50 protein-coding genes (2 of these 50 only partly in view) are annotated in these 57,671 nt (G+C 65.9%); 13 read left to right on the forward strand and 37 right to left on the reverse strand.

Features of this window, described 5'->3' with window-relative positions; all coding sequences use genetic code 11:
- From MYCSP_RS20155 to MYCSP_RS20185, 7 genes are all read right to left on the reverse strand, one after another.
- Positions 1-2,114: the 5' portion of an MMPL/RND family transporter gene (locus tag MYCSP_RS20155; RefSeq protein WP_162266274.1), read on the reverse strand. 880 nt of this gene lie to the left of the window's left edge; the window shows 2,114 of its 2,994 coding nt (coding positions 1-2,114); it begins with the start codon at positions 2,112-2,114; its stop codon lies off the left edge, out of view.
- A 10-nt stretch (positions 2,115-2,124) separates the two neighbouring features.
- Entirely contained in the window at positions 2,125-2,598 is a 474-nt protein-coding gene (locus tag MYCSP_RS20160) for a hypothetical protein (protein ID WP_070909032.1), read from the reverse strand.
- A 63-nt stretch (positions 2,599-2,661) separates the two neighbouring features.
- Complete coding sequence (locus tag MYCSP_RS20165) at positions 2,662-3,927, reverse strand: O-succinylhomoserine sulfhydrylase (protein WP_083018159.1); 1,266 nt, start codon at positions 3,925-3,927, stop codon at positions 2,662-2,664.
- Positions 3,924-4,337 (reverse strand): rhodanese-like domain-containing protein, encoded by a 414-nt coding sequence (locus tag MYCSP_RS20170; protein WP_083018157.1) that lies wholly within the window; start codon positions 4,335-4,337, stop codon positions 3,924-3,926. The genes MYCSP_RS20165 and MYCSP_RS20170 overlap by 4 nt, the downstream gene beginning before the upstream one ends.
- An 11-nt stretch (positions 4,338-4,348) precedes the next feature.
- Positions 4,349-4,798 (reverse strand): Rv0361 family membrane protein, encoded by a 450-nt coding sequence (locus MYCSP_RS20175; RefSeq protein ID WP_083018155.1) that lies wholly within the window; start codon positions 4,796-4,798, stop codon positions 4,349-4,351.
- Positions 4,795-6,234, reverse strand: coding sequence for a formate-dependent phosphoribosylglycinamide formyltransferase (purT, locus tag MYCSP_RS20180; protein ID WP_088414903.1), 1,440 nt, complete (start codon positions 6,232-6,234; stop codon positions 4,795-4,797). The genes MYCSP_RS20175 and purT overlap by 4 nt, the downstream gene beginning before the upstream one ends.
- Positions 6,235-6,296: 62 nt before the next feature.
- A complete protein-coding gene (locus MYCSP_RS20185) occupies positions 6,297-6,614 on the reverse strand; it encodes a UBP-type zinc finger domain-containing protein (protein WP_083018153.1) in 318 nt (105 codons plus the stop codon).
- 60 nt (positions 6,615-6,674) lie between these two features.
- On the opposite strand from MYCSP_RS20185, the gene MYCSP_RS20190 reads away from it, so the two are divergent.
- On the forward strand, positions 6,675-8,255 hold the full coding sequence (locus MYCSP_RS20190; RefSeq protein WP_070909026.1) for a Na+/H+ antiporter: 1,581 nt from the start codon (positions 6,675-6,677) through the stop codon (positions 8,253-8,255).
- Between the two features lie 4 nt (positions 8,256-8,259).
- On the opposite strand, the gene MYCSP_RS20195 is transcribed toward MYCSP_RS20190, so the two are convergent.
- Positions 8,260-8,931 (reverse strand): PaaI family thioesterase, encoded by a 672-nt coding sequence (locus MYCSP_RS20195; protein WP_162266275.1) that lies wholly within the window; start codon positions 8,929-8,931, stop codon positions 8,260-8,262.
- On the reverse strand, positions 8,928-10,223 hold the full coding sequence (locus tag MYCSP_RS20200; RefSeq protein WP_070909024.1) for an adenylosuccinate synthase: 1,296 nt from the start codon (positions 10,221-10,223) through the stop codon (positions 8,928-8,930). The genes MYCSP_RS20195 and MYCSP_RS20200 overlap by 4 nt, the downstream gene beginning before the upstream one ends.
- A 148-nt stretch (positions 10,224-10,371) precedes the next feature.
- Between MYCSP_RS20200 and MYCSP_RS20205 the strand changes: the two genes are divergently transcribed.
- Positions 10,372-11,043, forward strand: a complete 672-nt coding sequence (locus MYCSP_RS20205) for a peptidase M50 (RefSeq protein ID WP_070909023.1) — start codon at positions 10,372-10,374, stop codon at positions 11,041-11,043.
- A gap of 9 nt (positions 11,044-11,052) precedes the next feature.
- The gene (locus MYCSP_RS20210; protein ID WP_070909022.1) at positions 11,053-11,817 is read left to right on the forward strand and encodes a site-2 protease family protein; all 765 of its coding nucleotides are present in this window, start codon (positions 11,053-11,055) and stop codon (positions 11,815-11,817) included.
- 6 nt (positions 11,818-11,823) lie between these two features.
- Here the strand turns inward: MYCSP_RS20210 and MYCSP_RS20215 are convergent, their stop codons facing one another.
- Both MYCSP_RS20215 and MYCSP_RS20220 read right to left on the reverse strand, forming a co-directional pair.
- Positions 11,824-12,744, reverse strand: a complete 921-nt coding sequence (locus MYCSP_RS20215; protein ID WP_407661563.1) for a cation diffusion facilitator family transporter — start codon at positions 12,742-12,744, stop codon at positions 11,824-11,826.
- A 149-nt stretch (positions 12,745-12,893) separates the two neighbouring features.
- A complete protein-coding gene (locus MYCSP_RS20220; protein ID WP_083018148.1) occupies positions 12,894-13,328 on the reverse strand; it encodes a DUF3151 domain-containing protein in 435 nt (144 codons plus the stop codon).
- 104 nt (positions 13,329-13,432) lie between these two features.
- Here MYCSP_RS20220 and MYCSP_RS20225 point away from each other — a divergent pair, with 104 nt between their 5' ends.
- Entirely contained in the window at positions 13,433-14,221 is a 789-nt protein-coding gene (locus MYCSP_RS20225; RefSeq protein ID WP_088414911.1) for an Rv0361 family membrane protein, read from the forward strand.
- Here the strand turns inward: MYCSP_RS20225 and MYCSP_RS20230 are convergent.
- The 3 genes from MYCSP_RS20230 to fbaA form a co-directional block, all read right to left on the reverse strand.
- A complete protein-coding gene (locus tag MYCSP_RS20230) occupies positions 14,218-24,330 on the reverse strand; it encodes a hypothetical protein (RefSeq protein WP_088414913.1) in 10,113 nt (3,370 codons plus the stop codon). The two genes, MYCSP_RS20225 and MYCSP_RS20230, sit on opposite strands and share 4 nt — an antisense overlap.
- A gap of 354 nt (positions 24,331-24,684) precedes the next feature.
- On the reverse strand, positions 24,685-25,227 hold the full coding sequence (locus MYCSP_RS20235; RefSeq protein ID WP_235629500.1) for a hypothetical protein: 543 nt from the start codon (positions 25,225-25,227) through the stop codon (positions 24,685-24,687).
- Between the two features lie 34 nt (positions 25,228-25,261).
- A complete protein-coding gene (gene fbaA, locus MYCSP_RS20240; protein WP_070911981.1) occupies positions 25,262-26,305 on the reverse strand; it encodes a class II fructose-bisphosphate aldolase in 1,044 nt (347 codons plus the stop codon).
- Between the two features lie 143 nt (positions 26,306-26,448).
- On the opposite strand from fbaA, the gene MYCSP_RS20245 reads away from it, so the two are divergent.
- Entirely contained in the window at positions 26,449-27,108 is a 660-nt protein-coding gene (locus tag MYCSP_RS20245) for a DedA family protein (protein WP_088415690.1), read from the forward strand.
- A gap of 101 nt (positions 27,109-27,209) precedes the next feature.
- The gene (locus MYCSP_RS20250; protein ID WP_131822134.1) at positions 27,210-27,674 is read left to right on the forward strand and encodes a hypothetical protein; all 465 of its coding nucleotides are present in this window, start codon (positions 27,210-27,212) and stop codon (positions 27,672-27,674) included.
- 24 nt (positions 27,675-27,698) lie between these two features.
- Here the strand turns inward: MYCSP_RS20250 and MYCSP_RS20255 are convergent, their stop codons facing one another.
- The 6 genes from MYCSP_RS20255 to MYCSP_RS20280 all read right to left on the reverse strand — a co-directional run bounded on the left by MYCSP_RS20255 (position 27,699) and on the right by MYCSP_RS20280 (position 32,255).
- Positions 27,699-28,130: an acyl-CoA thioesterase gene (locus tag MYCSP_RS20255; RefSeq protein ID WP_088414915.1), complete on the reverse strand. Its 432-nt coding sequence runs from the start codon at positions 28,128-28,130 to the stop codon at positions 27,699-27,701.
- 1 nt (position 28,131) lies between these two features.
- Positions 28,132-29,229 carry a glycoside hydrolase family 76 protein gene (locus MYCSP_RS20260; protein ID WP_070911978.1) on the reverse strand — a complete coding sequence of 366 codons (1,098 nt, stop codon included), beginning with the start codon at positions 29,227-29,229 and terminating at the stop codon, positions 28,132-28,134.
- A gap of 100 nt (positions 29,230-29,329) precedes the next feature.
- Positions 29,330-30,013, reverse strand: a complete 684-nt coding sequence (locus tag MYCSP_RS20265; RefSeq protein WP_083019697.1) for a TrmH family RNA methyltransferase — start codon at positions 30,011-30,013, stop codon at positions 29,330-29,332.
- Positions 30,006-30,908, reverse strand: coding sequence for a hypothetical protein (locus MYCSP_RS20270; protein ID WP_083019695.1), 903 nt, complete (start codon positions 30,906-30,908; stop codon positions 30,006-30,008). Before MYCSP_RS20270 ends, MYCSP_RS20265 begins: the two co-directional genes overlap by 8 nt.
- Positions 30,905-31,477, reverse strand: a complete 573-nt coding sequence (gene pyrE, locus MYCSP_RS20275; RefSeq protein WP_070911975.1) for an orotate phosphoribosyltransferase — start codon at positions 31,475-31,477, stop codon at positions 30,905-30,907. The genes MYCSP_RS20270 and pyrE overlap by 4 nt, the downstream gene beginning before the upstream one ends.
- Complete coding sequence (locus tag MYCSP_RS20280; protein ID WP_083019693.1) at positions 31,464-32,255, reverse strand: SDR family NAD(P)-dependent oxidoreductase; 792 nt, start codon at positions 32,253-32,255, stop codon at positions 31,464-31,466. The genes pyrE and MYCSP_RS20280 overlap by 14 nt, the downstream gene beginning before the upstream one ends.
- Positions 32,256-32,377: 122 nt before the next feature.
- Here MYCSP_RS20280 and MYCSP_RS20285 point away from each other — a divergent pair, with 122 nt between their 5' ends.
- Both MYCSP_RS20285 and MYCSP_RS20290 read left to right on the forward strand, forming a co-directional pair.
- Positions 32,378-32,845 carry an MmpS family transport accessory protein gene (locus tag MYCSP_RS20285; protein WP_070911973.1) on the forward strand — a complete coding sequence of 156 codons (468 nt, stop codon included), beginning with the start codon at positions 32,378-32,380 and terminating at the stop codon, positions 32,843-32,845.
- Positions 32,845-35,643 (forward strand): MMPL/RND family transporter, encoded by a 2,799-nt coding sequence (locus tag MYCSP_RS20290; RefSeq protein WP_083019691.1) that lies wholly within the window; start codon positions 32,845-32,847, stop codon positions 35,641-35,643. The genes MYCSP_RS20285 and MYCSP_RS20290 overlap by 1 nt, the downstream gene beginning before the upstream one ends.
- Here MYCSP_RS20290 and ttfA read toward each other — a convergent pair.
- From ttfA to MYCSP_RS23560, 5 genes are all read right to left on the reverse strand, one after another.
- Entirely contained in the window at positions 35,640-36,371 is a 732-nt protein-coding gene (ttfA, locus tag MYCSP_RS20295; RefSeq protein ID WP_070911971.1) for a trehalose monomycolate transport factor TtfA, read from the reverse strand. The genes MYCSP_RS20290 and ttfA overlap by 4 nt on opposite strands.
- A gap of 159 nt (positions 36,372-36,530) precedes the next feature.
- Positions 36,531-39,077 (reverse strand): ATP-dependent chaperone ClpB, encoded by a 2,547-nt coding sequence (gene clpB, locus MYCSP_RS20300; RefSeq protein ID WP_088414918.1) that lies wholly within the window; start codon positions 39,075-39,077, stop codon positions 36,531-36,533.
- 141 nt (positions 39,078-39,218) lie between these two features.
- Positions 39,219-40,136 carry an SRPBCC family protein gene (locus tag MYCSP_RS20305; RefSeq protein ID WP_083019687.1) on the reverse strand — a complete coding sequence of 306 codons (918 nt, stop codon included), beginning with the start codon at positions 40,134-40,136 and terminating at the stop codon, positions 39,219-39,221.
- A gap of 39 nt (positions 40,137-40,175) precedes the next feature.
- Positions 40,176-40,712, reverse strand: a complete 537-nt coding sequence (locus MYCSP_RS20310; protein ID WP_088414921.1) for an SRPBCC family protein — start codon at positions 40,710-40,712, stop codon at positions 40,176-40,178.
- Between the two features lie 51 nt (positions 40,713-40,763).
- Positions 40,764-41,258 carry an SRPBCC family protein gene (locus MYCSP_RS23560; protein WP_234809255.1) on the reverse strand — a complete coding sequence of 165 codons (495 nt, stop codon included), beginning with the start codon at positions 41,256-41,258 and terminating at the stop codon, positions 40,764-40,766.
- Positions 41,259-41,655: 397 nt separating this feature from the next.
- On the opposite strand from MYCSP_RS23560, the gene MYCSP_RS20320 reads away from it, so the two are divergent.
- The gene (locus MYCSP_RS20320; RefSeq protein WP_070911967.1) at positions 41,656-42,810 is read left to right on the forward strand and encodes an FAD-binding oxidoreductase; all 1,155 of its coding nucleotides are present in this window, start codon (positions 41,656-41,658) and stop codon (positions 42,808-42,810) included.
- Here the strand turns inward: MYCSP_RS20320 and MYCSP_RS20325 are convergent.
- From MYCSP_RS20325 to dnaK, 4 genes are read right to left on the reverse strand one after another with little or no spacing between them, the layout of a single operon-like run.
- Positions 42,807-43,199 (reverse strand): heat shock protein transcriptional repressor HspR, encoded by a 393-nt coding sequence (locus MYCSP_RS20325; RefSeq protein ID WP_070911966.1) that lies wholly within the window; start codon positions 43,197-43,199, stop codon positions 42,807-42,809. The genes MYCSP_RS20320 and MYCSP_RS20325 overlap by 4 nt on opposite strands.
- Positions 43,196-44,380, reverse strand: coding sequence for a molecular chaperone DnaJ (gene dnaJ, locus MYCSP_RS20330; protein WP_070911965.1), 1,185 nt, complete (start codon positions 44,378-44,380; stop codon positions 43,196-43,198). The genes MYCSP_RS20325 and dnaJ overlap by 4 nt, the downstream gene beginning before the upstream one ends.
- A 45-nt stretch (positions 44,381-44,425) precedes the next feature.
- Positions 44,426-45,148 (reverse strand): nucleotide exchange factor GrpE, encoded by a 723-nt coding sequence (gene grpE / locus MYCSP_RS20335; RefSeq protein ID WP_088414925.1) that lies wholly within the window; start codon positions 45,146-45,148, stop codon positions 44,426-44,428.
- Positions 45,145-47,013 (reverse strand): molecular chaperone DnaK, encoded by a 1,869-nt coding sequence (gene dnaK / locus MYCSP_RS20340; protein WP_070911963.1) that lies wholly within the window; start codon positions 47,011-47,013, stop codon positions 45,145-45,147. Before dnaK ends, grpE begins: the two co-directional genes overlap by 4 nt.
- Positions 47,014-47,393: 380 nt before the next feature.
- Here dnaK and MYCSP_RS20345 point away from each other — a divergent pair, with 380 nt between their 5' ends.
- The gene (locus MYCSP_RS20345) at positions 47,394-47,813 is read left to right on the forward strand and encodes a hypothetical protein (RefSeq protein WP_133054163.1); all 420 of its coding nucleotides are present in this window, start codon (positions 47,394-47,396) and stop codon (positions 47,811-47,813) included.
- 1 nt (position 47,814) lies between these two features.
- Here MYCSP_RS20345 and MYCSP_RS20350 read toward each other — a convergent pair whose 3' ends face one another.
- On the reverse strand, positions 47,815-48,666 hold the full coding sequence (locus MYCSP_RS20350) for a cytochrome c biogenesis CcdA family protein (protein WP_083019675.1): 852 nt from the start codon (positions 48,664-48,666) through the stop codon (positions 47,815-47,817).
- A gap of 1 nt (position 48,667) precedes the next feature.
- Positions 48,668-49,147 carry a TlpA family protein disulfide reductase gene (locus MYCSP_RS20355; protein ID WP_088415691.1) on the reverse strand — a complete coding sequence of 160 codons (480 nt, stop codon included), beginning with the start codon at positions 49,145-49,147 and terminating at the stop codon, positions 48,668-48,670.
- Positions 49,148-49,287: 140 nt separating this feature from the next.
- Here MYCSP_RS20355 and MYCSP_RS20360 point away from each other — a divergent pair, with 140 nt between their 5' ends.
- The 3 genes from MYCSP_RS20360 to MYCSP_RS20370 are packed head-to-tail and all read left to right on the forward strand — an operon-like array spanning position 49,288 to position 51,251.
- Positions 49,288-50,223, forward strand: a complete 936-nt coding sequence (locus MYCSP_RS20360) for an LLM class F420-dependent oxidoreductase (RefSeq protein WP_083019671.1) — start codon at positions 49,288-49,290, stop codon at positions 50,221-50,223.
- 26 nt (positions 50,224-50,249) lie between these two features.
- Positions 50,250-50,714 (forward strand): hypothetical protein, encoded by a 465-nt coding sequence (locus tag MYCSP_RS20365; protein WP_083019669.1) that lies wholly within the window; start codon positions 50,250-50,252, stop codon positions 50,712-50,714.
- A gap of 57 nt (positions 50,715-50,771) precedes the next feature.
- Positions 50,772-51,251: a hypothetical protein gene (locus MYCSP_RS20370; protein WP_083019667.1), complete on the forward strand. Its 480-nt coding sequence runs from the start codon at positions 50,772-50,774 to the stop codon at positions 51,249-51,251.
- On the opposite strand, the gene MYCSP_RS20375 is transcribed toward MYCSP_RS20370, so the two are convergent.
- The 6 genes from MYCSP_RS20375 to MYCSP_RS20400 form a co-directional block, all read right to left on the reverse strand.
- A complete protein-coding gene (locus MYCSP_RS20375) occupies positions 51,245-51,649 on the reverse strand; it encodes a hypothetical protein (RefSeq protein ID WP_083019665.1) in 405 nt (134 codons plus the stop codon). The genes MYCSP_RS20370 and MYCSP_RS20375 overlap by 7 nt on opposite strands.
- A gap of 78 nt (positions 51,650-51,727) precedes the next feature.
- Positions 51,728-52,381 (reverse strand): hypothetical protein, encoded by a 654-nt coding sequence (locus MYCSP_RS20380; RefSeq protein ID WP_083019701.1) that lies wholly within the window; start codon positions 52,379-52,381, stop codon positions 51,728-51,730.
- A gap of 19 nt (positions 52,382-52,400) precedes the next feature.
- Positions 52,401-53,057, reverse strand: a complete 657-nt coding sequence (locus tag MYCSP_RS20385) for a hypothetical protein (protein WP_083019663.1) — start codon at positions 53,055-53,057, stop codon at positions 52,401-52,403.
- Positions 53,058-53,061: 4 nt separating this feature from the next.
- Positions 53,062-54,555 (reverse strand): dynamin family protein, encoded by a 1,494-nt coding sequence (locus MYCSP_RS20390; protein ID WP_083019661.1) that lies wholly within the window; start codon positions 54,553-54,555, stop codon positions 53,062-53,064.
- Positions 54,552-56,402, reverse strand: a complete 1,851-nt coding sequence (locus MYCSP_RS20395; RefSeq protein ID WP_088414929.1) for a dynamin-like GTPase family protein — start codon at positions 56,400-56,402, stop codon at positions 54,552-54,554. The genes MYCSP_RS20390 and MYCSP_RS20395 overlap by 4 nt, the downstream gene beginning before the upstream one ends.
- A 124-nt stretch (positions 56,403-56,526) precedes the next feature.
- On the reverse strand, positions 56,527-57,671 hold the 3' portion of the coding sequence (locus tag MYCSP_RS20400; RefSeq protein WP_088414931.1) for an IniB N-terminal domain-containing protein. It continues 841 nt past the right edge of the window; 1,145 of the gene's 1,986 nt are visible here — the last part of the coding sequence; its start codon lies beyond the right edge, outside the window — the gene reads right to left on this strand; its stop codon occupies positions 56,527-56,529.

Genomic DNA, 57,671 nt, shown 5'->3' on the forward strand with positions numbered 1-57,671 from the left:
ACGCCCATCGTCTTGACGGAGTTCATGTCCATGCCCAGACCCTGCAGCTGCTGGAAGTATCCGGATATGCGCTCGAACTTGCGTTCCATCTCGGGCAACTTCGCCAATAGTCCGCGAATCTGCTTGAACTGACTGTTCATATCGCCGAGCAGCTGGGTGATCGTCTTGCCCCCGGTGACCGCACGGACCGATTCACGCAGACTTTCCACCGAGGAAAGCGGCCCGGTGTCGCGCAGCGTGACCAGCTGATCGCGTAGCTTCACACAATCAGGTTGTACCGGGCAGAAGGGGGATTCGGCCAGCGTCTGGGTCAGCGATGCCCCGGCGTCGAGCGCGGTGAAGGTGGCCTCCACCGAGGGACCCATCTTGGCCAACTGATCCACCATGCCTGCCACCGTGCCCATCTGCGATATCAGCGACTGATACCGATCAAGCTGTCCTTCAAGCTCTTTGGCCATCGACAACATCTGCGGCATCATCTGCTGCATCCGGACCAGGTCTCCGTCGCCCAGTTCGTTGGTCATGGCCGACATGACGTCGGCGAGCTTGGACATCCGCTCCAACTGCGGCCGCAGGTCCGCATTGACCTGACCGCTCGTCTTGTCGATCTGGGTTCCCATATACCCGATCTGCCACGCCAAGGTGGCCTGGGTGAGCTTGTTCCCGTCGGGTCGGGTGATGCCCACGACCTTCCCGACTCCCTTGAGCTGGGAGATACGTTCGGCCATCTGGTCCAGATCGGCCAGCGCACGCGGATTGCGCAGATCGGAAGAGGCCTGGACCAAAAGATATTGGGGCATTATCGAATTGGCGGGGAAATGCGCGTTGAGCGTGCGCATGCCCTGATTCGACTGGGCCGATTCCGGTAGCACCTTCGACATGTCGAAACTCGGTCTCATGAACGGCACGAAGGACGCGGCCGCCAACAGGATGACGGTCGCCACCCCGAAAAAGGGCCAGGGGTGCCGCACGATGTTCACACCCATGCGGTGCCAGTACACGTCGGCCCGATCAGATCCGGGCAGTCCCAATCCCCGCTTGGCGGCCAGACTCAGGGTCGCCGGCAGCATCGTGGTGACCACGAAGAACGCGACGATGACACCCATGGACACCGCAGGACCTGCCGCCGCGAGAAACGCTAGCTTGGCGGTCAACTGCGCGATGTTCGCGATCGCCACTGTGGCTGCCGTCGCCAGGATGACGCGGGTCATCGAGCCGCAGGCATGCGCCAGGGCATCAGACGGCGCCTCCCCCGCGCGTACCCGTTCGTGGTACCGGCTGACCAGGAAAACCGTGTAGTTGACGCTGGCCCCCATCAGCACGGCCATCATCAGTCCGGCGGATACCGAGGACACCGGAACCAGCCCGCGCTCGGCGAGCCCGGCGATGACCCCGCGGGCGATGAGCAGACTCACTCCCATCACCAGCAGGGGCAGCATCGCGGTGAACCACGACCGGAACACCAACAACAGAATCAGGCCGATGACCACCACGGTCACCGCACCGATCTTGGGAAGGTCGCCCAGGGCGGCGTTGCCCATATCGGTCACGGTCCCGGCCGCACCGGTGATGTTCGCCGTGGTGGCCGAGCCGGCGAAGGTCTGTTTCACCAAATCGTCGACCGAGCGATATGCCCGCTGCGCCAACGGGGTACCGAGATCTCCGGCCAGCCCCGCCATCGCGTACCAGGTGGTGCCGTCCTCGCTGAGGACCTGTTTGCGCGCCACCGGATTGTTGCGCATCCTCGGATCGCCCAGCTGGTCCTGGACGAAGGTGACGTACTCCTTGTTCGCCCCCAGCCGTTGGATCAGCGCGGAATACCGGGCCTGTGCATCGGCGTCAAACCCCTTGTCACTGTGCATCACGATGATGACGGCATTGTCGATTCCGGGACGGCCGAAGGCCTTTCCCATCTCCTTCATCGACGCGAGCGCCGGACTCACCTCGCCCGTCGGCAGCGGACTGACCGAGTGCTCGTTGGCCACCCTCTCCAACTGGGGCCAGGCCGTGTTGACCAGAACCCCGACCGCCAGCCAGGCCAATATCACCAGCTTCGCGTGCTTGGCCACAAACCGCCCCGCCCGTTCGAAGGCCGGACTGTATTGGTGCGACATCGTCAGCTCCTTAGATCAACGGCGGGAAAGTGACACTCGGCATGGACGGCATGCCGGCCATCGACATGACCGTGTACCGCAGCGTGAACGTGCCGCCCAGGTCGTCGCCGACCACCAGCACGGTGTACTTGCTGTTGAGGTACGCGTCCTGCCCCATCACGGTTTGATGCTCGAATCCGGCGTCGGTGAGCAGCTTGCCCGCGGCGGCTACCGCCGAAGCGTCGACGCCGCCAACGGCCAAGATCCGGGAATCGCCTTCGGCGTCTTGGCGATATGTGCCCTTGACGACGGGAATGTCGCGGGGAAAGTCCGTGGGCAGCGTGCTGGCGCCGGGCGGTGGGGGCGGTAGCGGGGTGATGGGCGGATATGTGGTGCGCTCCACCGCGCCACCTACGAAATCCGACATCGAGCACGCCGCCAGGGCCTGCGACATCACCACGGCGGCAAACACCAGTACCGCGAAATGAACGCTTCGTTGCGTCATGACGGGATACTACAAAGGAAGTTAACGCAGTGCTAGCCCCTGCTAACTAAAGCTAGCCCCGAATTAGCTCAGCGCCCGCTCCAGGTCCGCGATGAGGTCGTCGGTGGACTCCAGTCCGACCGACAAACGCACCACGCCGTCCGACAGCCCGATCGCGGCCCGGCCCTCAGGCCCCATGGCACGGTGGGTCGTTGTGGCGGGATGGGTGATGAGCGACTTGGAATCGCCCAGGTTGTTCGAGATGTCGATGAGCGAGGTCCCGTCGAGCACCTCGAAGGCGCGCTGCTTGCCCGCATCGCCGTCGGCGTCGAGCTCGAAGGTCACCACGGTGCCACCGCCGCGCATCTGCCGCTTGGCCAATTCGTACTGCGGATGCGTCTGCAGGAACGGATAGCGCACCCAGCGCACCGCGGGATGCTGTTCCAGGAACTGCGCAATCTTGAAGGCCGATTCATTGGCATGCCGAACCCGGAGATCCAGGGTCTCAAGGCCTTTCACCAATGTCCAGGCGTTGAACGGGCTCAGCGCGGGTCCGGTGTGCCGCATCAGCGTCTTGACGGGGCCCTCGATGTATTCGGCCTCGCCCAGAATCGCGCCGCCGAGCACCCGCCCTTGGCCGTCGATGTGCTTGGTGCCGGAGTAGACCACCACGTCGGCACCTAGCGGGATGCCTTGCTGTAGCAGTGGCGTGGCAAAGACGTTGTCCAGCACCACCTTTGCACCCGCGGCATGCGCCAGCTTGCACACAGCCTCGATGTCGACAAGCGATTGCATTGGGTTGGAAGGAGTTTCGAAGAATACCGCCTGCGTGGGAACCGAAAGCGCCTCCTCCCACTGGGAGAGGTCCTCGCCGTCCACGAACACGGTCTCGACGCCCCAACGGGGCAGGATCTCGTTACACACCACGAAACAGGAACCGAAAAGACTGCGTGCGGCCACGAGCCGGTTGCCGGCGCCCAAGAGCGCACCCAACGCGGTGAAGACGGCCGACATGCCCGTTGCCGTCGCAAACGCGGCCTCGGCCCCCTCGATCAGTCGCAACCGTTCCTCGAACATGGAAATCGTCGGGTTGCCGTAGCGCGAGTACACATACCGGTCGACCTCTCCGGTGAAGGCCCGCTCGGCAGCCGCCGCGCTTTCGTACACATACCCCGAGGTCAGGTACATCGCCTCGGCGGTTTCCTCGAACTCGGAGCGCAGCAGCCCGCCGCGCACGCCGATGGTCGCCTGGCTCACGCCGTCGGGCAGTGCCTTGGCTATCCGCACCGATGAGCCGCCTGGGCGAAGAGAATCTGACACAGCGGGAATGTCCTTCTGGTCTTTCGTCATGACTGCCGCCAGGGCAGGCCGATGGCGCGCCAGCCGACGCCGCCGCGGTGCCCGTTCTCGTCGAGATTGCCCTCGAACCCGTCAAGCACGTTGTAGGACGGGGCGATTCCTGCCTCGGTGGCCAGCTCCGCCGAGCCGATCGACCGGTTTCCGGACCGGCACAGGAACACCACCGGCCGATCACCGGGGGTCACGCCCGCGGCCTCGAGCTCGGCGAGAAACTCGCTATTGCGTTCGCCGTTGGACCGCACCCACTCGACGTACACGACGTCGCGACCGAGCTCGGTGAGATCGGGAACACCGACCCACTTCCACTCCGCCGACGTGCGCACATCGACCAGCACGGCGTCCGGGTTGTCCTTCAGCAGCGCCCACGCCGCCTCGGGGGTGATATCTCCTGCGTAGCCCACGAAGAGCCAGTCTATTGGTACTGCGAGCAGACCCTCCACGAGCCGTCTTCCTTGACGAAGGAGACGTTCGCGGTGAGCTTGTTGTCCTCTGATTTCATGTAGTGATAGGTCACCGCAGCGGTCGCGGTGTCGCCACTGATCTTGACGTCCTTGACGTCGTCGACGTAGCGATTCCCGTGCGATGTCTCGGATTTGTCCTGAGCGGCAATCACATTGCGCTCCGGTGCGACGATGGCGCGGCAACTGTAGGCCACGTAGTCGGCATACGCGCGTCGCTGCAGCGCGTCGTTCTGCGCGACGACGGCCTTGCCGACTCGTCCCTCTTCGGTGAGGCCGTCACCCGACCGGAAGATCGCCGACACCGCGATACCGATCACCACGATTCCAAAGATCACCGCTCCGGCGATGAACGGGCCGATGCTCCCGCGATCTTCGGAATCTGCCTGGTCCTCGGGCGTCACCGCAGGTGCCTGGCGACCTGCTGTGCCCGACTCAACGCCAGTGCGGTGTTGGGGGCCGTCGCCAGTGCCACCGCGACGCGGCGACGGCGATGGGATTCCGCGTTCCCGAACACCCGCAGATCACTCTCCGGTATCTGCAACGCCTCATCGAGTTGGCGGGGCGACGGACCGGGCCCGTCGCCGTAGACCACCTCGGCGGCGGCCGGCGACACCAAAATGGTGTCGATCGGCGCTCCCAGCACCGCGCGCGCGTGCATGTCGTACTCCGACAGTCGCTGCGAGCGCACGGTCACCAGCCCCGAGTCGTACGGCCGCGCGCTCACATCGCAGAAGTACACCTCGTCGCCGCGGACAAATAGCTCGACACCGTAAACACCGTGCCCGCCAAGGGCATTGACCGCACGAGCGGCGATCGAGCGGGCCAGCTCCAGAGCCGCCTGGCTCAGCGGCTGCGGCTGCCACATCTGCATCGCGTCGGTGCCGCTCTGCCGATGTGCGATGGGCTCGCAGAAGTACAGCCGGGTGGCGCCGCCCACACCGGCCGTGCGCACCGTGAGCAGCGTGATCTCGTAGTCGATCTCCACCACGGTCTCCACCAGCACCCGCTGGTTGCCGCCGATGTTCGCGGCGATGGCCTGCTCCCATGCCGGTTCGGCATCGCCGTCACGCAACACCACCGACTGCCCTTGGCCGTATGCCGCCGACACCGGGCGCACCACCGCCGGGAAGCCCGACGTTTCGAGCACCTTGTGCAGCTCGTCGACCGAGTCGGCGAACCAGTACGCGGGCGTGGGCAGGCCAAGCTCCTCGGCGGCCATCCGCCGCATCCCCTCGCGATCACCGGCCAGCCGGACAGCCTTGGCGGTCGGGATCACCTGGGCGATCTTGCCGTCGGCCAGCTTGTCCAGCGCCTCCCCCGACGCCGTCTCCACCAGCGGCACCACGAATCGGGGCCGTTCCTTCTCGACGAGCTCGAACAGATGCTCCGACTCACCGATCGGCGCCAGCACGGAACGGTCCGCCACGCCGTGGGCGGGCCCGCTGCTTGCGCTGTCCACCACGAGGACCTCGGCGCCCAGACGTTGGAAGGAGATGGCCAGTTCCTTGGCCAGCTCGCCCGAACCGAGCAGCATCACGGTGGTGCGGTTGGCGGCGGACTCCGGCTGATCGACGGGTGCCGCCACGGAAGTGGCCGCCGGGGCGTCCGCTGCCGTGTCCTCGGTGCCGTCCCGGGTCGGAGCCTCGTCTGCGGGTGCCTTCGCCTCGGGTTTCACGGTCTTGACGGCCTTGCCGACCTTCGCGCCGTTGGTGGCGCGCACGGCGTCTTCGGTCACCGGTGCCGCCGCTGCGGGCGCGGGCCTCACGGTGTCGGTTGACCCCGTCATCCCTTGCTCGCTGGGGGGCGAACCCTCCTGCGTCACCACGATGCCCCTCACGCCTTCCGGTCGATCTGTCGCCCTATTGGACCGTGCCTAGCGTGCCAGATTGCCACACATCCTCAACCGAGAGTGCTGTGGACGTAGCACCAGCGCCAGCTCTCGCCCGGCTCGTGAGAACGCATCACCGGGTGTCCGGTGGCGTGGAAATGCGCGGTGGCGTGCTGGTGGGGGCTGGAATCGCAACAGCTGACCCGGCCGCATTCCAGGCACATCCGCAGATGTGCCCACACCTGCTCGCCCAGCGCCGCGCAGTCCTCGCACTGACCGGGGGTGCGGGGTTGTGGGTCGTGCCCGGTGGCGGCCGCCAGCTCCGGACAGGGATCCGGTCCCGGTGTCGACGCGGGCGCGGGCGATCCACGCCGAAACAGCCGCTTCATCTCTGCCCTCTCAACGTGCCCACTTAGGCGCCGGAACCGCTCTCCGCACAGAATACGAAGGTGAACGTTTCCCTGCTGGCGGTACTCACGGTTGCCCTGGTTCTGGCCGCGATTTCTCGGCGATTCGGGCTTCCCACGCCGTTGGTGCTGGTCGTGGCCGGTCTGGCGGCCACCGCCATCCCTGGCTTGCCGTCCATCGAAATGGATCCGGACCTCGTGTTGTTCGTGATCCTGCCGCCGCTGCTCTACACGACGGCGCTGGAGAGCTCGTACGTCAATCTGCGCAAGAACATCAGGGCAGTCGGCAGCCTGGCCGTGCTGCTTCCCCTGGTCACCACCGTCGCGGTGGGCTTCGTGGCGTTCTACGCCGTCCCCGAACTGCCGTTGGCCGGCGCGATGGTGCTCGGTGCCATCGTGGCCCCGCCCGACGCGGTATCGGCCACCGCCATCGGCCGTCGCCTGGGTCTGCCGCGCAACATCATGACGCTGCTGGGCGGTGAGAGTCTGCTCAACGACGCCACCGCGCTCACCGCCTATCGGGTCGCGATCGCCGCGGCGATCGGGCTCGGTGCCACCGTGGCCGACGGGTTCAAGATCTTCGCGCTCGCGGCCATCGGCGGGGTATTCGTCGGATTCGTCATCGGCAAATTGGTCAACGTCATCCGGTGCAAGCTGGACGATCCGCTCTCCGAGAGTGCGATCGGCCTGGTGGTGCCCTTCTTCGCCTACCTGCTCGCCGAGGAGGTGCACGGCTCCGGTGTGATCGCCGTGGTGGTCGCGGGGCTCATGCTCGGTCACCGCTCGGTGCGGGCCGGATACGCCACCCGACTGCAGGACGACGCGGTGTGGAAGGCCGTGCAACTGCTGCTGGAATCCTTTGCGTTCCTGCTCATCGGATTGCAGCTGCCCAAGGTCATCGAGGGGCTGCGAGGCCTGTCCTTCAACACCATCCTGCTCTCCTCGATTGCGGTGCTGACCACGGTGATAGCGGTGCGCATCGTGTTCGTATTCGCGTTCGCCTACATGCGCCCACCCGGCCAACGACCTTCGGCCCGAGGGGTTTTCGTGGTGGCATGGGCCGGGATGCGTGGCGTGGTGTCACTGGCGATGGCCTTCGCGGTGCCGCTGACCACCATTACCGGCGAGCCACTGCCCGGGCATCCGCACATCGTGTTCCTCACCTTTGTGGTCGTGGTGGGAACCCTTCTCCTGCATGGACTTACGCTGCCGTGGGTAATCAGGGTGCTCGGCGTGCAGAGCGACGACGAGCGCAAGGACGCACTCGCCGAGGCCGCCGCTCAGGACAAGGCCGCCCGCGCGGCCGCCGACCGTCTCGAGGAACTGCTCGACGACAACGACGGCATCGAGGACACCAACGTACGCAGCCGGGCCGCAGAGATATTGCGGCACTGGAACACCCGGCGTCGCAACGCGGCATGGGAGCGTCTCGGGCGCAGCGACGAGGACGCCGGCGAGAGTCCGATGGCCGCCTTCCGGAACCTGCGTCTGGAGATGCTCGAGACGGAGCGGGAGGTGTTCATCGCCGAACGCGATGCGGGCAATATCGACGACGAGGTGCTGCGCACCGTCTTACGCGGCCTCGACCTCGAAGAGGCCACCATGAACCAGGCCGACCGCTAGCGGGCTAGGGCTGACCGGGCAGCAGCTGCACCATCAGCCCGTTGGCATCGGCCAGCACGGTGCCGTGCGCGTCGTACAGTTCGGCCGAGACGAAGGCCTTGCGGCGGTCCACCTCGTCGATGCGGCTGCTGGCCGTCAAGGGCACCCCCACCGGCACCACCTCGCGGTAGTTGACGTGCAGGAAGGCGGTGCGGCTGATCGTGCGACCCGCCATGATCACCGTCATCCCGAAGAGATGGTCGAACAACAGCGGCAGAATGCCGCCGTGCACGGCACCGTTGCCCCCCAGGTAGAACCGTGGGAAGTCGCCGTGCGCCTCGATACCGTCCGGGCCGGCCTTGTCGATGAACCACGGCGGCAGCAGCAGATGCCCGTTGGCGGGCTCGTCGGCCACCCGGTTGGCGGGACCGACCCCCTCGGGTGACTCGTACGGGTCCATCAGCTCGACGAGCTTCTCGGTGAGGTCGGCCGCCTCATCCCAGCGCGGGTCCTCCATATCGGCCGACACCGCGAGGTCCTGCAACCGCCGCATGGCGGTCAGGAAGCGCCCGAACCCCGGGCCTACCGAGGACGGCGAGTACTGCGGGAACCCGCCACTGTGCTCGCCTTCGATCTCACGGATCGCCCGATTCATCTCTTCGTGGAGCGCGGCGAGCCTGTCCCCGTCAGCAGTCATGACCCCGAGAGTATGTCCCGCCGCACAATCGTCTGATCGCGGCCCGGCCCGACACCGATGCACGACATCGGTGCACCCGCCAGCTCCTCCAGCCTCAGCACGTAATCCTGCGCCTTGGCGGGTAGTTCGGCGAATTCCCGGGCACCCGAGATGTCCTCCCACCAGCCCGGAAGCTCCTCGTAAACCGGTGTGGCGCGGTAGATCTCGCTTTGGGTCATCGGCATCTCGTTGGTGCGCTTGCCGTCCACCTCGTAGCCGACGCAGATCGGTACCGTCTGCAGGCTGGACAGCACGTCCAGTTTTGTCAGGAAGTAGTCGGTGATGCCGTTGACCCGCGTGGCGTACCGGGCGATGACGGCGTCGAACCAGCCGCAACGCCGGGCGCGGCCGGTGGTCACGCCCACCTCGCCGCCCGTCTTGGCCAGGTAGGCGCCGTGCTCGTCGAACAGCTCGGTGGGGAACGGACCCGAGCCCACGCGGGTGGTGTACGCCTTGAGGATCCCGAGCACGGTGGTGATCCGGGTGGGCCCGATACCGGATCCCACCGACGCACCGCCCGCAGTCGGGTTCGAGGACGTCACAAAGGGATACGTACCGTGATCGACGTCGAGCAGCGTGCCCTGCGATCCCTCCAGCAGCACCGTCTCACCGCGCTCCAGCGCCTGGTTGAGCTGCAGACGGGCATCGGCGATGCGGTGCTTGAATCCTTCAGCCTGCTCCAGCACCCCGTCGACCACCTGATCCGGGTCCAGGGCCTTGCGGTTGTAGATCTTGACCAGTACCTGGTTCTTGAATTCCAGTGCGGCATGGACCTTCTGGCGCAGAGACTCCTCGTCGAGGACATCGGCGACCCGGATTCCGATACGCGCCACCTTGTCCTGGTAGCAGGGACCGATACCGCGGCCGGTGGTGCCAATCTTCTTGGACCCCAGGTACCTTTCGGTCACCTTGTCGATCGCGACGTGGTACGGCATCAACAGATGCGCATCCGCGGACAGGATGAGACCCGAGGTGTCGATCCCCCGCTCCTCCAGGCCCGCGAGCTCGGTCAGCAGCACGCCGGGGTCGACCACGACACCGTTGCCGATGACGTTCGTCACCCCCGGGGTGAGGATGCCCGACGGGATGAGATGCAGGGCGAAATTCTCCCCGTTGGGCAACACGACTGTGTGTCCGGCGTTGTTACCGCCTTGGTAGCGGACTACCCATTGAACCGAGCCACCGAGCAGGTCGGTCGCCTTGCCTTTCCCCTCGTCGCCCCATTGAGCGCCGATCAGGACTATTGCCGGCATGTGCGTTCTCTGCGCTTCCCTGTTGGCAGCCCCCACCGCGGGCCATCGCGGCGCAGCGCTGCGCGTGCAAAATGTTGTTCAGCCGGTGAGCCACTGTATCGCAGGCCACACGCTTTGTGCGCATTCAGACAGCTGAAGGAGGTCCTTGGTGAGTACCCCGGGTGTCGCCGAGAAGGCATCGGCACGGGTTTTGCTGTTCGGTGCGCGCCGGCTGCCCCGCGTTTTGCGGGATCTCCCGGTGGAACGGGTGGAGGAATCCGATGCGGTGCGCGCGCTTGTCGGCGCGCTCCCGGACGGTGCCACCCGGCTGGTCGTGGTCGGCTCCGATGCAGACCTGGCACAGGTGCTCACCTACCTGATGCGTGCCGAAAGGCTGGACGTGGAGCTGGGTTTCGTGCCGGATCGGCGTTCGCATGTGCGGCGGATCTATCGGATCGGCTTCGGCGCGGCACGCCGGGCACGCGAGGGACACGCGGACCGGGTGCCGCTCATCCGCGACGACACCGGGACGGCCCTGGCCGGCCGCGCCTCGTGGCAGAGCGGCGACGGCAACGGGGTGACCGGCGAGGCGACCGTGGATGACACCCTGCTTTTCGACGGTGCCGCACTGGTCGACGTCGAGCCCACCGAGTCCGTGCCGGGCCTGCGCGCGTCCGTACGAAGCCGCATCCGTCTCCTTCCCCGCCGCTGGGCGACCGGGCGGGCCGCACAGTTGGGCACCGAGGGTGCCGTCGTCGTCCGTGACGGCGTCGCGGGCCCTCGCCCGGTCACCCGCTCCACGTTCTATCGGCACCAACAGGGCTGGTTGCTTGTCCGGTAGCTTTTGGCCGTGAACGTCAAGCAGTCGGTACGCCCCAGCCCCGTCTTTCTGGCGCTGGTCGCGCTCACCATCGCCGGGGCGGTGCTGGCATGGCTGGGCGGCAACTCCACCGAGCCGTTGGCACGCGGCGGGGTGTTCGTCTTCGTGTTCACCGGGTGGGTGGTCTCGCTGTGCCTGCACGAGTTCGGGCATGCCTACACCGCGTGGCGTTTCGGTGACACCCGGGCGCGGGGGTATCTGACGTTGAACCCGCTGCAGTACACCGATCCGGTGCTGTCCATCGTGCTGCCGCTGGTGTTCATCGCGCTCGGCGGCATCGGACTCCCGGGCGGGGCCGTGTACGTCCACACCGCCGGCATGAGCAACCGGCAGCGGACCATGGTGAGTCTGGCCGGACCGAGCGCGAATGCAGCGCTGGCCGTGTTAATTCTCGGGACGACAGCACTTTTCGCCGATCGCGACCACATCGTCTTCTGGGCGGCCATGGCCTACCTCGGATTTCTCCAGGTGACGGCGGTGGTGCTCAACCTGCTACCGGTGCCGGGCCTGGACGGCTACGGCGCGCTCGAACCGCACCTGAGCCCCAACACGCAGCGCACACTCGGCAACGCCAAGACGTTCGGGTTCCTCATCTTGTTCCTGCTGCTGATGTCGCCGCCGATCAACAGGGCGTTCTTCGGCGCCGTGTACTGGGTCGTCGCGTCGTTCGGCGTCGACCCCGGGCTCGCCCAGATCGGTGGCTGGCTGTTCCGCTTCTGGAGCAAGCTGCTCTAGCCGGGGCTACCAGTTGGCGTGTTCTTCGCAGTGCTCTTGCGCCTCAGGCGGTTCCACCTGAATGGTGGCGTGCGACAGGCCACGGTCAGCGAGCACGGAGCGTGCCGCCGCCAGCACCAGCGCGGCGTCGGCGGTGCTGGTCAGGTGTGCGGTGGCCATGTCCTTGCCCGGCACCAGGGTCCACACGTGCAGATCGTGCACGCTGCTCACACCGTCCACCGCCAGCAGTGCGGAACGCAGCTCCTCGACGTCGATGTGCTTGGGCGAGGTCTCGGTCAGGATGCGCAGCGCGGCCCGCGCCAGCGAGAACGCCCGCGGCAATATCCACAGCGAAATAAGAACGCCGACAACGATATCGGCGTACTTCCAGCCGGTGGTGAGAGTGATGATCGCCGCCACCAGCACGCCGACGCTACCGACCGCGTCGGCCAGCACCTCCATGTATGCGCCGCGGACCGCGAGACTGCCCTCGGCATGCGAACGCAGCAACCAGATCACCACCACGTTGGCGGCCAGCCCGGCCAACGCGACGATCATCATCGGCATCCCCGGAACCTCCGGGGGTGCGCCACCGGTCAGGCGTTCCACCGCCTCGTACATCACGAAGGCGGAGATGCCGGTGAGTAGCGCCGCGTTGACGATCGCGGTGAGCACCTCGGCACGGTGCCAGCCGTAGGTCCTTGCCGCCGAGGTACTTCCGCGACGAGCCAGCAGGATGGCGCTGAGCCCCATGATGAGTCCGACGAGATCGGTGAGCATGTGACCGGCGTCGGCCAACAGGGCCAGCGAATTGATCAGCAGCGCGACGACGAGTTCGAGGACGAAGAACGAGCCGACGATGCCCAGGGAGACGCACATGCGTCCCACCCGCACGTCGGCCGGATTGGCCGCGGCGGCCCCATGCCCGTGATCGTGTCCGACTCCCACTGCGACTCCTCTCGACCCCTCGAACTTATATGCAAAAGTTCGCATAGGGCAATGAGTCCTCCCTGCGCCCTCACCGCGCCGACACGCCGTGCCGCGGCGGGTTCGTGTCGCTTATCCCCGCCACGAGACGGCGTGTCGACGGGAGTGGGTTACAGACCCAACGCGGGACGGGCGGCCGGATCGCAGTCGTCGAGCAGATCGCAGCACCGCGCGAATTCGTGATCCTCACCGATCAGCTTGGCGGCACGGGCCAGGGCGGCCACCGCACGCAGGAAGCCGCGATTGGGCTCGTGCGAGTACGGCACCGGACCAAAGCCCTTCCACCCGTTTCGTCGCAACTGGTCCAGGCCACGGTGATACCCCGTGCGCGCGAAGGCGTACGCGGTGACGATGCTGGCCGTGCGGTTGTCGGACCCGTCGTCATCCAGCGCATTCTCGGCGAGTTCGGCCCAGGCGATCGACGCGGCGGGATACGCCGCCGCCACCGCGGCCGGATCCTGACCGTTGAGCAGGGCCGATTCGGCGTCGTCATCTCCGGGCAGCAGCACCGGCTCGGGACCCAGCAGATCATGCGTTGGACTCATAGCAGCCATTCTGACGCCAACCGTCCCCGGTGATCGCGATAGGGTGGGCGCGGTCGATCGCGCCTGCGCGAAAGAGCGCTAAGCACGGATAAGGAACGAAACGCATGGCGAACCCCACCGGTGGAAATTCCGAGGCCAAGCCCGACCCACAGGGCGAAGAGCCCGTGGACTCCGCCGAGCAGCCGGAAGGCGCCGCGAACACCCCGGAGATCTCCGACGCCGAGGACAACACAGACACCGGTCCGGTTCCGCCGCTCGACGACGCTCAGACCGTCGTGATGGCGCCGGCCAAGCCCGACGTTCCGCGCTACACGGCTCCCGGATTCGACGCCAACAAGACCGAGATGATCGTGCCCGTCGGCGACGATCCGAAAACCGAGTTCATCCAGCCGCTGGCGACCAAGGCGCGCCCCAAGGCGGCAACCCCCGAGACCATCGCTCCGCGCAAGGAAGAGAAGCGGAGCTGGGGCTGGGTAATCGCACTGGCCCTCGTCGTCGCCGCGCTGGCTGCGGTCATCGTCCTGGCCGCAGTCATCATCTCTCGCACCAGCGCACCGAAGGCATCCCAAGAAGAGTTGGTGCGCACCAGCATTCAGAACTACGACAACGCCATCCAGACCGGCAACCTGGCCGCCCTACGCACGATCACCTGCGGCGAGACCCGCGACGGCTACGTGCGCTACCCCGACGCCGAATGGTCCCAGACGTATCAGAAGGTGGCCGCCGCCAAGCAGTACCCGGTGGTCGCCAGCATCGACGAGGTCGTCGTCAACGGCGAGCATGCCGAGGCCAACGTCACCTCCTTCATGGCGTTCGCGCCGCAGACCCGGTCATCGCGAAGCTTCGATCTGCAGCTGCGCGACAACCAGTGGAAGATCTGCCAGTCCGACTAGCTGCCGGAGCTCGACGAGGAACCGCCGCCCGACGACGAGCTGGAACCACCGGACGACGAACCACCGGACGAGGTGCCCGACGACTTCGAGCTCTGCGAGCTGCTGGACGAGCCGCCACCGGTCTGACCTGCGCTGCCGGGCGTGCCCTGCGTTCCACCGCGCCCACCGGGGCCCCCTGCACCCGCACCGCGTGAACCCTTGACCGACGACGAGTTGCCACCATTGCCGCCATTGCCGCCCCGATGGATCGGGCCGCCAGTGCCACCGGCGCCACCGGCTCCGCCCTTGCTGTCGCCGTCGGTGGCCTGGGAGTGACCACCACGGCCGCCAGCGCCGCCATTGCCGAGGCCCTTGGAGTCTCCGCCGGTACCGCCCTTGCCGCCGGTGTTGGTCTTGCCGGTGTCCCCGTTTCCGCTGGCGTCACCGCCCGCACCACCGCCGCCGCCGTTCCCGACCGTGCCCGACGTGCCGCCCTTGCCGCCGTTTCCACCCGTGGCGGGTCCCGTCTTCACGAGTCCGTTTGTGGTCTCGGCCTTGCCTCCGGCGCCGCCGCTGCCACCATTGCCGACGACGGCATGCGAATCGGCGCCGTTACCACCGGTGCCTCCGGTCGCGGTGCCTCCCAAGCTGGACGAGGCGCCGCCCGCGCCACCAGAACCGCCGTCACCGGCCAAGCCGCCCGAGGCACCGCCGGTGCCTCCGGTGCCACCCTTGGTTTCTCCGTAGGTCGTCTTGGCCTCGCCACCGGCGCCGCCCGCACCACCGGTTCCGGCCACCAGACCACCGCTACCACCGGTTCCGCCGTTGCCACCGGTGCCCGGTTCGGCCGTCCGGGTGTCGAACGAGTTGGAGGTGCCTCCCTGGCCACCGGCACCGCCGTTGCCGAGCATGCCGGCACTGCCGCCGTCACCACCGGCTCCACCAGTCGAGGTACCGGTGAAGAAATTGCTGCCCTCTCCGCCCTTACCGCCGGCACCACCGTCTCCAGCCAGCGCGCCACCCTTGCCACCATTACCGCCCGCACCACCGACGCCGGTCTTGCCGTCCGCGGTCGCCGAGGCGTCGCCGCCCTTACCGCCGGCACCGCCGTTGCCGAACAATCCGGCGTTACCGCCGTCTCCACCCTTCTGACCGGGCAGACCGTCACCACCGGCACCGCCGTTGCCGAACAGCAGGCCGGCATTGCCGCCCTTCTGACCGGGTAACCCCTTGCCGCCGTTACCGATCAGGAAGCCGCCGTCCTGGCCGAGACCGCCATCGCCGATGATCAGTCCGCCAGGACCGAACAACGGCCGCTGGGTGTAGACACCGGCGGCGTTGGGTGAGCCGTCGCCGATGATCAACCCGCCCGGACCGAACAGCGGGCGTCCACCGAAGAGGTTCCAGGCCGATCCGCCGTTTCCGACGTTGGTGGATCCGCACTTGCCCGCCATCCCTGAAACGCACTCGGCATAGGCGCGTTCGGCGATCGCCTTCTCCTCGGCCGACTTCGCCGATGCCAACCGGTCGCGCGCGGCGGCAGCCGCATAGTCCGCGGCGGCCTTGTCGGCTGCGGCCTTGGCCGCTGCGTAACCGTCCGCCTTCTGTTGAGCCGCCGCCAGCTCGTCGGCTGCCTTCTGCGCATCTGTCCGGGCGGCGGCCGCTTGATCGGCGGCGGCCTTGGCTGCGGCTTCCGCTGCTATCCGGTCACTGGCGGCCGTCTGTGCGGCGGCCGTGGCCTGGGCGGCCAACGCCTCGGCGGCCTGGGCCGCCCGCTCAGCCTCATCGGCCTGCTCGGCGGCGATCCGGGCGGCGTTCTGCGCCTCGGTCACCTCGGGCGCCGGAGCCCCCGCACTGATCGCGGTATCCAGCGCTGTCTGCGCTACGGCGGCCTGGCTCGCGGTTTGAACGGCCTTCGCACGGGCGGCAGACGCATCGGAGACCGCTGCGCTCGCTGTGGTACCCGCGCTCTCGGCGACACCTGTCTTGTCCGCGACCGCACGTTCGGCGGATGACTGCTGGGTATCCCGGACCTGCGCCAGCTGGGCGGCTGCACCAACTCGAATCTCATTGGATTGGACGCTCTGATCCGCCTGCGCCTTTGGATCGGTCTGAGCCGCCGCGGCGGCGTCGGCGAAGATCGGAAGGCAGTCGGCGGCAATGACATTGAGACGTTGCTTGGCTTCCTCGGCGGACTTGTCCATGGCGGCGCGGTCGGCTGCCGCCTTCTCGGCCGCCAGCTTCTGGAACGCCGCCTGCCCCTCGGCGGCTTGGACGGCCGCCGCGCTGGAGGCGCTTGCCGCCTCGATTTGTGCGGCGGCGGCACGATCCTCGGCGGCCTTCGCGGAGTCGGCAGCGGCCGCCTGAGTCGCGGCGTCCTTGTCCTTCAGCGCCTGCTCAGCGGCCGCTCGGTCACGGTCGGCGGCGGCCTGAGCCTCGGCGAACACCTTGGCAGCGTTGGCAGCACGTTCGGCAGACGCGGCAGCGGCCGCGGCGGATCGGAGTGCGTCTGCCGCGGCCGCGTCGACGGCGGCCTTGTCGACTCCTGCCTGAGCTGCCGCGTCGATGACGGCCTGCTGATCGCCGAGCGCCTGCTCTGCCGCCGCCTGCGCAGCGGCCGCGGCATCGGTCGCCGTCTTCACGGCGTCCGCGGTTTGAGCGGCCGTGGCCGTCGCCGCGTCCTTGGCGGCCTGAGCATCCTGGGCCGCCTTCGCCGCATCGGCCAGCGCCTTGTCGGCCGCGGCCTTGGCCGCCTGCGCGTCGGCGGCAGCCTTGGCATCTTGAGCCGCCTTGTCGCCGGCGGCAGTAGCCGTATCCACAGCGGTCTTCGCCGCCGCAGCGGCATCGGCCAAAGCCTTGTCGGCCGCGGCCTTCGCAGCCGCCGCGGCGTCTGCCGAGGTGGCTGCGTCGGAAAGCCTTTGGTCCGCAGTATCTTTGGCCGCGGCAGCATCCTTGGCCGCCTTGTCGGCATCCGCCAGCGCACCGTCGGTGACTGCCTTGGCCGCTGCGGCCGCATCTGCTGCGGCCTTGGCATCGGCAACGGCCTGGTCGGCGGCGTCCTTGATACCGGCAGCGTCCGTCGCGGCCTTGGCTGCGTCAGCCGCCTTTTGATCCGCGGCGGTCTTGGCCGCAGCGGCATCCGAGGCCGCCTGATTCGCATTCGCGGACGCCTGATTGGCCGCATCAGCGATGGCGAGGGCATCCTTGGCCGCTTGATCGGCTTCGGCCAGCGCTTGGTCCGCGGCTGTCTTCGCGGCCTGAGCGTCGGAAGCAGCCTTCGCGGCCGCAGCCGCCTGCGCGGCCGCGGCGTCTGAGGCCGAAACCGCCCCGGCAACGGCACTATCCGCGGCAGCCAATGACTGGTCCGCCGTGACCTTCGTCGCAGCAGCGGCGTCGGAAGCAGCCTTGGCCTCGGCGGCCTTCTGGTCCGCAGCAGCCTTGGCCGCCAACGCATCCGAGGCGTTCTTTGCCGCATCGGCGGCCAACTGATCGGCCGTCTCCTTGGCAGATGTCGCATCAACAGCGGCCTGGATGGCCAGTGCTGCCTTATCGGCGGCGTCCTTGGCCGCGGTGTCGGCGTCGGTCGCGCCCTTGTTCGCCTCCGTCAGTGCCTGATCCGCACTGGCCTTCACCGCCGCGGCGGCATCCACCGCGGTCTGCGCAGCAGTCGCATTCTGATCCGCGACGGCCTTGGCCGCCACCGCATCCGACGCAGCTTTGCCCGCATCCACCAGCGTCTTGTCGGCGGCAGCCTTGGCCACCCCTGCCGCGTCATCGGCAGCCTGTGCGGCTGCGGACTTATCGGCGGCATCGGTTGCCGCAGCGGCGGCGTCCGATGCGGCCTTCGACGTATCGGCGAATACCTTGTCGGCAGCCACCTTGGCCGCAGCGGCGGCGTCGGCGGCGCTACCCGCCTCGGCGGCCTTCTGATCCGCGACGTTCTTGGCGTCACCGGCAGCTGCGGCGGCCCTATCCGCATCCGTCAACGCCGCGTCGGCAGCGGACTTCACCGCGGCAGCGGCGTCGGCGGCCGTCTTGGCGGCGGTCGCCTTGTCCGCGGCGTCGTTGGCGCTCGTCGTCGCGTCCGCGGCCGTCTTACCCGCGTCCGAGAATGCCTGGTCCGCAGCGGACTTGACCGCAGCCGCCGCGTCATCGGCAGCCTGTGCCGCCGCGGACTTGTCGGCGGCCTCCCTCGCGGCGTTGACGGCATCCACCGCAGCCTTGTCGGCATCCGTCAACGCCGTATCCGCGGCGGCCTTTGCCGCTGCTGCCGCATCAGAGGCCGTCTTGGCGTCGGCCGCCTTCTGATCGGCAATCGCCTTGGCCGCAGCAGCATCCGACGCAGCCCTATCCGCATCCGCCAGCACCTGATCGGCAGCAGCCTTGTCGGTAATGGCCGCATCGGCAGCAGCCCTGGCGTCGGCCGCCTTCTGATCGGCAATCGCCTTGGCCGCAGCAGCATCGGCCGCAGCCCTATCCGCGTCTGCCAACGCAAGGTCCGCGCTGGCCTTGACCGCAGCCGCCGCGTCGGCGGCCACCTTCGCCGCAGCAGCACTATCGGCCGTGCCCGCGGCAACAGCAGCCGCGTCGCCGGCTGCCTTGTTCGCATCCGTCAACGCCTTGTCCGCAGCCAGCTTGGCCGCCGCCGCATCAGCGGCGGCACTGCCCGCAGCGGTAGCCGCCTGGTCCGCGGCAGTCCTCACATCTGCAGCGTCCGCGGCCGCCTTGTTGGCATCCGTGAGCGCCTTGTCCGCGCTGGCCTTCACCGCCGCAGCGGCATCCACCGCCGTCGCCGCAGCAGTCGCATTCTGGTCCGCGACCGTCTTGGCCGCAGCCGCATCACCAGCCGCCTTGTTCGCATCAGCCAACGCGGCATCCGTGCTCGCCTTCACCGCCGCAGCGGCATCCACCGCCGTCGCCGCAGCAGTCGCATTCTGATCCGCGACCGTCTTGGCCGCAGCCGCATCACCAGCCGCCTTGTTCGCATCAGCCAACGCGGCATCCGAAGCAGCCTTGGCAGCGTCTTTGGCCGTCTTGTCCGCGTCGGCCGCCGTCTTGGCAGCGGTGGCGTCGGTCAGCGCGGAAGCCGCGGCGGCCGCCTTGGTCTGGGCGTCTCCCAGAGCCGCATCCGCCGCCGATTTAGCGGTGGCAGCGGCTTCCGCGACAGCCTTCGCGTCGGCAGCGTTCTGAGCGGCGGTTGTGGCAGCGCCCGCCGCCGCCGTCGCCGCAGCCGCCGCATTGGCCGACGCCTGGTCGGCAGCGGCCTTGGCTGCGTCCGCGTTGGTGACGGCAGTTGCCGCGTCCGCGGCGGCCTGATCCGCGACCGTCTTGGCCGCAGCCGCATCGCTGGCCGCCTTGTTCGCGTCGGCCAATGCCTTATCGGTATTGACCTTCACCGCCGCGGCCGCATCAGCAGCCGTCCGCGCCGCCGCCGCATTCTGATCCGCAGCCGTCTTCGCCACCGCCGCATCCGAAGCAGCCTGCGTCGCGGTTGCCAATGCGCTGTCCGCGTTGACCTTCACCGCCGCGGCCGCATCAGCAGTCGTCCGCGCCGCCGCCGCATTCTGATCGGCAGCCGTCTTCGCTACCGCCGCATCCGTAGCGGCCTGCGTCGCGGCCGCCAGGGCCTGATCCGTCACCGTCTTGGCTGCCGTAGCGTCCGTGACGGCCTGCTGCGCATCGACAACCCGCTGATCGGCGAGGGCCTTGGCCGCGGCAGCATCGCTGGCGGCCTTGTTCGCATCGGCCAACGCCTTGTCGGCATTGACCTTCACCGCCGCCGCCGCATCAGCAGCGGTCTGCGCCGCCGCCGCATTCTGATCCGCCAAGGTCTTGGCCGCTGCCGCAGCCGCAGCGGCGTTCGTGGCGTCGGTCAATGCCTGATCCGCCACCGCCTTGGCCGCGGTGGTGGTGGCCACGGCCTGCTGCGCGTTGCTGACCTGCTGCGCGGCGGCCGTGACGTTGTTGTTCGCGGTAGTCGCATTGGTCTGTGCCGCATCACGTGCCGCGATAGCCGCCGGTTCCTGGCTGATGGCCGTCGCAGCGGTCGCATCGGCGGCCGTCTTGGCGGCGGCGGCGTTGTCGGCGGCCGTCTTCGCGACAGCCTCGTCTGCCTGCGCCTGAGTAAGGGTGGCATTGGCTTGAGTCAGTCGCTGCTGGGCACTAGCAAGAAGAGTGCCCAGCGAGGCCAGGTTCGCGGCAATGCCGATCAGGTTGGTCGTGTAGTACGTGACGTCTGCCTGCGCCTGGTCGCGCTGCTGCTGCGCCGTGACCGTGGCGGCGTGCGCCTGCTGGTAAGCGGTTTGTGTGCGCTGGGCTTCGGCGGCCGCGGCGGCCGCGTCATCTTTGGCCTTCTGAATGGCATCGACGACCTTCTGTGCATCGCTCAGTGTCTTGTCTGCAGTGACCTTCGCGGCATCCGCGTTCTGCTTGGCGGTGTTGGCGGCGGTGAGCGCGGCCTGTGCATTCGCCAATGCCTGATTGCTCGCCGCAGCATTGGACTGCGCACCGGCAAGCGCGGTATCGGCAGCGGTCTTGGCCGCCGCCGCATTCGCCGCAGCCTGATCAGCAGCCGTCTTGGCCGCATCCTTAGCAGCCTTATCCGCATTGGCCGCATCCGAAGCCGACTTCGCTTGTGCTGCTGCTTGATCGGCTGCGGTCTTGGCAGCGTCTTTGGCCGTCTTGTCGGCATCGGCGGCTGTCTTGGCGGCCTGCGCATCGGCCAGCGCTTGATTGCTCGCCGCAGCATTGGACTGCGCACCGGCAAGCGCGGTATCGGCAGCGGTCTTGGCCGCCGCCGCATTCGCCGCAGCCTGATCAGCGGCCGCCTTGGCCGCATCCTTAGCAGCCTTATCCGCATTCGCCGCATCCGAAACCGACTTCGCCTGCGCAGCAGCCTGATCAGCAGCAGCCTTCACCGCCAACGCATCCGCAGCAGCCGCATCAGCAGCCACCTTCGCCGCATCCTTAGCAGCCTTATCCGCATTCGCCGCATCCGAAACCGACTTCGCCTGCGCAGCAGCCTGATCAGCAGCAGCCTTCACCGCCAACGCATCCGCAGCAGCCGCATCAGCAGCCACCTTCGCCGCATCCTTAGCAGCCTTATCCGCATTCGCCGCATCCGAAACCGACTTCGCCTGCGCAGCAGCCTGATCAGCAGCAGCCTTCACCGCCAACGCATCCGCAGCAGCCTGGGCTGCCTCGGCGCCCTTCTGGTCCGCGATGGTCTTGGCCGCGGCCGCATCTGAAGCCGCGGTGCCGGCATTGGCGAGCACACCGTCGGCGGCCGACTTGGCGGCGGCGGCCTCACTGGCGGCCGTGCCCGCATCTACGGCCCGTTGGCCCGCCAGGGTCGCGGCATCCGCAGCCGCTCTTGCTGCCGTGTCCGCTTGTGCTGCTGCTTGATCGGCTGCGGTCTTGGCAGCGTCTTTGGCCGTCTTGTCGGCATCGGCGGCTGTCTTGGCGGCCTGCGCATCGGCCAGCGCTTGATTGCTCGCCGCAGCATTGGACTGCGCACCGGCAAGCGCGGTATCGGCAGCGGTCTTGGCCGCCGCCGCATTCGCCGCAGCCTGATCAGCGGCCGCCTTGGCCGCATCCTTAGCAGCCTTATCCGCATTCGCCGCATCCGAAACCGACTTCGCCTGCGCAGCAGCCTGATCAGCAGCAGCCTTCACCGCCAACGCATCCGCAGCAGCCGCATCAGCAGCCACCTTCGCCGCATCCTTAGCAGCCTTATCCGCATTCGCCGCATCCGAAACCGACTTCGCCTGCGCAGCAGCCTGATCAGCAGCAGCCTTCACCGCCAACGCATCCGCAGCAGCCGCATCAGCAGCCACCTTCGCCGCATCCTTAGCAGCCTTATCCGCATTCGCCGCATCCGAAACCGACTTCGCCTGCGCAGCAGCCTGATCAGCAGCAGCCTTCACCGCCAACGCATCCGCAGCAGCCGCATCAGCAGCCACCTTCGCCGCGGTGGCGGCCGACAGCGCGCTACTGCTGGCGGCGGCCTTGGTTTGCGCATCCGTCAAAGCGGCGTCGGCGGTGGCCTTGGCGGCATCCTTGGCCGCCTTATCGGCATTGGCGGCATCCAACGCAGCCTTGGCATCCTGATACGCCTTGTCCCCCACCGCAGCATGACTCTGCGCATCGGCAAAAGCCTGCTCGGCAGCCGTCTTGGCCGCCGCAGCATCGGCGGCAGCCCGGGCCGCATCAGCAGCACGCTGCGCCGCAGCATCCTTAGCCGCAGCAGCATCCTGGGCAGCCCGCGACGCATCCGCCAACGCCGCATCCGCGGCCGTCTTCGCAGCATCCTTGGTCGCCTTATCGGCATCCGCAGCGGCCTGGGCGGCGTCCTTGGCCGCCTTCTCGGCGGCGGCCGCATCCGCGGCCGACTTCGCCTGCGTGGCCACCTGGTCGGCCGTCGTCTTTGCTGCCAACGCATCTGCTGCTGCACTGTCGGCAGCGTCTTTGGACGCCGCCGCGGTTGCCGAAGCTGAGGTAGCGGCCGCCGCCTTGCTCTGGGCGTCCGTCAATGCCGCATCGGCAGCGGTCTTGGCCGCCAACGCATCCGCAGACGCCTTGGTCGCATCAGCAGCACGCTGCGCCGCAGCATCCTTAGCCGCGGCCGCATCCTGGGCAGCCCGCGACGCATCCGCCAACGCCGCATCCGCGGCCGTCTTCGCAGCATCCTTGGCCGCCTTATCCGCATCCGCGGCGCCCTTGGCCGCGGCAGCCTCCGCCAATGCCCTATCGCTTGCGGCAGCCTTGGCTTGTGCGTCTGTCAACGCCGCATCGGCAGCGGTCTTGGCCGCCAACGCATCCGCAGACGCCTTGGTCGCATCAGCAGCACGCTGCGCCGCAGCATCCTTAGCCGCGGCCGCGCCCTGGGCAGCCCGCGACGCATCGGCCAACGCCGCATCGGCGGCGGCTTTTTGTGTCGCGGCATCGGTGGCGGCCTGCTGCGCGGCGGTCGCTTTGGTGGCCGCATCGGTCGCGGCAGCGGCTGCCGCCTGGGCGATCCTGTCGGCCTCGGCACGCGCGGCGTCGGCGGTGGCCTTGGCGGCATCCTTGGCCGCCTTATCGGCATTGGCGGCATCCAACGCAGCCTTGGCATCCTGATACGCCTTGTCCCCCACCGCAGCATGACTCTGCGCATCGGCAAAAGCCTGCTCGGCAGCCGTCTTGGCCGCCGCAGCATCGGCGGCAGCCCGGGCCGCATCAGCAGCACGCTGCGCCGCGGCATCCTTAGCCGCAGCAGCATCCTGGGCGAGCTGGTCCGCATTGGCACGCGCAGTATCGGCAGTGGTCTTGGCCGCCAACGCATCCGCGGCAGTGTTATCGGCCGCGGTCTTGGCGGCGGCCGCGGCCGATAATGCCGAGGCCGCCGCGGTGGCCTTGCTCTGCGCATCGGCCAAGGCAGCATCCGCGGCGGCTCTGGCCGCTTCAGCATTCCGCTGTTGCGCCGTGGCCGCATCGAGAGCTGCCTTGGCGTCCTGATACGCCTTGTCCCCCACCGCAGCATGACTCTGCGCATCGACGAAGGCCTGTTCGGCGGCGGCCTTTGCGGCATCGGCGGCCTGCTGTTGGGCGGCCGCAGCATCGGCGGCGGCCTTGGCGTCCTGGTAGGCCTTTTCATTGGCAGCCGCGGTCGCGGCTGCAACACTCTGATTGGCGGCCGCGGCTTCGAGGGCCGCCTGTGCATCCAATGCCGCCTGTGCCGCACTGTCGGCCTCATGCCGCGCCTGCTCGGCCGCTGCTGCCGCCGCCGCGGCCTCTGCTTGTTTCTCCGCGACTGCCGGATTCGCCGCGGCCTCCGCAGCCGCTTTGTCCGCCTCCGCCTTGCGTAATGCTGCGCGTGCCGCGGCATCGGCGGCGGCCTTGGCCATCAGGTCTGCCACCGCTGCTGCACCGGCGGCGGTGTCCGCATAGCCCTGCGCCTCGGAGGTCGGCGTCGCCACGGGCGTCACAGCGAGCGTCGGCAAGGATCCCGAATACGCCGTCAGGCTGGTGTCACCGCTGTAGAGCAATCGTTGCTTCTCGATGACCGACTTGGAGACCGAACTGCTGCCACCCGCGAGAAGGACTGCCGTCGCAAATACTGCGGTAAGTCTTTGGGATCGCGAAGACCGCATAACTGCCTCACTTGCCTAACCTCCGGTCCACGCCGATGTGGACCGGTAACGGGAGATTAGACGTAGTGACGCAATTATGCGCTGAAAAGCATAAAAGTCGCCTGAGAAAATCTTAAATGCCCATTTGAGAACGTATAAATACTCAATTTAGTGAAAACTAAAGGAGTTTGCTAATTAGTTGACTATCGAGTCAGGTAATGGACAATTGACAACCGTGTCTACTAAGGATGTAGTGCCGTTGCCAGCAAGCATTCACCTGAGATCTGAAGTCCCAGGAATTTCCGGAAAACTGATCGGCACAGCGAAATATGAACGGGGCGAACAACAAGATCGCTGCACACATGTCAGATAGGGCTACTTGCAGAGTTCGACGATGTGCTTGCTCAGCTCATCTGCCCTGCCGAGCCGCTGCGCCTGCCTCGGGTCCGAGTTCGGTGTCTCAGCAATGGCAGCGGCACCGACGTCCATAAGCGCGTTGCCGAACTCCTGAATGCTCTGCGCCAACTCCGGCGGCGTCGCGGGATCAAGCCGGGCCAACAGGTACTGGCCACCGTTGAAAAGAGCGACCCGTGCGTTGGCGGCCGTCGCGAGCGTCCCTACGGTGCCGGCGTTCTCCGGCAGCGCCCGATTGGTGTTCTGCATGACGGCATTGCGAACCATGGTCGCGTTGGCACATGCCTTCGCCTTCGCCTCGGTCCGTTGTGCCGGGGTGTACTCGTGCGCCGGCTCGTGGCCGCGCCACAGGGCGAGCACCAATGCTGCCACCGCGACCGCCAGCGCCAGCAGGGCCAGCACACCGGCCGCCCGCTGACAGGCCGCCACGAGTTTCCGCCAGAGCTCCGCCACGATTCCCTCTTCTCCCGCGAACAAGATCAGCCGCGGCCAGAAGTCTCCCACCAGTGACAGGCCACCGGCGGGAGAACGCGAGTGACTAGGACAATCCGGCGGAGACCGACCGGCCCGCCGACTTGAGGTCGTTGCAGGCCTCGATGACGCGCTCGGTCATGCTGGCCTCGGCCTTCTTCAAGTAACTGCGCGGGTCGTAGGTCTTCTTGTTGCCCACCTCGCCGTCGATCTTGAGCACACCGTCGTAGTTGGCGAACATGTGCCCCGCGACCGGGCGAGTGAATGCGTACTGGGTATCGGTGTCGACGTTCATCTTCACCACGCCGTAGCGCAGCGAGTCCTCGATCTCCGACTTCAATGAACCCGAGCCGCCGTGGAACACGAAGTCGAACGGCTTGGACCCTTCCGCCAGTCCGAGCTTGGCCGCGGCGACGCGCTGGCCCTCGGCCAACACCTCCGGCTTGAGCTTGACGTTGCCGGGCTTGTAGACACCGTGCACGTTCCCGAAGGTGGCGGCCAGCAGGTAGCGGCCGTTCTCGCCGACACCGAGTGCGTCGACCGTCTTCTCGAAGTCCTCGGACGAGGTGTAGAGCTTCTCGTTGATCTCGGCCTCGACACCGTCTTCTTCACCGCCGACGACACCGATCTCCACCTCGAGGATGATGTGCGCCTTGGCCGTCGCGGCCAGCAGTTCCTGGGCGATCTGCAGGTTCTCGTCGATCGGCACCGCGGAGCCGTCCCACATGTGCGACTGGAACAACGGGTTCTGGCCGGCGGCGACTCGCTCCTGGGAGATTGCGATCAGCGGGCGGACGAACCCATCCAGCTTGTCCTTGGGGCAGTGGTCGGTGTGCAGGGCAACCGTGATGCCGTATTTGGCGGCCACCACATGCGCGAACTCGGCGAGTGCGACCGACCCGGTGACCATGTCCTTGACACCCAGACCGGAGCCGAATTCTGCACCACCGGTGGAGAATTGGATGATGCCGTCGCTACCCGCGTCGGCGAAGCCCTTGATCGCGGCGTTGATGGTTTCTGACGAGGTGCAGTTGATGGCCGGGAAGGCGAAGGAATGCTCCTTGGCCCGGTTCAGCATTTCCGCGTAGACCTCGGGTGTCGCGATGGGCACGGGTGACCTCCATGTCAGTGCTTGAGTTCTCGTGAGGAATCGCCCCTCACCATAAGCCAGGCAGGTTGCGGCCAGTTAGCGCCGGTACTGTTGGCCGCGTGAACTTGCTGGCAGCACCCGAATCCGTTACCACCCTGGCACTCATGCCGGATTTCCTGGATCCGGTCAAACTGCTCAGCCACTTCGGAACCTTGGCGCTGCTCGGGTTGCTGGTGGTGATCTTCGTGGAGTCGGGCGTGCTGTTCCCGGTGCTCCCCGGTGACTCCTTGTTGTTCGTGGCCGGCATGCTGGCCGCCGGAACGGCCGCGGCTGCCGCCGACGGTGCGCCCCAGGCCAACTTCCAGCTCTGGCAGCTGCTGGTCTTCATCCCGATCGCGGCCATCTTGGGCGGACAGGTCGGCTACTGGATCGGCCGGGGCATCGGCACCTCGATGTTCAAACCCGACGCGCGCTTCCTCAAGCAGCGCTACCTGGACGAGGCCCATGCCTTCTTCGCGAAGCGCGGTCCGTTCGCCATCGTGATCGCCCGATTCGTGCCCATCGTGCGAACCCTGGCTCCGATCACCGCCGGCGCGGCCAAGATGAGCTACCCCATCTTCGCGCTCTACAACATCCTGGGCGCCGTGGTGTGGGGCGTTGGTCTGACACTGCTCGGCTACTGGCTGGGCCAGTTCGAGATCATCCAGAAGCTGCTGGAGCCGATCTTCATCCTGATCGTGCTGGCCTCGGTGGCCCCGATGTTCTTCGAATGGATACGGCGCCGCAAGGCCGCCAAGCAGCCCGAGGCACCGACCGAGGCTTAACCCTCGGCGAGATCACTCGCCAGCAAGATCCACGGTTATCCACCAGATACCGGGAAATGTGCAAAGCTGCGCGCCATAGCAAACTACGCTAATGTCGCGCTGTGGGGAAGATCAATAGTTGTCTGGCAGCGTTGACGGCAATCACGCTGACGAGTTGGAGCTTTACGACGCCCGCCGGCGCGGAGCCTGCGCCGACAGATATCGCGGGTGCGTCGGAGGCCGTGCAGACGTACATAAACGCAGCGAACAACGTCGACGTGCGCCTGATGCGCGCCACGGTGTGCGGCCGCCTCGCCGCCACCACCTCTGCCGGTACCGACGAACAGGTCCGTCAGGTCATGCAGTCTCAACGCGACCTCATCGGGTTGGCACACATAGAGGTCTTGCATCCGGTGGAGCTGGGATCACCGCCCGGCCAGGTCGATCTGCTGGCTCGGTTGACTTCCGAGCATCACCCGCAGGATCCGGGCGGCAGCGGGATCAACCTCGTCTATCACACCGAGCAGGTCAACGGCTCCTGGAAGGTATGCCATGCCCGTAACGAGGGACGTCTGGACGAGCCCTGACCGGTCCGAGACACCGACCGAGGCTTAGCCCCCGTCGACCGGCGTCTTCTCGAATCCGCTTACCCGGTCCCGGAATACGTCCGGGAACGGGGCCGACTTACCGTCGAGCGCGTGCACGTACACGGTCTCACCGGTGATGACATGTTCACCGCCACGGTGGATTTCGAAGTGGCAGGTCATGCTCGCCGTCCCCATCCGGGAAATGCGCACCCCGACGTCGAGTAGATCGTCGAAGCGGGCCGGCGCGTAATAGTCGATGACCGACTTCACCACATAGATGTGCTCGAAGACTCCGTCACCTCCGGCGTTGCGCGCGCCGGTCAGTGCGGCCCAGTACTCGGTGAGCGCGACGTCGAAGAACGCCAGGTAGTGGGCATTGAAGACCACACCTTGCATGTCGACCTCGGCCCACCGCACCCGCAGTGGATGGAAGAAGCTGAAATCCTCACGCGCCATGTCAGGCGACCACGTGCGCGGCTTCGAGCAGCATCCAGCCGGACAGCTGCACCGACAGATCGCGCTCGGGCACCGTCGACGGATTGACCGCGCCGGCGACGAACTGCGATGCCTGCGATTGCACGGTCGGCAGATCAGCGGTGCGTGTCCAATCCGCGCCGAACAACGGAAGGTCTTCCACCGTCAGCCGATTGGCCCAGGCGGACTCGGCCGAGGACAGCAGAATCTCGCGAGCGGTGGCACGCGCGTCGGTGTCCTGCGGAGAGTTTTGCGGCAGCGTCGTGACCACCAATGCCAGGTAGCGCGCCAGGATGCCGTTGAACAGCCCACCGTCTCCACCACCACTGCCACGAATGACGCCGTCCGAGGTCATGTGATCCTTGACGGCGTGGACCAGCCGATGCACCCGCTCGGCGTGCCGCGATTCCGCGGTCCGCACCGCGAGTTCGGTCTCCAGCCCCAAAACCACGCCCTGACAGTAGGTATAGGTGGCTCGCTCGAGAGTGCCGTCCTCTTGTATGCCGTCGATCACCAGATGCGAGTCAGGGTCGACGAGGGTCCTGTCGATCCAGTCGGACATCACCTCCGCCCGCCACACTCTTCCGGTGCGCGCCAACACGATTGCCGCCGGTCCGTTGGCAGGCGTGTTGAAGAACCTGTCCTGCTTGCGCCACGGGATGCCACCGCCGTACTGCGGCATCCACGCATCGAGGAATTGCTGGCGCAAGCGATTCAGTGCGCGGGGGCGCTCCAGACCCAGGAGTTCGGAGGCTCGCTGCATGGCGAGGGCCAACCACGCCATGTCGTCGTAGTACTGGTTGGTCCACATGAAGACATTGCGAAAGCGATGCGCGCGTTGCATATCCGCGATGTACTTGAGCCGGTCCGGCCGCGGGTCACGCAATTGCGCATCGATCAAGCAATCCTGCAGGTGCGCCTGCCACCAGTAATGCCAGTTCTTGAACCAGGTGGCACCCGGCGCCGGCGGCCATGTGACGATGCCCAAGCGCATCCGTGGTAGATGCCACAGCGGCGAGAAATGTCTGGCAGTGATTGCGGCTTCGGCGCTACTGGCGCGGTTTGCCCACAGCACATCCATATCCCAAGTCTATGTGTGCCGAGATGACATTGACGCGGGTACTCCTCGAATAAACGCCGGCACCAATGTCATCTCGGCGGAAGAAGTGGAAAGAGTCGCGCTACCACGCCTTGGTCAGGTCAGCGTGCTGACGGATCCAGGCATGCATGGCAATACCCGCGGCCACCCCAGCGTTGATGCTGCGCGTCGACCCGAATTGAGCGATCGAAACCGTCATCACGGCACCGCCTTTGGACGCATCGGTGACGCCGGGACCCTCCTGCCCGAAGACCATCAAGCAGTTCTCGGGCAGTTGCGCGGTCTCCAGGGGCACCGATCCGGGCACGTTGTCGACGGCCACCACGGTAAGACCGGTCTGCCCTGCGTACTCCAGCAGTTCTTCGGTGCTGTCGTGGTGCATCAGATGCTGGTAACGGTCGGTGACCATGGCGCCGCGCCGGTTCCACCGGCGCCGCCCGACGATATGCACGGTGTGCACCGCGAACGCGTTGGCGGTGCGCACCACCGTCCCGATGTTGGCATCGTTCTCGAAATTCTCGATCGCGATATGCAGCCGGTGGCGCCGTGCGTCGATATCCGCGACAATCGCGTCGCGTCGCCAATAGCGGTAGACGTCAACGACATTGCGAGCATCCCCGTCGCGCAACAGCTCCGGGTCATAACGTGGGTCCTGCGGCAGTGGCAGACCGCGTTCAAGCTCCCACGGCCCCACCCCATTGCCGGTGGCTCCCCATAGAGATGGCTCCGTGGGCCGGTCGGCGGGATCTTCCGACTCGTCACTCACGGTTGGTCCACACGGCGGCGTGGGTGCCGATCACCGAGAGCGTCCCGGCAAGCACGGCCGCATTGATCTCTCCCTGCAAGCACAGCGACGGCTGCAGCTGCACCGCATCCAGGGCGGCGTCCGGAAGGACCAGTACCGACGCACCGTAGAGCGCACAACTGCGCGGTAGACCTTCGCCGGGCAGTGTCGGCGTCACCGTCACCATCAGCGGCCCCCCGCGCGCGGCCGATTCGTCACGATAACGAGCCGCGACTCCCGAGATGCTCAGGCCCAGCAGCGAAAATCCGTTGCCGGTAAAGGCATTCGGATCGCCCAGATCCACCTGGCTGATCTGCTGCCCGCTCGCCCGCCAGGCCTCCATGCTCTTGGTGACGATGACCAGCCCGGAGTCGTTCTGCGGAGTGGGCAGCAGCCCCAACGGATAGGCCACCGGGTAGGCCACGGTGGTTCCGGCAATGCGATCCTTCGCCGAGTACGCGTAGACGCCGCGCACCGCACTCTGGTTCTGCATGGGCCCCAGGCACACCGTGCCGGCGAGCTGATCGGACGGCGCCGCGGTCAGCGGATGCAGAGAGAGATCGGCCAGGCCCCGGCAGCTGTTCAATGCCGGTACCTCCAGCGGATGCGCCAGCGATCCGTACAACCCAAATCGCAGATCCTGTGCTGCGGCGGGCTTCTCGCCCGGTTTGGCTGCCGCACCGGTGACGTCGACCAGCACGTACCCGTTCTGGAACCGCAGGTTGGCGACGCTGAGATTCCAGCCCAGCAGACTTTGCGTCTCACCGACCTTGGCGGTCTGTGCGCCGTAAACCAGTTGCTTCTCGGAGTCTTTCGAACAGCCCGTCACGATCAGGACCCCGGCGAGCAGAGCGGCCAGAGACCTACGGAACGTCACGATCCGGCCAGGCCGAGATCCGCCAGTCCCAGCACATACCGATAGGGAACACCTTCGGCGCGGATGGCCTCGGCAGCACCGGTGTCACGGTCGACGACGGTGGCCACCCCGATCACCTCGCCACCCGCCTCGCGGACCGCGTGCACGGCCGTGAGCGCGGACCCTCCGGTGGTGCTGGTGTCCTCGACCACCAGCACCTGTTGCCCTGCTACATCGAATCCCTCGATAAGACGTTGCATACCATGGGCTTTGACCGATTTGCGCACAACGAACGCGTCGATCGGCCGTCCGGGGGCGTGCATGACGGCCGTCGCGACCGGATCGGCCCCGAGGGTCAGTCCGCCGACACCGGCGTATTGCCAGTCACCGGTCAGCTCGCGGACCAGCCGTCCGATCAAGGCACCGGCACGGTGATGCAGCGTGGCGCGCCTCAGGTCGACGTAGTAGTCGGCCTCCTTGCCCGAAGACAGTGTCACCTTGCCGTGCACCACGGCGATATCGCGGACCAAGGCCGCCAACTCGTCGCGCTCGGCGGCGTTGAGATCCGGTCCTAAATCAAGTTCTGCCACGACCCCGTCCTACCACGCTGTTGAATTTCCGAACCAAACCTCTTGGTATCACCCGCGTTACCGATGTGATGGCCTTGTACTGGACACCCGGAACGCTGAGCACCTTACCCGCGGCGACATCCTGCAGGCACGTGTTGACCACGTCGTCTACCTGGAGCCACATGAACTCCGGGATGGTTCCCATCTCGATTCCGGCCCGCTGGTGAAACTCGGTGCGGATGAACCCGGGGCACAACACATGCATACCAACACCGGTGCCCAGCAACCCATTTGCCAACCCTTCGGTGAAGGACACCACCCAGGCCTTGGATGCCGAGTATGTCGATCCGCGCCCGGACACCAATCCGGCCACACTCGCCACGTTGATGACGGTGCCGGCGCCGGCCTCGACCATCGACGGCAGGGCCGCGCGGGTCAGTTCCATCACGGCGGTGACATTCACATCGAGCTGCGCATGCAATAACTCGGGAGCCGCCGTCCAGAACTCGCCGGCGGTCGCGAATCCCGCATTGTTGATCAACACCGTCACCCCGGAGGCGAGGCGCTCGGCGACCTTGGCGCGATCGGCGGCATCGGCCAGGTCAGCGGGCAGCACCTCGACACGTATCCCGAACCGGCAGGTGAGCTCGTCGGCCAGCGCTCCCAGCCGCTGCTCGTCACGGGCCACGAGTACGAGGTCATACCCGAGCGATGCGTACTTACGGGCGAAGCCACCACCCAGGCCCGAGGTGGGGCCGGTAACCAGCGCCACGGGGCGCACCGAGTTCGTGGCAGCCATGGTTGGTCAGCGTACCCGGCTGACCGGCCGCCCCATCCGCCGAATAACCGGTACTAAAAGTTACTGATATGAATTGTCCGGAAACTGCCGCTTGCGTGAGCAAGCGTTGCTAGCATCGCGAAATGTTCGACCGGCTGGTGGGGTGGCTCATCGAGCGTCAGCGCTGGATCTACCCGGTGCTCGTCGTCTTGTGGATCGCCGCGGGCACCTACATAACCACTGCACCAAAGGTTGCGCTGCCGACCCCCGAGGTCGTCCCGACCGCGCAACCGGTCAGCGCCATGTCGTTGAGCCAACCGAAGACCGTGACCTACGAGGTGTCCAGCGGGGGCCAACCCGTCACGGTGTCCTACCTCGACGAAAAGGGCCAGTCTCGCCTCTTCAACGGCGCCACACCCTGGCATACCAGCCTGACCACCAGTGACTTCGGGTTCACGGCGGGTGTCACGGCGATATCCGCCGGGACTATCACCTGTCGCATCACCGTCGACGGCAAGGTCGCCGACGAGAAGACCGACACCGGCCGCAGCCCCTCGGTGAGCTGCAACCTCGTCGCATTTCAGAAACTCGACCCGCAAGGTGGCCGCTGATGCACGACAGCCCCATATTCGGACGCTTCGCCGGCATCATCAGCAGGCATGCCTTCGTGGTCATCGGCCTACTGATGATGGTGGCCGGCGGCCTCATGGCCTCGGCACCCAATCTCGAAGAGCTGGCCCTGACCCACGGCAGCCCGATGATGCCGACCAACACGCAATCCGCGGCAGCCCTGAAACACATGGCCAAGGCGTTCGGGGAATCCGAGTCCAACAACACCGCCGCCGTGGTCGTCGTCAAGGACCAGCCGTTCACCGAGCAGGACCGTCAGTTCCGTGCCGAACTGATGAAGAAGCTGCGGGCCGATACCGCACATGTGGAGCCGGGCATGGACATGTGGTCCGACCCGCAGTTCGCGACCGCATCCGAAAGCCCGGACAAGATGGTCGCCCTGGCGCAGGTGCAGCTGTCCGGCGAGATCGGCGGACCCAAGGCCATGGAATCGGCAAAAGCCGTACAGCGCATCATCGATGAGGTCGCCAAGCCCCCGGGCACCACGATCTACGCCACCGGGACGAGCCAGGCGGCCGCCGACCAGATCAACACGATGATGCGGGATGTGGTGATCATCGGTGCGCTGTCGATCGTTCTGGTAGGCGGCCTGCTGCTCCTGGTTTACCGATCACTGGTGGTCGCATTCCTGCCGCTGATCACGGTGGGTGTCGCGGTGGGGATCGCGACACCGATCGCCAGCTTCCTCACCCTGGCAGGGCTGATTCCCACCTCGATGATGACCAACGCCCTGATGGGTGCGCTGGCGTTGGGCGCGGGCACCGACTACTCCATCTTTTTCATCGGCCGCTATCAGGAGGGCCGACGTGCCGGCCTGAGCGTCGACGAGGCCTTCCGCGCCGGTTACCGGGGCGTGGCGCCCGTCGTGATCGCGTCCGGGCTGACGGTCGCAGGAGCGTTGTCCTGCATGACATTCGCACAACTGGACATGATGAAATCGATGGGTATACCGGGCGCCATCACGATGATCTTCACGGTGCTCTCGGCGGTGACGGTGACGCCCGGTGCACTGCTCATCGGCGCACGCAGATTCGGCTGGTTCGAACCCAAATCGACCACCCGGTCGACACGACTGTGGCGCCGCGTCGGCATTCGGGTGGCGCGCTGGCCCAAACCCATCTTCGTGACCACCTTCGCCTCGCTGATCCTGCTCATGATGGTGATCCCCAGCGCCTCGTTCAATTACGACGAACTGCAGTTCATCCCCAAGGACATGCCCAGCGCGGCAGGCATGAACGCGATTCAAGAGCACTTTCCCACAGGGCAGATGAATCCCGACATGATCCTGATCCGAGCCCCGGAAGACCTGCGCACCTCGGCCAACATCGGCCTCCTGGAGAAGGCTGCGCAACAGATCACCAAATTGGACAGCGTCGCATCGGTGCAGTGGATCACCCGGCCGACGGGCATGCCGATGGATCAGACCTCGCTCATGTACAGCGTGGGCATGGCCGGAACCATGGTGTCGCAGAACAAGATCGTCATGGAGCAACGGCAGCAGCGGATGCGCACCATGACCGACAACATGAACTCGATGATGGGTACTCTGCAAGGCCTGCAAGGCACACTGCGTACCGCACAGCAGGGCGCCAAACAATTCAGCGCGGCGGCCGGGCCCATTCAGGCCAGCCTCAATCAGCTCAAATCACAGCTCAATTCGGTGATGGGACCTACTCGCGAGGCAGTGCGTTCGCAACCGAACTGCGCCGCCGACCCGATGTGTGTGGGTGCGCAATCCACCTTGTCGAACTTCGAGAACATGTCGAATGTCACCGACCAAATGCGAAGCCTCGTCAGCACATCGGGGTCCATGACGGGGGGTCTGGCCCAGGCCGCGCGGACCATGCCGCGCATGCTCGAATCCATGTCCTCGATGCAGGATCTGATGTCCGAGACCAACGAGCAGATGAGTCAGATGATGTCGCAAATCGACACCATGACCTCGCTCATGCAGGACCTCGGCCGAAGCAGCGCCGGTACCGGCGACTACTTCTACTTCCCCGCGCAGATGCTCTCGGATCCGCGCTTCAAGCCGTATCTGAAGATGATGTTCTCCGAGGACGGCACCACCACCCGGATGATCGTCATCGGCAGCGGCAGCAGCTACGGGGACGAAGGCATCCAACGTGTGCGGGATCTGACGCGTGAGATGAAGTACGCACTCAAGGGCACTCGTCTGGAGGGCAGCGTGATCGAGATCGCCGGCCCCGCGGCGCTGATCGGCGATATGCGCGTCATGCTCGACCGCGACGAGAAGCTGATCATGATCGGCTGCCTGACCGTGATCTTCACCGTGGTCCTGCTCCTGTTGCGTGGTTTGGTGGCATCGCTGATCGTCATCGGCTCGGTGCTGGTGTCCTTTGCCTCGACCCTCGGACTGGCGCTGGTGATCTGGCAGCACGTGCTCGGTATTCAGCTGCACTGGTCGGTACCGGTGGCGGTGTTCGCGATCCTGATCTCGGTGGGCGCCGACTACAACCTGCTGGTGGCGTCGCGCTTCAAGGAGGAGATGAGCGCAGGCATCCGCACGGGCGTCATCCGGTCCATCGCCGGCACCGGCGGCGTGGTGACCACGGCGGGGCTGGTGTTCGCGATGACGCAGTTCGCGATGATGGGGTCGAGTCTGGTCAACGTCGCGCAGATGGGCTCGACGATCGGGCTGGGCCTGATCATCGACACCTTCGTCGTGCGCACCTTCACGGTGCCCACGCTCGCGGTGATTCTCGACAAGAAGTTCTGGTGGCCGCTATCGATGAGTCAGCTCTGGCGGCGTACCTAGCGGCCTTGCGGCTGGCCCTGGCCCACGGGGGCGGGCTGACGGTCGCCGGCAGGCGCGGCGCTGGTGCCGACGGGCCGGCTGGGGCGCGCGGCTGCCTGGATCGGCGAGGGGGCCGATTCACCGGACGGGGGCAGCACCCGCAGCAGATCGTTGAACTGGCGGACAGCCTTGAGGCCCTCGTCCCACTGCTCACGGTTGCTGTTGATGGGTAGCGCGGCCAGCGTCCAGTGCTGCTCGTTCCAGAGCACCTCCGCCGTCTCCGGCGCGGTGTGGGCGAAGGTGACCATGCGCCGATCGCAGGCGCGGCGGGCGGCGTCCAGGTTGGTGGAGTAGACCATGCGCGGCCCGATGGCGCCCAGCAGCCAGATATCGGACTCGCGGGGCTCCTGCATGACCTTGAGCCGCAGGTCCACCATGACGTTGGTGCCCACCTTGCGGTGCAGCGCGATGATGGTCGCGACGTCCTCCAGGTCGAAGACGTAGACGGCCTCGCCACGGATCTGTCCGAGCACCACGTTGGCAGCCGCGGCCGATCCCGCGCTCGACATCACGCCGCGGTTCCAGCGCTTGACGATCTCTTTGTCCTGCGACATGTAGTCGAAGCCGTGGGATCGGGCCCAGGACTTACGGCGGTGTCCGCGGCTACGTCGGCGGCCGATATCGACATACAGCAGCACGCCCGCACAGACGAAGCAGAGTGCGGACAGCGTGAACCAAAGTAGAGCCATCCGCGACAGCCTAACCGGTGCCGGCCCAACTGCCGCGCGGAGCGCTCGGATCGTGACCGAGAGTTACCGGTCCGTGATGGGTGCGGCAGCGCCGCGAGTGCCGACTTACCGCACGAAAGTCCGCATGGACACCGCGATAAGTCGACACTCGACAGCTACTTATCCCAGAATGAGCGATTCGCCGTCGGCGCTGACGTTCACCGGAATGACGTCACCGTCGTGCACATCACCGGCCAGCAGCTGCTTGGCCAGCTGATCGCCGATCGCCTGTTGCACCAGGCGCCGCAGCGGGCGCGCCCCGTAGATCGGGTCGAAACCGCGCTGTGCCAGCCACTTCTTGGCGGGCACGGACACCTCCAGTGTCAGTCGCCGCTGCGCCAGCCGCTTCTGCAACTGCCCCAGCTGGATGTCGACGATCTGCACCAGCTCCTCGGGGTTGAGCGGCTCGAAGATGAGCACGTCGTCGAGCCGGTTGATGAACTCCGGCTTGAATTTGGCTCGCACCGCGGCCATGACCTGCTCCTCGGTGCCTCCCGACCCCAGGTTCGAGGTCAGGATCAAGATGGTGTTGCGGAAATCCACCGTGCGGCCCTGACCGTCGGTCAGACGTCCCTCGTCGAGCACCTGCAGCAGCACGTCGAACACATCCGGGTGCGCCTTCTCGACCTCGTCGAACAGCACCACCGTGTACGGACGTCGCCGCACCGCCTCGGTCAGCTGACCACCGGCGTCATATCCCACGTACCCGGGTGGAGCACCGACAAGCCTTGCCACAGAGTGCTTTTCGCCGTATTCGGACATGTCGATACGCACCATGGCGTGCTCGTCGTCGAACAGGAAGTCCGCGAGAGCCTTGGCCAGCTCGGTCTTGCCGACGCCGGTGGGTCCGAGGAACAGGAACGATCCGGTGGGCCGATTGGGGTCGGCGACACCGGCCCGGGCACGGCGCACCGCATCGGAAACCGCAGTGACGGCCTTCTTCTGCCCGACGACCCGCGCCTCCAGCACGTCTTCCATGCGCAGCAGCTTGGCGGTCTCGCCTTCCATGAGCCGTCCGGCCGGGATACCGGTCCACGCCGACACCACGTCGGCGACATCGTCGGGCCCGACCTCCTCCTTGAGCATGACACTCTCGCGCGCCTGCACGCCGGGAAGAGCGGCCTCCAGCTCCTTCTCCAGCTCGGGGATGCGCCCGTAGCGCAGCTCGGCGGCCTTACCCAGATCACCGTCACGTTCGGCGCGATCGGATTCACCCTTGAGGGTTTCCAATTGCTCCTTGAGGTCACGCACCACGTCGATGGCGTTCTTCTCGTTCTGCCAGCGCGCGGTCAGCTCGGCGAGCCGCTCCTTCTTGTCGGCCAGTTCCTCGCGCAGCTTGTCCAAACGCTGCTTGGAGGCCTCGTCGTCTTCCTTGGACAACGCCATCTCTTCGATTTCGAGCCGGCGCACGACGCGCTCGACCTCGTCGATTTCCACTGGGCGCGAATCGATTTCCATGCGCAGACGAGACGCCGCCTCGTCCACCAGGTCAATGGCTTTGTCCGGCAGGAAGCGCGAGGTGATGTACCTGTCGGACAGCGTCGCCGCAGCCACCAACGCGGAGTCGGTGATCCGCACGCCGTGATGGATCTCGTACCGCTCCTTGAGGCCACGCAGGATGCCGACGGTGTCTTCCACCGACGGCTCGCCGACCAGCACCTGCTGGAACCGGCGCTCCAGCGCGGCGTCCTTCTCGATGTACTTGCGGTACTCGTCGAGCGTGGTGGCACCGACCAGCCGCAATTCGCCGCGCGCCAGCATGGGCTTGATCATGTTGCCGGCATCCATCGCCGACTCACCGGTGGCGCCGGCACCCACGATGGTATGCAGCTCGTCGATGAACGTAATCAGTTGCCCGGCAGAGTTTTTGATCTCGTCCAGGACGGCCTTGAGCCGCTCTTCGAACTCGCCACGGTACTTCGCGCCGGCGACCATCGATCCCAGGTCCAGCGAGATGACGGTCTTGCCGCGCAGGCTCTCGGGCACGTCGCCGGCGACGATGCGCTGCGCCAGGCCCTCCACGATGGCGGTCTTGCCCACACCTGGCTCCCCGATCAGCACCGGGTTGTTCTTGGTACGGCGGCTCAATACCTGTACGACGCGACGGATCTCGGTATCGCGACCTATCACCGGGTCGAGCTTGCCCTCACGGGCGCGGGCGGTCAGGTCCGTGGAGTACTTCTCCAACGCCTGGAAGGTCGCCTCGGGCTCCGCGCTGGTCACGCGACCGCTGCCGCGCACCTGAACAAAGGCATCGCGCAGCGCTTGCGGGGTGGCCCCGTTGTTGGCCAGCAGCTTGGCGATATCGGAATCGCCCGTGGCCAGGCCGACGAGCAAGTGCTCGGTGGATACGTAGTCGTCGTTGAGCTCGGTGGCGAGCTGCTGCGCCGTGGTGATGGCGGCGATGGAGTCGCGCGAGAGCTGCGGGTTGGCGCTGGCGTTACTGACCTGGGGAAGCCGGTCGGCGATCGCCTGGGCCTCGTTGCGCACGGTCGCGGGGTCGACACCCACCGCTTGCAGCAGCGGCGCGGCAATGCCATCGGTCTGGCTCAGCAGCGCCACCAACAGATGAGCGGGGCGTATTTCGGGGTTGCCTGCTGCTGCCGCCGCCTGGAGGGCAGCGGTCAGTGCGGCCTGGGTTTTCGTGGTCGGATTGAACGAGTCCACAACACCTCCATGGGTTGAGAGAAAAGTTGGCCACTAGTTCTAACGTCAAAAATCTTGAGTCTGTTCCGCTCAACTTTGAAATTTTTCCTGGAGCTCCCTCTAGCTCATCACACCCCGCGGCGCTTGGAACCCAATCGGGGCTCACACACGGTGACCGCGGCCCTCGAGTAGCTCGCCCACTCGCGACAACACCGGAATCGCTCCCCCACGCAAAACCGACCGGACCTGGCGATTCAGCGGGGACTGCGGGTCGAATCCGCTCAATGTGAACCACAGCTGGGTTCCACCGTCCACCGGCCGCAAGCGCCAGGTCAGGGTGAGCGCGGTGATCCCGCCCATGATGGGGATCTCGAATGTGCACACGATGAGCTCGGGCTCGCGGACCTCCAGGAACTGCATCTCCACTCGGCCGCCGAACCCGACAAGCGGGATCGGATAGGTGGTCACGGTCAACCGGCCACCCTCCTGAACCGCTCCCAAGTCGTGTTCGTTCACCACATCGCCCACAAACTCCTTGGACGTGACGACGTTCCAGACCGTGCGCGGCGGGTAGTTGTAGAACTCGCCCAGGCTGAAGGACGTCGCGTCATCGGGCGGCGGTTCGGCGCCCGTCCCCGGCACGGCCAACAGCTCTCCCATGCGCGACATGGCCACGGTCCAGATTTCCCGCACCAGGGCCCGAAGCCGCACGTGGGCAGGATCGGCGACGTCGAATCCGTCGTGTACCACCAACAGACGCGTACCACCCGGCTCGGCATGGAGCGTCCAGGTGACCTGCAGATTCAACGAGTTCTCGGGCGTGGTGAACCGATAGGCCAAACGTTCGCGAGGCACGACATCGGTGAACTCGCAGTCCCCCCGCCCGCCAAAATTCACCTCCGGCATCGGGAAGGTGGTGAATGAGAAGGACTTGCCCGTCGCCACGGAGTTCTGGTCGAGATCGGTCGTCCAGTCCGAGAGCGACGCGGGCGACGTCATCGCGCGCCACACCTGCACGGCGGGATACGGGAAGAACTGCCCAACCGTCACCGATGTCAGGTCATCGCGCGCCGCGGTCATACCCCTGGGATACAGCAGTCACGTGACGCGCGGGGGCGATCAGGCGGATACATCGGTGACCAGACAACGCGGTGGCCAGTCATCGCCGGCCGGCGCGTCATCGATGCATCGACCGAGCCTGCCCAGCGTGCCGGGCCAGCCGCGTTCGGAGATCGTCCGGTAGACGCGTGACGCGGCATCATCGAGATCGAACCCGTCGTGACGCAGGGTGACCATGGTGCCGCCCGGAACCTCCTGCAGTGTCCAGGTCACGGTCCACACCGTCTGCCTCGACGACTTCATGTCCCACCACCGGATCGACAGCACCCTGTTGGGGGTAGCCGCCAACACCTCGCAGGACAGCGCGCCCGAGAAATCCGCCATCGGTATGGGAAAGGCGCTGAAGCGGAAGCGCGTTCCAACCTCCGGCCGGAATCCAATCGGGTCCATCAGCCATTCCTCCATGGCGTCCGGACACACCAGCACCGCCCATACTCGCTCGGGCGGATGTCGATAGAACTGGTCCAGAAGGATGGTGGCGATGTCGTTCGCGTCGTCGGGCACGGCACTCTCCAGATTGATGGGGTTACCTTTCATACCCCATCAATCTGGGTTACCGCCGTGTTCTCATCTGTTAGCCAAGCAAACTCAGCCGCACGAGCGTTCGGTGTCTCCCTCGTCTATCGAGGCAGTCGCTGCGCGCTCGATCAAGCGTCCCAGCTTGGTCATCGCGGTCGGCCAGAATCGGTCTGAGAGCGCGGCCATCCTTCGCACAGCAGGGTCGTCACTGTCGAATGCGGGCCGACTCAAGGTCACCATGGTTCCGCCCGGGACCGCACACAGAATCCATCTGGTTCGCCAGGCGACTGGCGCATCCAGCTTCGTATCCCACCAGGAAATCGCCAGTTCCTTGTTCCGCGTAGCCACCAGAACCTCGCATGCGATGTTCCCCGAATAATTGGCAATCGGCACCGGAAGATCCATGAGGCGATACCGCGTGCCCACCTCGGGGCGAAACCCGATCTGTTCGACGAACCACTCACCCATCACCTCGGGGTCTACCAGCACATTCCATACGCGCCCCGGAGGGTGCGGATAGAAGAAATCGCCGACGACATCCGCCGGATCTTTCGAATCACCCACAGCCCGCACTCTATCGTTGGTGGTGACACCTTTGTACTCTGCGAAACTGGTGAGCGGGGTGACGGGATTCGTTAGCCAGGCAAACCTAGTACCGATCAACGGTCGGGGCCAGGACGGCGACCATCTGCTCTCGAGTGAGGGCGACCAACGGCAGCGCGCGGCGGAGCGGGTGGTGCCGATGCCGCAATAGCAGTTGGCAAATTTTGATGAGCATCCGTCACTGATCTTGTAGTGATGCGACGCGCCTTCGGCGATGCTGCCAGCACACGAAAAGCTCATTGCACAGGCCACCGGTGGCCCATCTGGCCACACACACTCTCAGACGAGTCTTGGACTCGCCTCCTAGACTGGCTTCCCGGTAGCGAAGAACCCTGGAAAGGTTAGGCAGCGGAAGCTCGTGGGGCTTGAGGACGTCGAAGCACTGCACGACTTGGTCGGCGGGGTCGAGCTGTCGGGAGACAAACTTGTCCGAAGCTTCTACAGCCGCTGGTTCGCCATCGACCCCACCGTCGGCGATCTCTTTCCCGCCGACATGTCGACGCAGCGCGAGCACTTCCGGCAGGCACTCCAGTTCGTGCTCTGGGAGATGGCGGCCTATCGCACGGAGGGACTGGTCAACTTCCTGGCGCAACTGGGGCGCGATCATCGGAAATTCGGCGCCACCGACAGCCAGTACGGCACCATGCGTCAGGCCCTCCTAGACACCACACGCGAAGTACTGCAACCGATTTGGGATCAGCGCATGGAGGCCACGGCTACCGAGGTCTACACGGTGATGATCGAGGTGATGCGTAGCGCCGCCGCCTCGGACAGTGGCCAGCCCTGGTGGGACGGCAAGGTCATCGAATACCACCGCACCTCACGGGATCTCGCATTGATCCGGCTGAAGCTCAACGCGCCCATGAACTATCACTGCGGGCAGTACGTTCACGTCCAGGTACCGCAGAGCCCCCGGAACTGGCGCTATCTGAGCCTGGCGATTCCACCGGATCCCGAGGGATACCTCGAATTTCACGTCAAGGCGGTACCCGGCGGACTCGTGAGCGGCGACATGGTCAACAAGACCAAGGTGGGCGACACCTGGCGCATCTCGCCGCCGCTCGGTGCGCTCTCGGTGGACCGCGAGGGCGGAGACGTCCTCATGGTCGCGGGCAGTACGGGCATCGCCCCGCTGCGATGCCTCATCATGGAGCTATCTCAATGGGCCGAAAACCCCAGGGTTCACCTGTTTTACGGGGCGCGCTATCCGCAGGAGCTCTATGACCTGTGGACGCTGTGGCATATCGCTTCGACAAATCCGTGGCTGTCGGTCACACCGGTCACCGAATACCCGCGCAACCCCGATTGGGCCGCCGAATACCACGATCCGACGCCGCCCCGCGGTCTGCATGTACGGCAGACCGGGCTGCTCTCGGAAGTGGTGACCACCTATGGCGGCTGGGGTGATCGCCAGATTCTGCTCGGCGGATCGGCCGCGATGATCAGCGCCACCAAGGAAGCACTGGTGGCCAAGGGGGCCGACGCCTCCAGAATCCAGCACGACCCGCTCTAGCGCTGCTGGCGCGGCTGCCAGACGACGACTGCGGTGCTCTTGGGGATGACCGCGACCTCGCGTCCCGCGGTCGCGGCACGCAGTTGGGTCACCTCGGCCGTCAGCTCGGCGACCTTGGCTTGCAAGGCCTCAACCTGATTGGCCAGCTCGATGACCCGTTTGATGCCCGCGAGATTGACGCCCTCGTCCTGTGAGAGCCGCTGCACCTCGCGCAGCAGATCAACATCACGCTGCGAGTAGCGCCGCCCGCCGCCCGCGGTGCGTTCGGGGCTCACCAGTCCCAGCCGGTCGTACGTGCGCAGGGTCTGCGCGTGCATGCCGGCGAGCTCGGCGGCCACAGAGATCAGGAAAGTGCGGGCTCCGCGCTCGGGCTGACGGCGGGGCGTCATCGTGCACCCGCCCAGCCTGCGCGCGGATCGAATCCGCTGGCCTTCTCGGCCACCTGATAACGCTGCAAGGCCTCCAGCGCACTGTCTTCCAACTTCGACGGCACGGCGACCTTGACGGTGACCAACAGGTCGCCGTTGCCGCCCGCGCGCTTAGGGATGCCCCGTCCGCGCACCCGCAGAATGCGTCCGTCGGAGGTGCCCGCGGGCACCTTCACCCCGACGCGGCCTTCCAGAGTCGGCACGGAAACCGTGGCACCCAAAGCCAATTCGGTGAAGCTCACCGGAACGGTGAGAGTCAGGTCGTCGCCGTCTCGGCTGAACACCTTGTCGGGACGCACGTGAACGGTGACGTACAGGTCGCCCGAAGGAGCGCCGCGCAGACCGGCCTCACCCTGCCCGGCCAGCCGAATACGTTGGCCGTCGTCGACTCCCGGCGGGATCCGCACGGTGATGGTGCGGGTCCGGGTGGTGACCCCGGTGCCGTCGCAGTCCGTGCAGGGGTTCTCGATGATCGAGCCCGTGCCACGGCAATCGGAGCAGGGCTCGGAGAATCCGAACGCACCCTGGTTCCGGTTGATGACACCGCTGCCGTTGCAGGAGCCGCAGACCTTCGGGCTGGTGCCCGGGCGGGCGCCGCTGCCGTGGCAGGTGGTGCATGGCGCCGGGCTGGTGAGCCGCAACGGAACCGATACGCCCTTGCACGCCTCGACGAAGTCGAGCTGGGTTTCGGTTTCCAGGTCGTTGCCCCGGCGCGGCCGGCTGGCGCGTGGTTGCGCACGCTGCCCGAACAGACCGCCGAACAGGTCACCGATCCCGCCTCCGCCGGAGGTATCGGCGTTGCCGAACAAGTCGTTGAGGTTGAACTCGGCGCTGTTACCGCCACCGCTGAATCCACCACCGCCGCCGAATCCGTTGTCACCGAAACGACGTCCGAATCCGCCACCGGCGAAGAGTCGACGGGTCTCGTCATACTCCTTGCGTTTGGCCGGGTCAGACAGCACATCCTTGGCTTCACTGACCGCCTTGTAACGATCCTCGGCGGCCTGGTTTCCGGGGTTGCGGTCCGGGTGGTTCTCGGCCAGCAGCTTGCGCGCGGCCTTCTTGATCTCATCCTGGGTCGCGGTGGAGGAGATGCCGAGCTCCTTGTAGAAGTCCTTCTCGACCCATTCACGTTGCGTCACCCGACATCACCTCCTTCGCGTCCATCGGGTCTTGCTGTGCAGTTCTTACTCTGATTCTGTCTTGGATTGTGTTTCGGCACCCGCTGCTTCGGGTTCCTGCTGAGCCGTGTCGCCGGCTTCGGGTTTGGCCGCATCGCTGGGATTACCGTCCGTGACGACGACCATCGCGGTGCGAAGCACCCGATCGCCCATCTTGTAGCCCTTGCGCAGCACCGCGGCCAGTACCGGATGGCCATCTTGGCCGTCGTGCTGAACCGCCTCGTGCAGAGAGGGATCGAAGTCATCGCCCTCGGCCCCGAACGTCGCCAGCCCCAGCCCTTCGAGGGCCGCGGTCAGCTTGTCCGAAACACTGCGCAGCGGACCCGATTCCAGGTCGCCGTGCTCTCGCGCGCGCTCGAGATCGTCGAGCACACCCAGCAGCTGAGCCACCACAGAGGCCTTGGCCGAATCGATGACGGCCTGCCGGTCCCGTTCCACCCGCTTGCGGTAGTTGGCGAAATCGGCATGCGCACGCTGCAGATCGGCCGTCAGTTCGGCCACCTTGGCATCCGCATCCGAGCCGCCCTCCGAGGCCGCGGCCGCAGGGCCGGATGTCGCCGACCCTGCGGCTCCGGGTGCCGAAGCCCCCGGTTCCGCTGCGGCAGCCTTGTTTTCAGCCGCCTTTGCCTCTTCGCGGACCGCGCCGGTGTTGGGATCGATCCGGCGCTTGTCGGTGACGGTCACCGGTTCGCGATCTTCTTCCCGATCTTGCCCACCTGACGGGGTCACTTGCCGTCCTTCTCCTCGTCAACGACCTCGGCGTCAACGACATCGTTATCGGCAGAGCCTGCGCCACCTTCAGTCCCCGCGCCCTCGGACTGAGCCTTGGCGGCCGCGGCCTCGTAGATGGCCTGGCCCAGCGCCTGCGACTGCTCGCCGAGCTTCTCCATGGCCGCCTTGATGGCGCCGATGTCGGTGCCTTCCAGCGCCTTCTTGGCCTCGGCGATCGCGTCGTCGACCTTGGACAGGGTCTCGTCGTCGACGACCTTCTCGGTGCCCTCCGCAGGCTCGCGCTGCTCCTTGACGAACTTCTCCGTCTGGTAGACCAGCGACTCGGCCTGGTTGCGGACATCAGCCTCTTCGCGACGCTTCTTGTCCTCGTCGGCGTGCGCCTCGGCGTCCTTGATCATCCGGTCGATCTCTTCCTTGGAGAGGCCGGAGCCTTCCTGGATCTTGATCGTGTTCTCCTTGCCGGTGCCCTTGTCCTTCGCGGTCACGTGCACGATGCCGTTGGCATCGATGTCGAAGGTGACCTCGATCTGCGGCACGCCGCGCGGGGCCGGCGGAATACCGGTCAGCTCGAAGGAGCCCAGGAGCTTGTTGTGCGAAGCGATTTCGCGCTCACCCTGGTACACCTGGATCTGCACCGACGGCTGGTTGTCGTCTGCCGTGGTGAAGGTCTCGGACCGCTTGGTGGGGATGGTGGTGTTGCGCTCGATGAGCTTGGTCATCACGCCACCCTTGGTCTCGATGCCGAGGGAAAGCGGGGTGACGTCAAGCAGCAGAACGTCTTTGACCTCGCCCTTCAGCACACCGGCCTGCAGCGCGGCGCCCACGGCGACAACCTCGTCCGGGTTGACGCCCTTGTTGGGCTCCTTGCCACCGGTCAGTTCCTTGACCAGATCGGTCACGGCAGGCATACGGGTGGAACCACCCACCAGCACCACGTGGTCGATGTCGGCCACAGAAACGCCGGCGTCCTTGATCACCGACTGGAACGGCTTGCGGGTGCGGTCCAGCAGATCCTGGGTGATCTTCTGGAACTCGGCACGCGTCAGCTGCTCGTCGAGGAACAACGGGTTCTTGTCCGCGTCCACTGTGATGTACGGCAGGTTGATCGAGGTGCTCTGCGAGCTGGAGAGCTCGATCTTGGCCTTCTCGGCAGCCTCACGCAGACGCTGCATCGCCATCTTGTCCTTGGTCAGGTCGATACCGGCGCTGGCCTTGAACTTGTCGACGAGCCAGGTCACGATGCGTTCGTCCCAGTCGTCACCACCGAGGTGGTTGTCACCGGAGGTCGCACGCACCTCGACGACGCCGTCGCCGATCTCCAGCAGCGACACGTCGAAGGTGCCACCACCGAGGTCGAAGACCAGGATGGTCTGTTCCTTCTCGCCCTTGTCCAGGCCATAGGCCAGGGCGGCAGCGGTCGGCTCGTTGACGATGCGCAGCACGTTCAGACCGGCGATCTGGCCGGCTTCCTTGGTGGCTTGACGCTGAGCGTCGTTGAAGTACGCCGGCACGGTGATGACGGCGTCCTCGATGTCTTCACCCAGGTAGGCCTCGGCGTCGCGCTTCAGCTTCTGCAGCGTGCGGGCGCTGATCTCCTGGGGGGTGTAGTTCTTTCCGTCGATTTCCACGGACCAATCGGTGCCCATGTGACGCTTGACCGAACGGATGGTCCGGTCGACGTTGGTCACCGCCTGGTTCTTGGCGGGCTGCCCGACCAGCACCTCGCCATTGCGCGCGAACGCAACGACGGACGGGGTGGTCCGAGAGCCTTCCGAGTTCGCGACAACTACCGGGTCGCCGCCTTCGAGGACGGCGACAACGGAGTTGGTGGTCCCGAGGTCGATTCCGACCGCACGAGCCATAGTTCATTCCTCCTGTTGGTTACCTCAATGCCTTCAGTGAGATCCGCTCAAGTTTGCCTCGTCCGGATCTTTTCGTCAAGCCATAGTTGAGCCAATGTGACTCAAGTTCAACATACTGCTCAACGGTCCGCCGCCGATATTTGTTCCCGGTACCCACTCACCGGCGTCCACGACACATCGGTGCAGGTGGGTCCTCGTGAAATGTCTGTGCGGTGCCAGCCTCGACTCCGAAACAGGCGAGCGTGGCGATCCTCAGTTCGTTCCCAGAATTCCTCGCTAGCTTGATTCGGTGAGAGAACAAATGTTCCAGTGAAAGGCGGGCCATGGTTTCCCGACGGACTGTCGCGGCTTCTGTCATCTTGGCTGGTATCGCAGGGGGTGTGCTGACACCGATCGCGTGGGCTGATGACCCCGTGCCATCCCAGCCCGTGTGCGCAGCACTAGGGCAGATCGCCGAAAGCCTTAACGATGACATCGGTGCGGGCCTTCAGCCTCGCGGCCTCAGAAGGTACGACATCACGCAACTCACTCACGGCGTGAGCTACATGAACCAGGTGAACGCTAACGCCCGCATCAGTGCTCTTGACGTTCCGTTGCGCAATCTGACCAGCACGATCAACGACCTGCAGAATCAATACCAACTAGTCACCGTGTCCGATGAGGACGGGACCTGGCACCCCATGTCCGCCTCGCAGGAGCAGGATCTCGACCAGGCGTCCGCCCAGCAAGACACACTGACGAGCCTGGTCAGCCAATTGCAACAAAGCAACCACTGCCCACCTCCGCCGGCCAGCCGATAACTCAGCGCCGTCTGCGGACGGCATAGGAACTCGCCGCCGCGACGATCACGATGACCGCGATACCGCCGATCAGCGGCCATACGCCGGTGGCATCCACCACGCTCACCAGCCAGGTCTGCACTGCGCTCGCCGTATTGATCAACGGATCGTCGGCGCTGCCGTCCCCGAAATTCAGCCTGATCTCGTAGTAGCCGTAATAGGTGACGTACAGACCGGTGAGCAACACGATCACCCCGGCGATGCGGCCCACATAGGGCAGAACCTTGCGCATGGTCGCCTGCACGGAATTGCCCAACAGCGCAACGGCCAGCGCCGCGACTCCCACGGTTACCGCCATGCCCGCCCCATAGGCGATGAAGGCCACCACACCCGAGACGATGGATCCCTGCTTGAAGGTGGTACTGATGACCGCCAAGAACGGCCCGACCGTGCAGGACAGCGACGCCACCGCGTAGGTGAGCCCGTAGCCGTACATCGACAACAGCGACGAGGTTGGTGCACCACCGGAAACCCGGGGCAGCACCACCGCGAGGTCGCGACCCGACAGCAACCAGATCGACAGCGCGACAAGTGCTATGCCGATCACCACGGTCGCGAAGGGCATGTACCGGCCCGCCGAGGCGACCACCGGAGAGATCACCAGTCCGAACACCCCGAACACCGTCAGGAACCCGGCGGCCATGGCCACAGTGGCGGTGGCGGCCCTCGCGACCGCGGTCAGCCTGGACGCCGTGCCATCGCTTCCGGCGATCACCAGCCCGAGATAGCCGGGAAGAAAAGCGAATCCACAGGGATTAAGCGCGGCCACCAGCCCCGCCCCCAGCGCGAAAGTGAGTGCTGCGGAATCGATCACGTCAGTGCAATTGCCCGATCTTGTTGTCGAGCTCTTGCCCCGACAATGGGCTCTTGACCACCTCAGCCTTTCCCTCGGACCCCAGGAACGCGAACGCCGGCTGGTGGGTGACGTCATACAACGCCCATACCTTGGCGTCGGTGTCTGCCAGCTGGGTGAAGGTGAGGCCGTACTTGCTGACGAAGTCGCGCATCGCGGGCACCTGATCTTGTGCGGCCACCCCCACGAAGGTGACCTCCGGATGCTCGGTGGCCGCCTTTTGTAGATCCGGGGCTTCCTTCTGACAGGTCGGGCACCACGGCGCCCAGAACCACAGCACCGCCTTCCTCCCCGCAAGGCTGCTGCCCGCGAAGTCGGCTCCGTCGATGGTCTTGGCGGTGAAGTTCAACAGCCGGGACGACTGCGCGGACGCGGTCTCCTTGTCATCCGTGCCGGAGCAACCGGCCAGCCCCACGCCAAGAGTCAGGGCCAACACCGCCATGACCGAAACCGCAACGCGTGATTTCACTTTCCCTCGTTTCGCCGCATATCCGTCAACTCACGCATATCGTGTCCACTCACCGTAGCCATCCGCACAAGTCACCCGAGCCCGGGTGTGCGGCCTTACGTACGCTGGCGGTCATGGACTTCCGGGTATTCGTCGAACCACAACAGGGCGCCACCTACTCCGACCAGCTACGGGTGGCGCAAGCAGCCGAGGAACTGGGGTTCTCCGCATTCTTCCGGTCCGACCACTACCTGGCCATGGGCGGCGCTGACGGACTACCGGGACCCACCGATGCCTGGGTGACGCTCGGCGCCATCGCGCGAGAGACCACCGCGATCCGGCTCGGCACGCTGGTCACCTCGGCCACCTTCCGCCATCCGGGGCCCCTGGCGATCACCGTCGCCCAGGTCGACGAAATGAGCAGCGGCAGGGTTGATTTCGGGCTTGGCGCGGGATGGTTCAGCGAGGAGCACGAGGCGTACGCGATTCCCTTCCCGTCGTTGGGTGAACGGTTCGACCGTCTCGAAGAACAGCTCGACATCCTCACCGGCCTGTGGACCACACCCACCGGCGACACCTACTCCTATGCGGGCCAGCACTACACGGTGACCGACTCTCCCGGGCTACCCAAACCTGTGCAGGAGCCGCATCCGCCCATCCTCATCGGCGGGCTCGGACTCAAGCGCACCCCGGCTCTCGCTGCCCGGTTCGCCGCCGAGTTCAACCTGCCGTTCCAACCCGTCGACATCATCACCGACCGGTATGCGCGCGTGGCACAAGCCGTCGAAGCCGCAGGACGTCCGGCGGATTCGATGATCTATTCGGCTGCCTTCGCGGTGTGCGTCGGCGACACCGATGTCGATATCGCGCGCCGCGCGGCGAACGCACGTCGCGAGGTGGACGAGATCACCGAGAACAGCCCGCTGGCAGGCACTCCCGACGCTGTCGTGGAAAAGCTGAGTGCCTACGTCGACGCCGGTGTCCAACGCGTCTACGTCCAACTGCTCGATATGCGGGATCTGGATCACCTGGAGTTCTTCGCATCGACCGTAATCCCCCAGTTCGGCTGACATTCTTCGGTTAGGCTCCTGCCCTGATGAGCCAGACACCCAACGCGCCCGAGGATGAGAGCTACTTCTCGGAGATGATCGAGGAGAGCGAGAAACTCACGCCCTGGTACCGAACCGGGCCGGCAATCGTGGGCACCATCGCTGCCATCATCGCCATCGTCGCGGTGCTCATGACCATCGTGTTGTCCACGGACAAACGCGTCGTCAACGACAACACACCGCTGACGACACCACCGGTTTCGAGCACCACGTCCCCGACCGAACCGGCACCGTCGCCCTCGGAGTCGCCCACAACCGCCCCCACCACCGAGCCTTCGTCGGAATCGGTAGCACCCGCGCAGACATCCGAACCCACCTACTACGAGACGCCGACCTCGCCCACCTATCGGTACGAGATACCACCGATTCCCTCCCCGCCGGCCATTCCGCCGATACCGCCCATCCCCCCAATCCCGCCGATTCCACAGATCCCGCAAATCCCCGGGCTTTAAGGAAGTTGGGTTACGCTCCGCACCATGTCTTACCCGGAGCCGCCAGAAGACCCGACGATGTACAACGAGCAGTACCACGACCAGGGGACCGACCAGCCCAATCCTTGGTACAAGCAGCCAGCGGTGCTCATCGCGCTGGCGGGCGCGGGCGTGGCGGTCGTCGCCGTGATCGCCGCGCTGGTGATCACCAGCAGCGACAAACCGGCCCCGGCAGGCAGCACGTCATCCGTCTCCTCGACCACCAGCTCGACGCCCGCGGGTTCCGGCGGCGGCCACGAGGGCCATGGCGGTCACGGTGGCAACAACGGGGGCGACTCGACGGTGACGGAGACTCAAACGGTCTCCGAGTCGCCGACCAGTCAGGAAACCACGACGACCGAGCCGACCACCACCACGACAACTACGACGACTGAGCCGACCACCACCACGACTCAGCCGACGACCACGACAACCCAGCCGACCACCACGACCGGTCGGTCAGTAGTCGTCCCAATTCCCGGCGGCGGCAACATCCAGGTGCCTGTCGGGGGTCAGTGAGCCATCCGCATCCCCGGCGGACCAGAAATTCCGCCCGGCGGTCCGGACAGGCCGTGATGCGCCTGTCCGGAGCTGCTGGGGGAGTTTTCCTTCCACAGGTGGCCCGCCGCGCATAGCGCGATCACGAAGGACAGCACGCCGATCGGGATGGCCCACACGCGCCGGGTATCGAGCTTGGCGGCGCACTGGTCGTGGTAGTTGGTCGACTGGCTGCCCGCAGAACTGATCTTGTCCAACTCCGCGCTCCGGGACAGCCGCGGGCCGACGGGCATGCCGCATGTCACCGTCTCGGTCGTGCCGCCCGTTTCGACTTGAATCGACACCGGGGTCAACAAGACGGCCATCGCAATGATCGTGGCGATACCGCATACGCCTGAAAGGACTCCGCGTCCGTGCATGTCTCGGACGCTACGCCGTCAAGGGCACGCAATGGTGGTGATTCGGCATCTGCACCGGCACAAATCGCGCACCGAATTTCAGCAGGCGGTGCTCTTGGCGGTCCGGCAGATCGGCGCCGCCACGCTGCGCAGAACCTGCTGGTCGTCGACGTCCATCCACGGTGCGCCCGCAGCCCCGGTAACAGCGTTTGTCACGGTCAGTTCGGCCACCGTCCCGGTGCCGGGCGGCTCCACCACGAACAACCGGTACTGGGGCTGCTTGCCGCCTTGCGCCGGCAGCGTCACGGTGGCGGTATGCCCGTTGGCCAGGTCGGTCACGCTGACCTGCGCTCCGACGGCGTTGAAGCAGTGGTCCAACCGCGCACGTAGTGACCGATACACGGTCGAGGCATATTGATCGGTAACCCCGGTGTCACCGGGCCAGTGCGCGATCACCTCCACCGCAGTCCACCCGGACTCTTCGGAACTCACTGTCGAAGAAGCGGATTCGGGCGACTGCGGCAGACTCTCCCCCAGCGAGAAGCAAAGATTGGCCGACCAGAAGCCTGGACGATCCACCGGGATTGCATTGCGCGACAACGCAACCCAATGGGACACGTGGTCCATGGGAACGTCGCGTGGATTGATCCAGACGGTGTCGGGCAGCGATTTCGGTTCCGCGGCGGCCGATGCCGCACCGCCTAGGCAGGCGATCGCGATGATCACCGAACCCGCCCGCAGCCACCCCTGCATCATCACCGGGAATTCCTCGCTAGCAAGAGCCCTTGCACAGCGGCTGAGCCAACGCGCGCAGGACCGTCGCGTCGTCGACGGGCTTCCACGGCGAGGGCTCAGTACCCGTGCGGGGCACGGTGACCGCTAGTTCGGAAACGGTGCCCGATTCCGGCGGGACCACGTTGTAGATGTGCACTTCGCTGGTGGGGTTGTCGCGCTCCTTGCCCACCAGCAAGGTCGCCGCAAAGCCGTACCAGGATGGCGCGGGGCGCAGGTCGACGCTGATCACCTCGCCGACGCCCGGGCAGTAGTTGAGCTGAGAACGGATAGCGCTCTGGAATGCCGAGGCGCCACCGGCGGCCCCTTCTGGCCACTGCCCCGCCGCCTGTACGACAGAGGCCGCGGTACCCGGCGCGGTCTGCGTGGCGATGGCCGACGCCGGTGGCAACACGTCCGCCGGTGGGTTGCCACACAGCCGCATGCTGAGGAAGGCCGCCCGGCCGGACACCGTGGGGTTGGCCGCTGACCAGTGGTAATCACCGTTCATCGGAATCTCACCGGGATTGATCCACACACTGGCGGGAACGGGCTTGGGCGCGGGCCCCGCCGGATTGGGAGTGGGTTCGGCCGCGGCCGTCGCAGTACTGAATCCAGCCGCCAGGGCAAGGGTCGCGACGAACAGGCGCATCATCATCTGCTCAGTATGCCGGGCGGTCGTACAGAGACAATTGGGTGAGTATTCCTTCTGCGCTGCGGACCGCTGCCAAACACACCCGACTGGTGAACGGATCGTTGAGCGGATACTCGGCCCGCGCCCGCCAGCGTCCCACCGCATCGAGCGCGGCCCGGCGCGCATCTGGACGCGTCTCGTCCAAACCCAAACGTGCAGCGGCATCCGTGCCCCAGGCCCCCAACAACCTGCGGATCAGTACGGTCTCGTGTTCGGTGAGCGTGGTGGTTCGCGAGGACAGCTCGGCCAGCAGCCTCAGCTCATCGAAGGCGTGTGTGTCGGCGAGCAGTGGGTCGATCTCGTCGATGACCCGGCGCCCTCCCCGGACCGGGTAGCTGGTCAGCACCTTTCGAGCCGAAAGTAGTGCGGTGTGCGATTTGAGGATGCCGGCACGTTGACCGAACTGGTTGGCGATGATGTTGTGCAGTTCCACCAGTCCGCTGCGTTCCAGAAGTTCCTCGGCCAGCCCGGTGGCGTCGGTGACGCCCACCCGGATGACCGTCACCGCGATCCGGATACCGAACATCCCGAACCGGTGCAGCAGCGCGGCCCTGGTCTGCGCGTCGACCGGCAGCGAGTCGTCTTCTCGCACAAATCTGTCCACCGACAACAGGGCCTTGGCCAACACCTGCGGATCCAGTTCGGCGAGTTTCTGCAGCGCGACGAATTCTGCCTGCCGCAAGGTGCGTGCGGTGAGCGCCAGCAGTCCCGCGACGGGAACGACGGCCTGGCAGATCCCTGTGCGCTCCATCTCCCCCGCGAACCGAGCGGCCACCTCACGTGCGGACAACATCGCATCGAGCCTGCCGACGCCAATCTCGTCGGCACGCGACACCACGCCAACCACTCCGACAGCTCCGCCGCGCTCGCCGCCCACAAGCTTGCCGATCTGGGTGAGCAGCCCGATATCGGCGGCATTCAGGCTGCGCAAGAGAAATATCACCGCATCGACCCGGGGCACACCATCTTCCGGTACGAGCAGTGCCAGGCTGCGTTCAGAGACCTCGGTGGACAACGACGAGGTTCCGGGCGTGTCGATGAGCGTGATCTCATTCAATTCCGGCGCGGGCCAATGGACATCGAGATCAGCCACCGATGCCGGATCGAGACGGTCAAGCTCGAAGGAAAGTCCTCCGTCGCGCCGGATCGGAATATCCTGGCGCACACCGCTGAAGAGATTGGCCGTGACCTGCGGGGCTGCGCCATGGCGAAACCAGGCGACGATCCGCGTTGCCTCGGTGGCATCCGTGGGTGCTATGTCTTCGCCGACAAGCGCATTGACCAATGTGGATTTACCGGCGTTGAGGGTTCCGGCGATGGCCACCCGGATGGGCTCGTCGAGCCTGGCGGCGATGCGCCGCAATTCGTCGTGTGGCTCGGCGACGCGCAGGTACCGCGGATCGCTCTGGTAGGCACGCAGGGCGTCGCCGATGAGGGCACGGGTCTGATCGATGCTGCTCATGTGGTCGGCTGCAACCCCTCGACATGGGCGTTGACCTGGCGAAGGATATGCAACTGGCGCTCAACCGCATTGGTCCGCGAATCACGGTCCTCTGCCTCTAACCGCGCCGACGCGATAGCGGCCTGCAGCGACTCGTTGAGAGAGCGGGTGGTCTGGTTGGCGATCTCGCGGAAATGATCGCGCAGCTGCCGCTGCACCAGCCGCAGCCTGTCACGCGATTCCTTGAGGACGACGAAGGACACGTCGTCAAGGAACCGGCGCACGTTGGTCTTGGCCTCACCCCGGATGCGCAGCATCCGATTCTCCATGTCCTCGTTGTAGGTCTTCTTACCCAGCACCGCGCCGGCGCCCAGCGAGATCAGATTGAACATGCCGAGCCCGGCCACGGAGGTCAGCATGCCGAACATGATGACGCCGCCATAGGACCCGCGCAGCCCGGTGATTGCCTTGTGCCCCAATTTGATCGGCTTGGCCTCCAGTTTTGACAGCGATTTCAGGTCGCTCAGGTCGGCGCCCATCTCGCTGGCCCGCAGCCGGGGCATCTTGACCGAATCCAGGCCGTCGGTCGCGAAGGTTTCGGCCACCTGTGCGGCCAGGTGCATCGCCCGTTGATGCGCCCAGACGAAGTTGTTTCCCACCGAGTTGGCCACGGCCTGTTCAAGTTTTGCCCCGACCTCGGCCCAGTTCTTGGTGGGGTCAGTGCGGTCGATGACCTCTTCGGTGCGTTGCAAGATGCGCCGGAATCGCGATTGCAGGTCATGCTCGACATCGGTGGAGATGTCGGTGATGCCATCGCCAAGGACCTGCTGCCATAACGCGGTGTGAGCGAGCGCTTCCTCGGCTTCGCGCTTGCGCCGCTCCAGGTCCGAGGTGAGCTCGTCACGGCTCTGCGGGTCCTGTAGAGCACTCAGCTCGGCCTCCAGCGTGAGGGTGAGGTGCTCTGATGCCGAACCGATCTCAGCGATCGCCTGCTGCCGCGAGTTGGCCTGCTGATCGGCGATGGCATTGCTCAGAAACGTCACCAACGCAGGAAAATTGGATTCGGCGTTGAGCTCCTTGTCATTGAGCTGCAGCGCGTGCGAACGCAATGTCGAGGACACCGTGATAGCGGGGACGGTGACTCCGGCACGCTGCAGATGAGCGGAGTTGGCAGCCACCACAGCACGCCAGTGCGGGTACAGGTCGGTCTTGGTGTTGACGATCGCCGCAACGGGGCACAGATCCAGTGCCTGCTGGATGAAAACCAATTCGGGTTCGGTGAATTCGGAGCTCAGGTCGCTCACCATGAGCAGGACGTCGGCATCTGGAAGAAGACCGAGCGTGCTCGATAGATGCGGTTGCCCGAAACCACCAACCCCTGGGGTATCCACAAGACACAGGCCGCTTTTGAGCATCGGGCTGGCCACCGTGACCTCGACTCGGAGTACCTCGCGCCCCTGGGCCTGCGGAGCCCGTTTGAGGTCCTTGCCGATGTCGGCCACCGGGATCGGAATGATCTCAGGTTCTCCCGCGAGTCCTCCGCCGTCGTATTGCTCGACCGGGGCCACCACCAGTGCCGCCGACGGCTGCTCGCCATAACTGATTACGGTTGTCACCGAAGTGGTTTCGTCATCGCCCACCCTCGCCACCGGCATGTTGAGCAGCGAATTCACCAGCTGGCTCTTGCCCTGCTTGAGCTGACCTGCCACCACTACGCGAAGGGGACGGTCCACGAGAAGCCGGTCCACACGGTCCAGGCGGTCGATCAGGTCGCCCCGATCGTTTTCGCCCGCGATCTTGCGCACATGCCCAAGCAGCTCGCTGATGAGCGCAAGCTGTTGCTGGCTGTCTTGTGCGGTGTCAGACAAGGTCCGGTAACCCTTCTCGCTCGAAGTTCCTCATACTGTGCCATTTCTCTAGATCAGCACGGTCGGACAACCTTCCATGCGGATGCCCCGCACCGTTGTCTGGTGCGGGGCATCCGTCCGGGTGCTAGTGGTGCTCGGCGCCCGGCAGGGTGGTGTGGTCGGTCGCGGATGCGTGACTCTGGGCCTGTCCCTGAGCTTCGAATCCGGTACCAGCCGCACCATGCGACCCCAGCGAGGAGCCAAACGACTCGTTCATCGAGGAGCTGTGCGAGGCATTGAGCGAGCTGTTCATCGACTCGTTGATGGCGCTGGAATGGGTGCCGGCGCCGACCGCTGTGCTGCCGCCAACAGAACCCGAGCCACCCAACGACTCATTGATGGCACTGGAGTGGGTGCCGGCGCCGACCGCTGTGCTGCCGCCAACAGAACCCGAACCACCCAACGACTCATTGATGGCACCACCCACATGCGAACCACCACTGACGCCACCACCCACACCAACACCGGTGTGAGCACCGCCGCCAACCGCAGTGCCGCCGCCAACAGAACCCGAACCACCCAACGACTCATTGATGGCACCACCCACATGCGAACCACCACTGACGCCACCACCCACACCAACACCGGTGTGAGCACCGCCGCCAACCGCAGTGCCGCCGCCAACAGAACCCGAACCACCCAACGACTCATTGATGGCACCACCCACATGCGAACCACCACTCACGCCACCACCCACGTGAGAACCAGCGCCAATGGCACCACCGAGACCGGCACCGGCGTTCACACCACCACCGACCGCAGCATTACCCGCCACAGATCCCGAGCCGCCCAGTGACTCACTAATGGCACCACCCACATGGGAACCAGCACCAACGGCACCACCGAGACCGGCACCGGCGTTCACACCACCACCGACTGCAGCATTACCCGCCACAGATCCCGAGCCGCCCAGTGACTCACTAATGGCACCACCCACATGGGAACCAGCACCAACGGCACCACCGAGACCGGCACCGGCGTTCACACCACCACCGACCGCAGCATTACCCGCGACCGCTGCGTTGCTCACGACCGCGGCGTTACCTGCAACTGCGGCGTTACCTGCCAAACCAGCGTTGGCCGCCAAACCAGCATTGCCCGCCAAACCAGCGTTACCCGCCAAACCAGCGTTACCCGCCAAACCAGCATTGCCCGCCAAACCAGCGTTACCCGCCAAACCAGCATTGCCCGCCAAACCAGCGTTACCCGCCAAACCAGCATTACCACCCA

The organism is Mycobacteroides saopaulense, from assembly GCF_001456355.1.
In the GTDB taxonomy this organism is placed as follows: domain Bacteria; phylum Actinomycetota; class Actinomycetes; order Mycobacteriales; family Mycobacteriaceae; genus Mycobacterium; species Mycobacterium saopaulense.

Coding starts and splice junctions, on each gene's coding strand:
- MYCSP_RS20160 (WP_070909032.1), bottom strand. CDS start 2,598: ATGACGCAACGAAGCGTTCATTTCGCGGTACTGGTGTTTGCCGCCGTG.
- MYCSP_RS20165 (WP_083018159.1), bottom strand. CDS start 3,927: ATGACGAAAGACCAGAAGGACATTCCCGCTGTGTCAGATTCTCTTCGC.
- MYCSP_RS20185 (WP_083018153.1), bottom strand. CDS start 6,614: ATGAAGCGGCTGTTTCGGCGTGGATCGCCCGCGCCCGCGTCGACACCG.
- MYCSP_RS20195 (WP_162266275.1), bottom strand. CDS start 8,931: ATGACTGCTGACGGGGACAGGCTCGCCGCGCTCCACGAAGAGATGAAT.
- MYCSP_RS20200 (WP_070909024.1), bottom strand. CDS start 10,223: ATGCCGGCAATAGTCCTGATCGGCGCTCAATGGGGCGACGAGGGGAAA.
- MYCSP_RS20220 (WP_083018148.1), bottom strand. CDS start 13,328: ATGAGTCCAACGCATGATCTGCTGGGTCCCGAGCCGGTGCTGCTGCCC.
- MYCSP_RS20225 (WP_088414911.1), top strand. CDS start 13,433: ATGGCGAACCCCACCGGTGGAAATTCCGAGGCCAAGCCCGACCCACAG.
- MYCSP_RS20230 (WP_088414913.1), bottom strand. CDS start 24,330: ATGCGGTCTTCGCGATCCCAAAGACTTACCGCAGTATTTGCGACGGCA.
- MYCSP_RS20245 (WP_088415690.1), top strand. CDS start 26,449: ATGCCGGATTTCCTGGATCCGGTCAAACTGCTCAGCCACTTCGGAACC.
- MYCSP_RS20255 (WP_088414915.1), bottom strand. CDS start 28,130: ATGGCGCGTGAGGATTTCAGCTTCTTCCATCCACTGCGGGTGCGGTGG.
- MYCSP_RS20260 (WP_070911978.1), bottom strand. CDS start 29,229: ATGGATGTGCTGTGGGCAAACCGCGCCAGTAGCGCCGAAGCCGCAATC.
- MYCSP_RS20280 (WP_083019693.1), bottom strand. CDS start 32,255: ATGGCTGCCACGAACTCGGTGCGCCCCGTGGCGCTGGTTACCGGCCCC.
- MYCSP_RS20285 (WP_070911973.1), top strand. CDS start 32,378: ATGTTCGACCGGCTGGTGGGGTGGCTCATCGAGCGTCAGCGCTGGATC.
- MYCSP_RS20290 (WP_083019691.1), top strand. CDS start 32,845: ATGCACGACAGCCCCATATTCGGACGCTTCGCCGGCATCATCAGCAGG.
- ttfA (WP_070911971.1), bottom strand. CDS start 36,371: ATGGCTCTACTTTGGTTCACGCTGTCCGCACTCTGCTTCGTCTGTGCG.
- MYCSP_RS20305 (WP_083019687.1), bottom strand. CDS start 40,136: ATGACCGCGGCGCGCGATGACCTGACATCGGTGACGGTTGGGCAGTTC.
- MYCSP_RS20310 (WP_088414921.1), bottom strand. CDS start 40,712: ATGAAAGGTAACCCCATCAATCTGGAGAGTGCCGTGCCCGACGACGCG.
- MYCSP_RS20325 (WP_070911966.1), bottom strand. CDS start 43,199: ATGACGCCCCGCCGTCAGCCCGAGCGCGGAGCCCGCACTTTCCTGATC.
- dnaK (WP_070911963.1), bottom strand. CDS start 47,013: ATGGCTCGTGCGGTCGGAATCGACCTCGGGACCACCAACTCCGTTGTC.
- MYCSP_RS20355 (WP_088415691.1), bottom strand. CDS start 49,147: ATGGCGGTGTTGGCCCTGACTCTTGGCGTGGGGCTGGCCGGTTGCTCC.
- MYCSP_RS20360 (WP_083019671.1), top strand. CDS start 49,288: ATGGACTTCCGGGTATTCGTCGAACCACAACAGGGCGCCACCTACTCC.
- MYCSP_RS20365 (WP_083019669.1), top strand. CDS start 50,250: ATGAGCCAGACACCCAACGCGCCCGAGGATGAGAGCTACTTCTCGGAG.
- MYCSP_RS20370 (WP_083019667.1), top strand. CDS start 50,772: ATGTACAACGAGCAGTACCACGACCAGGGGACCGACCAGCCCAATCCT.
- MYCSP_RS20375 (WP_083019665.1), bottom strand. CDS start 51,649: ATGCACGGACGCGGAGTCCTTTCAGGCGTATGCGGTATCGCCACGATC.
- MYCSP_RS20380 (WP_083019701.1), bottom strand. CDS start 52,381: ATGCAGGGGTGGCTGCGGGCGGGTTCGGTGATCATCGCGATCGCCTGC.
- MYCSP_RS20385 (WP_083019663.1), bottom strand. CDS start 53,057: ATGATGATGCGCCTGTTCGTCGCGACCCTTGCCCTGGCGGCTGGATTC.
- MYCSP_RS20390 (WP_083019661.1), bottom strand. CDS start 54,555: ATGAGCAGCATCGATCAGACCCGTGCCCTCATCGGCGACGCCCTGCGT.